Genomic DNA, 57,671 nt, shown 5'->3' with positions numbered 1-57,671 from the left:
GGCCCTGACGCCCCCAAGCCGCATTCCGCCGATGGCACCATGCTGACGCTCTCGCCGGCGCGCACCGGAACGGATGGCTTCTTCTTCTGTCGCCTGCAACGACAGGCCTAGGACCGATCAAACCACGTTACCTGGTTCAAATGGTTCTAATGTAGATTGTTTGACACAAGATTTTATTTGCGCGATGACAGCGCAATCGGGGTCAAGCCGTAGCAGGAGATAGAGATGATCCGTAGAACGATTTTGAACGCAAGCCTTGGCTTGCTTGCCGCATCCGCCGCCTTCATCGTGACGCCCGCAGGCGCCGCGGAACCTGCCGCGGTCCTGACCCATTATGCCGATCTTGCGCATGCCAAGTTCGAGGATGCCCTGACCACCGCCAAGGCGCTGGATGCCGCCATCGACGCGCTGATCGCCAAGCCTTCGGCCGAAACGCTGGCCGCCGCCCGCGCCGCCTGGATTGCCGCGCGCGTTCCCTACCAGCAGACGGAAGTCTATCGCTTCGGCAATCCGATCGTCGATGCCTGGGAAGGCAAAGTGAATGCCTGGCCGCTTGACGAAGGCCTGATCGATTATGTCGACGCCTCCTATGGCACCGAAAGCGACAGCAATGCCTATTTCACCGCCAACATCATTGCCAATCCCAAGCTTTCCGTGAATGGCGAGGAGATCGACGCCTCCAAGATCACGCCCGAGCTGATTGAGAGCCTGCACGAGGCCGGCGAGGTGGAAGCCAATGTGGCGACGGGCTACCACGCCATCGAATTCCTGCTTTGGGGCCAGGACCTGCATGGCACCGGGCCTGGTGCCGGCGAGCGTCCGTTTACCGATTACGACAAGGCCAATTGCACCCATGGCAATTGCGACCGACGCGCCGATTACCTGAAATCTGCCTCCACACTACTGGTCAAGGACATGGCCGAGATGGTGACCGCCTGGGCGCCCGACGGCGAGGCCACCCAGAATGTGACCGCCGATCCGAAGGCCGGCATCACCGCCATCCTGACCGGCATGGGCTCGCTATCCTATGGCGAACTGGCCGGCGAGCGCATGAAGCTCGGCCTTCTCCTGCATGATCCGGAAGAAGAGCATGATTGCTTCTCCGACAACACGCATGCCTCCCACCTCAACGACGCCATCGGCATCGCATCCGCATATAACGGCACCTATACGCGCGTTGACGGCACGAAGATGACCGGCCCTTCACTGTCGGAACTGGTGAAGGCAAAGGATCCGGCCCTCGACCAGGAAATGACCGCCAAGCTCGACAAGACGCTGGCCGCCATGATTGCCATGGCAGACCGCGCCAAGACAGTCGAAGCCTATGACCAGATGATCGGTGAGGGCAATACGGCAGGCAATGCCGTGGTGCAGACCGCCATCGATGGCCTGATCGACCAGACCAAGACCGTCGAGCGCATCATTGCTGCGCTGGATCTCGGCGCTGTCCAGCTGGAAGGCTCAGACAGCCTGGACAATCCCAACGCCGTCTTCAAATAAGCGATTGGAGCGGGTCGCTGCGAGCGTCTTGCAGCGACCCGAACCCATAATGACAAAGCGCAAGGCCTCCCTCATCCTGCTTTCCGCCGTCTCCGGCGCATGGCTCCTGGCCCCCTTCGTCGCGCTTGGCGATGCAAGCCTTGACAGCCCTTTGCGACAGGACGTTTCGGCAAAAGACCAGGCCCGCGTCGCCTCCGTCATTCGCCCGACGCAGGATTTTAGCCGCGCCGAACCCTTCGAGGCCATGGCCGGCGGGGCCGGAACCTCGCGTGCAGCCGTCAATGGCAATGCCTTTTCTCAGTTTTCCGCCAATATCACCTTTGCCGAACAGGAGCAGTTCAAGCTCGGCAATGCGTTGTTCACAAAGCTCTGGGTGGCCTCACCCTCTTCCACGCAAGCATCCGATGGGCTTGGGCCGCTGTATAACGCCCGCGCCTGCCAGAGCTGTCACATCAAGGATGGCCGCGGCCATCCGCCGGAGGGCCTGGCAGATCGCACCTCGATGTTCCTGCGGCTGGCAAGGCCGGCGCGAACGCCCGCCGAACAGGCAGCGCTTGACCGGCACGAGGCGCTGAATTTCCCCGATCCGGCCTATGGCGAGCAATTGCAGGATCTGGCCGTGCCCGGCCTTGCCGCAGAAGGCGAAATGCAGATCGCCTATGACGAACAGCCCGTAACGCTTGGCGATGGCACGGTGGTTTCCCTTCGCAAGCCGAAATACTCCGTCTCGGATCTGGCCTATGGGCCGCTTTCGCCGGACACAACGCTGTCGCCGCGCGTTGCGCCGCCCATGCTCGGCATGGGATTGATCGAGGCCATTCCGGACACGGAAATCCTGGCCCATGCCGATCCCGACGACCGCAATGGAGATGGTATTTCCGGCAAGGCGGCCGTCGTGCGGGATCACCTGAGCGGCAAGCTTTCGCTTGGCCGCTTCGGCTGGAAGGCGCAGAATGCCACGGTGCGTGACCAGACAGCCGCTGCCTTTGCCGGCGACATGGGGCTTTCGACGCCGGACCGCCTCACCCCATATGGCGACTGCACGGCAAACCAGCCGGCATGTCTGTCTCTGCCCACGGGCGTGCAGGCGCGTCTCGGCGATAGCGAAGCGCCGGATCCGGTGATGGATCTTGTCACCTTCTATTCGAAGAACCTTGCGGTTCCCATGCGCCGTAATGTCGATGATGCACAGGTTCTGCGCGGCAAACAGCAGTTTTATGCGAGCGGCTGCGCCAGCTGCCATGTACCGAAATTCGTGACCCGCCGGGGCACGGACAATCTGGCGCAGGCCTTCCAGCTGATCTGGCCCTATTCCGATTTCCTGCTGCATGATATGGGCGAGGGATTGGCAGACGGACAAGCTGTGGGCCTTGCAACCGGGACTGAATGGCGCACCCAGCCACTCTGGGGTATCGGTCTGACGCAGACCGTCAATGGTCACAGTTTCTTCCTGCATGACGGGCGGGCGCGCAATCTCACCGAAGCCATCCTCTGGCATGGCGGAGAGGCGACCCGCGCCCGAGATGCCTTTGCTGCCCTGCCTGCGGATGACCGCAAGGCGCTTTTGACATTCCTGGAGTCGCTCTGATGCGCAAGATCATCGCTGCCCTGACCATGCTTGCCCTGTCCTCCACTTCAGCCCTGCCCCAGGATGCCAATCTGTCGCCGCCCCCGGAATTGACCCCTGCCGGCGCCCGCTTGGTGATGAGCAAGGTGGTAGATGGCTTCATCCGACCGGGTTACCGGCGCTTTGCCGAAACGAGTGGCCAGCTGACCTCCGCCATGATGCAGCTCTGCATGGCGCCTTCGCCTGAAAAGCTTAAGGCTGCGCGACAGGCCTTTGCCACGGCGGCAACCGATTGGGCGCGCATCGAAGTGGTACGGGTTGGTCCGGTGATCGAGAAGAACCGCTTCGAGCGCATCCTGTTCTATCCCGACCGCAAGGGCACCGGCCTTCGCCAGGTGCAGGCGCTGATTGCCAATCCGGATGAAACGGCCACAACACCGGATGGTCTTTCGGGCAAGAGCGTTGCGATGCAGGGTCTGGGCGCCCTGGAATTCGTGCTGCATGGCTCAGGCTCCGAGACACTGGCGACGGATGCAAACGGCTTTCGCTGCCGTTATGGCCTAGCGGTCGCCGGCAATGTGCAGAAAGTCGCAACCGAATTGCTGCAGCTCTGGGACAATCCGGACGGCATTGCCCGCGACTGGAAAAACCCCGGCCCGCAAAGTGCCGTGTTTCGCACCCCGCAGGAAGCCATGACCGAAGTGCTGGGCATTCTGGTGCATGCGGCTGAAGCCGTGCGCGACCAACGCGTCGAGAGCTTCTACAAGGGCGAGGCCAACAACACCTTTCCGAAACAGGCGCTGTTCTGGCGCGCCGGCCTTACTTTTCCCATGATCAATGGCAATCTGCAGGGCATCAAGACCCTGCTGGATACGTCCGGCCTTCGCGACCTCCTCAATGCGGACCAGCAGTCGATCATCGGCTCCATCGATTTCGTGCTGACCTCGCTGATGCGCGTCTCCGGCACGATCACCCCGGATGTGGAGGCTGCCGTGACCGATACAACCGAACGCCAGAAGCTTGATTTCGTCCTGCTCAACAGCCGTGACCTGATCCTGCGGCTGAACGACAGCCTCGGTGGCGGGCTTGGCCTTGGCGCCGGCTTCTCCTTCTCCGATGGAGACTGACATGGTGCGCAGCCCAGCCCTTGAAAGACGCAGTTTCGTGCGGGCAGCCGGGCTCTCCTTCCTCGCAGCCCTCTCCCCGCGCCGGCTATACGCGCTGGAGCGGGCGGACGCCGTCTATGCCTCCGGCTTTCGCGCGCAGGATGGCACTTACGGCATCGCAACCGTCAGCCTGCGCGGCGCGGTAATCGACCGCATTGCGCTTCCGGCGCGTGCCCATGGTCTGGCCTATTGCCGTGTGACCGGGCGTGGCGTGGCCTTTGCCAGGCGTCCCGGCACATTCGCCATGATCTTTGATCCGCAGGCAAAAGCCGAACCGGTGGTGATCAGCGCGCCGGAGGGCCGTCATTACTACGGCCACGGCCACTTCTCGCCGGATGGCCGCATTCTCTATGCCAGCGAGAACGATTTCGACGGCAATCGCGGCATGATCGGCCTTTATGATGCAACAGACGGCTTTGCCCGCATCGGCGAATTCGATGCCGGTGGTATCGGCACGCATGACATGACCGTCTCCGACGACGGAGGGTTGCTGATCATCGCCAATGGCGGCATTGAGACACATCCGGATTTTGGCCGCACCAAGCTCAATCTCGACCGCATGCAACCTTCGCTCGTCATTCTCGATGCCGCAACCGGAGATATCGTCCAGCGCCACGCTCTGCCCGAACCGCTCAGCCAGCTCTCCACCCGGCATCTCGATATCGACGAGGCCGGCCGCATCTGGTTTGCCTGCCAATATGAGGGGCCGCGCACCGACCTGCCGCCGCTTGCCGGCCATTTCAGCCTCGGCGAAGATCTACATTTCATCGATCTGCCGCAGGAAACGACCGAGCGGCTTTGCAATTATGTCGGCGCGATTGCCATCAACCGTCGCGAAAACCTGGTGGGGCTCACCTCGCCCAAGGGTGGGGCGGCCGTCATCCTTGATGCGAAAACCGGCAAAGTTCTGGCCGAAGAGAAAGTGGTCGATGCCGCAGGCATTGCCGCCGCACCGGATGGCATCGCGGTTTCCTCCTATGATGGCACGCTGGCCGCGACCCGCTCCAGACTTGCCTGGGACCAGCATCTGGTGCGCCTGGCATGACGATGCTGGCCATTTGGCCTATGCGCCCTATCTGAGGTTTCCATGAAGAAAATCCTCGTCCACGTCCTGTTCATTGTCATCGTCGTCAGCCTTGGCGCGCTCATCGGCATCTCGAATGTGCCGGGCACCTGGTACCAATCGCTGGAGAAGCCGGTCTTCAACCCGCCCAACTGGCTGTTTGGACCGGTCTGGACCATGCTCTATGTGCTGATCGGCTTTGTCGGGGCGCGATCCTGGCTTTCCGCCCCGGCTTCAGCCCGCACCCAGCTGTGGTTTGGCCAGATGGCGCTGAACTTTATCTGGACGCCCGCCTTTTTCGGCGCCGAAAGCACCCTCCTCGGCCTCATCGTCATCCTGCCACTGCTTACCAGCATCCTCATCTTCATCCGCATAACTTGGACGCGCGACCGCCTCAGCGCAGTTCTGTTTCTGCCCTATGCCGCCTGGGTGGGTTTTGCCACGCTGTTGAACCTGTCGCTTTTTCTGCTGAATTGATCCTCGCCACCGCACCACGCTTGCAGCGGCCGGCCCGCCATGCCAGTTTCGCAGCCGCGAAAGGACAAGCAGGCATGGACGAGATCGACCCCGGAGATTTCCGCGCGCGCGTGAAGCGCAGTTTCGAGCGCCAGGAGGCCATGCGCACCATTGGCGCGGAGCTTACCCGCGTCGAGCAGGCCATGGTCGAGATCGAAATGCCCTTCGATCTGAAGCTCACCCAGCAGCATGGTTTCCTGCATGCGGGCGTCATTGCAGCCGGGCTCGATGCCGCCTGCAGCTATGCCGCCTATACAGTCATCGAGCCGGAGGCCTCCATCCTCACCATTGAATTCAAGGTCAACCTGATGTCGCCGGGGCGCGGCGAGCGGTTTCTGTTTCGCGGCGAAATCACCAAGCCCGGCTCCACCATCATCGTCGCCGATGGTCGCGCCTATGCACTGAGCGACGGCCCCGCAAAGCTGATCGCCTCGATGAGCGGCAGCATGATGGTGATCCGCGGCAGACAGGATATTTCTGGATGAGCTTTACCCTCGAAACAATCGGCGACCAGAAGGTTCTCTTCGTCATGGCCGTGGATGCCGAATATGGCCCGCATCTGCGCGCCCGCTTTCGCCCGCTGATGACCGGCGTCGGGCCGATCGAGGCAGCGATTGCCATGACCGTCTGCCTGTCCAGCCTGAAGGCAGAGGCGCGTCTGCCGGATCTTACCGTCTGCCTGGGCTCTGCCGGTGCGCGGGATCTCGAGCAGACGGAGATCTATCGGGCGTCCAGCGTCTCCTGGCGCGACATGGACGCCTCGCCACTCGGCTTTGAGAAGGGCCGCACGCCCTTCCTCGACCTGCCGGCAAGCGTGCCCTTGCCGCATGGTATTCCAGGCTTGCAAAGCGCGCGTCTGTCGACCGGCGGCAATATCGTCTCGGGCCAGGCCTATGATGGTATCGATGCCGACATGGTGGATATGGAAACCTTTGCCGTGCTGCGTGCCTGCCAGCGTTTCGCAGTGCCGCTGATCGCCCTTCGCGGCATTTCCGATGGCAAGGCGGAGCTTCGCCACGTGGACGACTGGACGCAATATCTGCATGTCATCGACGAAAAGCTGGCGCAGGCCGTCGACCTGCTGTCGCAAGCCCTGAAATCCGGCGATTTGCGCCTCTGACCCGGTTGCGAAAAGCGGAAGTTTTCATTAAAGCCTCGCCATGACCCAGATAGCCCATCCCGACAGCATCCTCATCATCGATTTCGGCAGCCAGGTGACGCAGCTGATCGCGCGCCGTATCCGCGAGGCCGGCGTCTATTGCGAAATCCATCCCTTCCAGAACGCGCGCGACGCCTTTCTGAAGCTCTCGCCCAAGGGCGTCATCTTCTCCGGCGGTCCCGCCTCGGTGACGACGGAAGGCAGCCCGCGCGCGCCGCAGGAAGTGTTTGACACGGGCGTGCCGATCCTTGGCATCTGCTATGGTCAGCAGACGCTCTGCACGCAGCTGGGCGGCACTGTCGAAGGTGGCCATGCGGCAGAATTCGGCCGCGCCGATGTGGAGGTCAAGAAGGACAGCCCGCTGTTTGACGGTTTCTGGACCGCCGGCGGCCGCTATCCGGTCTGGATGAGTCATGGCGACCGCGTGACCGAACTGCCCGACGGCTTCGAGGTTATCGCAACGTCCGAAAACGCCCCCTTCGCCATCGCCGCCGACGAGAAGCGCCGTTATTACACCACCATGTTCCACCCGGAAGTGGTGCATACGCCGGACGGCGCGAAGCTTCTGTCGAATTTCGTGCACAAGATTGTCGGGCTCAAATCCGATTGGACCATGGCGGCCTACCGCGCCGAAATGATCCGCAAGATCAAGGACCAGGTTGGTACCGGTCGCGTGCTCTGCGCGCTGTCCGGTGGCGTGGATTCGTCCGTGGCCGCCATCCTCATCCATGAAGCGATCGGCGACCAGCTCACCTGCGTCTATGTCGATCACGGCATGATGCGCATGGGTGAGAGCGAGCAGGTTGTCGGCATGTTCCGCGACCACTACAACATCCCGCTCGTCCATGTGGATGCCTCCGACCTCTTCCTCGGCCAGCTTGAGGGCGTCACCGACCCGGAAGTGAAGCGCAAGACGATCGGTCGCCTATTCATCGAGGTATTTGAGGCGGAAGCCGCCAAGATCGCCTCTGATGGCAAGGGTGCACCGAAATTCCTCGCACAGGGTACGCTCTATCCGGATGTCATCGAAAGCGTCTCCTTCTCGGGCGGACCTTCGGTCACCATCAAGAGCCATCACAATGTCGGCGGCCTGCCGGAGCGCATGAACATGGCTCTGGTGGAACCGCTTCGCGAACTCTTCAAGGATGAAGTGCGCGCGCTTGGCCGCGAACTCGGCCTGCCGGATAGCTTCATCGGCCGTCACCCGTTCCCCGGCCCCGGCTTGGCCATCCGCTGCCCCGGCGCCGTGACGCGCGAAAAGCTCGACATCCTGCGCAAGGCGGATGCCATCTATCTCGACGAAATCCGCAAAGCCGGTCTCTACGACATCATCTGGCAGGCCTTTGCCGTGCTGCTGCCGGTGCAGACCGTTGGCGTCATGGGCGATTACCGTACCTATGATTTCGTCTGCGCGCTGCGTGCCGTTACCTCCGTCGACGGCATGACGGCGGATTTCTACCCCTATGACATGAACTTCCTCGGCCGCACCGCAACGCGCATCATCAACGAAGTGCGCGGCATCAACCGGGTCGTCTATGACGTGACGTCCAAGCCGCCCGGCACGATCGAGTGGGAATGACGCGCACATGAGACCAGGGTTTCCCCCGAAAACTAAGCGGGGGAAACCGGCTCTGGGCCGTTGCATTATCACGCCCAAGGCCGCCAATTCTGGACCATGTCAAACATCGCGCCTGATTCTATCCTACCTGAATCCGCACCCACTTTTGCGGGCGTCCTTGACCTTGCGCGGCTGCAACGCTTGGCCCTGACCGATGTCTTCCAGATTGCCAGCGCTTTCGGAACCTCCGGCAAGCAGGCCGAGGCAGCGCAGCTGTACAAGACCTGGATCGCGTATAACGACAGCCATCCGCTTCTCCACCTCGTCTACTTCAATTTTGCCGTGACGCTGCGCCAGCAGGGCGACATTCCCGGTTCCATTCATGCGCTGCGCGCCTGCCTGAAAATCGATCCGCGCTTTGGCCAGGCGCATATCAATCTTGGCCGGGCGCTGGAAGATAGCGGGCTGGCAACACAGGCGATCCAGCAATGGCGCGCCTATGCGGACATGACCGCCGATATCTCTGCCGATCGCACACTGCACCGATTGTTGACGCTGCAGCATATCGGCCGCGTCATGGAAAATGCCGGGCTGATGGAAGAGGCTGAAACCGTTCTGTGGCAGGCCATCGAGCTTCGTCCGGACAAGACGGAAGCCGGCCAGCACTGGAGTGCGCTGCGCCAGCGGCAATGCAAATGGCCGATCCTCACCCCGTCCGAACACGCCTCGCACCGCCAGCTGATCGACAGCATGTCGCCGCTGTCGCTCGCCTGCTATAGCGATGATCCGCTGTTCCAGCTGGCCAAGGCCTATCGCTACAACAAGTCCTTTGTCGGACGCCCCGACACCACGGGCTTTACCGCCAAGAAGCCTGTGCTGAAGACTGGGACGACACAGAAACTGCGTGTCGGCTATGTCTCGTCTGACCTGCGCGACCATGCCGTAGGCTTTGCGCTGCGCGAAGTGCTGGAACTGCACGACAGCCAGACTGTCGAGATCTATGCCTATTACTGCGGCGATCCGGTCGTCAACGATCCGACGCAGGAGCGCATGAAGGCGGCCGTCGCCGTCTGGCGCGATATCTTTGCCTTGAGCGATGCGGACGCCGCCCGCCAGATCGCCAAGGATGACATCGACATCCTGATCGACGTCAACGGCTACACGAAACATGCCCGCACGAAGATCTTTGCCTATCGCCCGGCGCCGGTCATCGTCAATTTCTGCGGCTATCCGGGTTCCATGGGCAGCCCCTTCCACCAATATATGATCACCGATGGCTTCGTCGCACCCGAAGGCTCTGAGATCTATTATTCGGAGAAAGTGCTGACGATCCCCTGCACCCAGCCGGTGGACCGCAAGCGGGTGATTGCGTCCAAACCGACACGTGGCGAGGCCGGGCTGCCGGAGGATGCCTTTGTCTTTGCCTGCTTCAATGGCATGCAGAAAACCACCGAGGCGACATTTGGCCAGTGGATGGAAATTATGGCGGCCGTGCCGAATGCCGTGCTCTGGTTGCTGACGGGCGGCGATACGGTGGACGAGCACCTGCGCCAGCTGGCAGAAAAGGCAGGCATTGTCCGCGAGCGGCTGGTCTTTGCACCCAAAGCCCCGAATGCGAAACATCTGGCGCGTATTGCCTGCGCGGATCTCTTCCTCGATACCTTCCCCTACGGCGCCCATTCGACAGCTGCCGATGCGCTGACCGTCGGCCTGCCGGTCTTGACCTATCCGGGAAAAAGCTTTGCCGCACGCTTCTGCGCCAGCATCGTATCGGCCGCCGGCATTCCAGAGCTGATCTGCGAAAACCCCGGCGCTTATGTCGAAAAGGCCATCGCATTTGCAAGCGCCCCGGACACATTGCAGGCCATCCGCCAGACCCTTGAAGCGCGGCGCGACACGAGCGTGCTGCGTGACATGCCAGGCCTTGCCCGCCGACTGGAAGAACTCTTCTGGCAGATGCAGGCTAAGGCCGAGCGCGGCGAAACGCCAGTGCCGGATCTTGCCAATCTCGACCTATATTACGAGATCGGCGCCGAACTGGTCGATGATAATATAACATTTAGCGACGACGAGACCTATCGGCGGCAATACCATGACAGGCTGGCCGCCTATCATGACTATGCGCCAATTGCACCGGACCGCAGGCTATGGCCCGCAGACCCGAAAGCCTGAAAGCCTGAAAGCCGAATTGGCTACCCATTACCCCAGATAGGCGGCAATCACGGCCGCCACCTGATCGGGGCTCAGTGATGCCATCTGCGAATCCATCAGCGCATTCAGCTGCGCGCTGCTGAGATGGGAAATATCCTGCGTCGACAGACCGGATACGCCGCGCGAATTGAAGGACACGATATCCTCGGTCGAGAAGGTCGCAAGGCTTGCATCGCTCAGCGCCGCCACCTGGGCTGCGGTCAGCGCACCCACCTGGGCCGGCGTCAACGCTTCCGCCTGCTCGGTCGTCAGCGAGGCAATGGCCATGGTGCTCAAGCCGGAGATGGCACTGGTGGAGAGCAGCTTGATCTCTTCGGTCGAGAAGCTGGCGATATCATCGGCACCCAGCGCTGCCGCCTGCAGGGCATTCAGCGCACCGAGCTGGGCGGTGGAGAAGGCCGCGACCTGCTCCGTGCTCATGGCCAGGACCTGATTATAGCTGAGCGAGCCGACCTGGGTTGGCGAGAGTGCCGCGATTTCCGTCGTAGACAGCGATGCGATGACCGCCGTTGACAGGCCCTTGATCGAGGTCGGGCTCAGAACCGCCAGTTCGGCGGTGGTGAAGGTGTCGATATCATCCGTGCCAAGTCCGGCCAGCGCGTCTGCGCTGAGGACTGCCAGTTGATCCGTCGTGAAGGCATCCACTTGGGCAGAGCTCAGCGCCGCCATCTGGGCGCTGGTCAGGCCCTTGATGCCGCTGGTGTTCCAAGCGGCAAGTTCCTCGGTCGACAGCGCGGCGATAAAGCCGGTGGACAGCGCCTTGATCGCATCCGAATTGATAGCGGTCAGTTCTGCAGTGGTGAGCTTTGCCAGATCCTCACTGGCCAGACCCGAAACACCGTCGGAGCTCAAGCCCGCGATCTGGCTGCTGGACAGCGCATCGATCTGCTCAGGCGTCATGGCGGCAACCTGCGCGCTGGTGAGGCCCGCAACCGCAGCGGCGCTGAGGGCGGCAACCTGCTTCGTCGACAGTGCCATGATCGCTGTCGTGGAGAGGGCCGCCAGCTGTTTGGAGCCGAGCGCAGCCACCTGCGCGGTCGACAGCGTGCCCAGCTGTTCGGTGTCGAGCGCTATCAGCTGCCCGGTTGACAGGCCCGACACGCCAGCGGTGCTCAGTGCCGCAATCTGGCTGGTGGAAAGGGCTGCAATCGTGCCAGTCGAGAGACCAGCAATCGCGTTCGAGCTGATGGCGGCAATATCGGCTGTCGAAAACGTCTCAAGCTGCGCGCTGTTGAGCACCGCGATCTGCTTGGAGCTGAGCGCAGCCACCTGATCCGGCGTCAGTGCCTCCACCTGCCGCGTATTGAGCGCGGCGATCTGCGCGGTCGAAAGCCCGCCAATGCCGGCAGCGCTCAGCACCGCCACCTGTTCGGTGGTCAATGCGGCAATCGTTGCCGTGGAAAGGCCGGCGACGGCAGACGAACTGATCGCCGCGATGTCCTTTGTCGAGAACAGTTCGAGATCCTCGGTTGCGAGCACGGCGATCTGGGTCGAGGTCAGCTGCGCCACCTGATCCGGCGTCAGCGCCTCCAGCTGGTCGGGCGCCATGGCGGCAATCTGGTCGGTCGAGAGGCCGGCAATGCTTGCAGTCGCAAGCGCGGCTACCTGGCTCGTTGACAGGGCAGCGATATCATCCGTGCCAAGCACGGAAAGCTGTTTCGAGCTCAACGCACCAAGCTGACCGGTCGTCAAAGCCTCGACCTGTACGATGCTGAGGGCTGCGATCTGGGTTGTCGAGAGCCCGGTGATCGCGTCCTTGCCAAGGGCGGCGATCTGGTCATGCGTCAATGCGGCGATGGTGCCTGTGGAAAGGCCGGCCACGGCGCGCGAACTGATGGCGGCGATATCAGCCGTGGAGAAGAGCGCAAGGTCGTCGGTGGTCAGGGCGCCGACCTGGGTCGAGCTGAGTGTGGCGACCTGCGACGATGTCAGTGCCTCGATCTGATCCGCGCTCATGGCAATGATCTGCGTAGTGGTAAGGCCTGGAATGCCGGCCGTGCCAAGCGCTGCCACCTGAGCGGTGGACAGAACGGCGATGTCGTCGGTGCCAAGCGCTGCCACCTGGCGCGAGGTCAAGGCCGCAACCTGGCCGGTCGTCAGCGCATCGACCTGATCTGTGGTGAGCGCCACGATCTGGCTGCTGGTGAGGCCGGCAATGCCCGCCACGCCCAGTGCCGCCACCTGTTCGGTCGAAAGGGCCGCAAGCGTTGCCGTTGCAATGCCGGTCACGGCACTGGAGCTGATCGCCGCCATATCGGCAGTGGAGAAGGTTTCCAGATCATCGGCGCCAAGCGCTGCCATTTGTGCGGAAGAGAGAGCAGCAACCTGCGCCGAGGTCAGCGCCTCCACCTGAGCCGTGCTCATGGCGGCGATCTGCGCCGTCGAGAGGCCGGCAACCCCGGCTGCGCCGAGTGCGGCAACCTGCTCGGTCGAAAGCGTGGCGATATAGGCGGTGCCAAGCGAGGAAATCTGCCGTGAGCTCAAGGCGGCCATCTGGGCCGTTGACAGAACGGCCAGTTGCGTGCTGCTCAGGGCGGCGATCTGGGTGGTGGAAAGCCCGCTCAGTGCCGCAGCGCTGAGCACGCTGACCTGTTCGGTCGAAAGTCCGGCAATGGTTGCGGTCGAGAGTCCGACAATGGCGTCCGAGGTAATGGCGGCCATATCAGCGGTCGAGAAGACATTGAAGTCGTCGGAACCGAGTGCTGCAATCTGCTTGGAATTGAGGGCGCCCACCTGCGTGGCGTTCAAGGCCTCCACCTGATCGGTGGAAAGCGCCGCAACCTGCGCGCTCGATAGGCCGGCAAGGCTCGCCGCACTTAAGGCCGCGACCTGATCGGTGGAAAGTGCTGCCATATCGTCGGTTCCAAGGACTGCCACCTGCGCGGAGGTAAGCGCTGCGACCTGTCCCTTGCTCAGGGCCTGGATCTGGCCCGAGGTGAGCGCGCTGACCTGTCTGGTCGACAGGCCCGATATGCCGTTGGCGCTCAGGGCGCCGATCTGACCGCTGGATAGCCCGGCGATGACGGCTGTCGTCAATCCGGAAATCGCATCGGCGGTGATGGCCGCCAGATCCAGCGTGGAAAAATTCGCAATATCATCGGCACCGAGAGCACCAAGCTGGGCGGAGCTCAGAGCCGCAACCTGCGCCGTGGTCAGCGCTTCGGCCTGAATTGTGCTGAGCGCTGCCATCTGCCGCGTGGTCAGACCCGACAGGCCGCCGGTGCTGAGCGCCGCCACCTGATCGGTCGAGAGGGCTGCGATATCCTCGGTCCCAAGCGCGGCAATCTGCAGGGAGGTCAGCGCCTTTACCTGCGCGGTGCCCAGCGCCTGCGTCTGCGCCGTGGTCAGCGCTGCCATCTGGCCGGTGGACAGTCCGGCAATGGCGGCCGTGCTGATGGCGGCGATCTGGTCGCTCGACATGGCGGCAATCGCGGCCGTGGAAAGCCCGGCAATCGCCGTTGCCGAAATGGCTGCCATATCCTTGGTCGAGAAGGAGGCCACGTCACTCGTCGTGAGGGCAGCCAACTGCGTGGAGGTCAGCGAACCGACCTGCGAGGGGGTGAGAGCCTCGGCAAGCGTAGTGCCGAGTGCTGCAATCTGCTTGGTCGACAGGCCGGAAATGGCGCTGGTGGACAAAGCGAGCACCTGCGTCGTCGTGAGCGCCCCAATGGCTTCCGAGGATAGACCCGCAATGGCGCCGGATGTCAGCGCTGCAATGTCCTTGGTGGAGAAGGCGGCCATATCGGCCGAATCCAGCGCGGAAAGCTGCGTGGAGCTCAAGGCCGCAATCTGCGCTGGTGTCAGCGCCTCCATCTGGCTGGAGCTGAACACGGTGATCTGGCGTGTCGTCAGGCCGGATATGCCGCCTGCGCTCAGAACCGCAACCTGCGTTGTCGACAGGGCTGCAATATCATCCGTTTCAAGGGCCGCCACCTGCTCGGAGGTAAGCGCCGCCACCTGCTTTGTGGTGAGGGCCGCCACCTGGCCAGTGCTCAGGGCCGCCATCTGCTTCGTCGTCAAGCCGGCAATGGCTGACGTGCCCAGTACGGCGATCTGATCGGACGACATGGCCGCAATCACATCCGTCGACAGACCGGCAATGCCGCCGGCGCTTAAGGATGCAATCTCCTGCGTCGTGAAGGTTGCGATATCAGCGGCATCGAGTACAGCCACCTGAGCCGAACTCAGGGCGGCAATCTGGGTCGTCGTCAGCGCTTCCATCTGCAGCGAGGTCAGCGCGCCGATCTGCTGCGTGGTGAGGCCCGCAATGGCCGTGGTGCTGAGCGCCGCCACCTGGGTTGGCGTCAGCGCGGTGATATCGCTCGTGCCAAAGCCCGGCATCTGGCCGGAACCAAGGGCGGCCGCCTGCTTGGTGCTGAGTGCTGCGATCTGCGTGGTGCTGAGCGCCTCCACCTGTTCGGAGCTCAAGCCGCGGATGGCGGAAGCGCTGAGGGCCGCCACCTGATCGGTGCTGAGGCTTGCAAGTTCGGTGCTGCCAAGGCCGACGACTTGGGCCGATGTCAGCGCCGCCATCTGCCTTGTGCTCAAGGCGGCGATCTGGGTTGTGGTCAAAGCCTCCATCTGACCCGATGTGAGGCCGCGCACCGCAGCCGTGCTGAGGGCGCCAATCTGGGCGGTCGACAGAGCGGCAACCGTTTCGGTGGAGAGGCCCGACAGAGCGCCGGAGGACAGAGCGGCGATCTCGTCCATGGTAAAGGTCGCGAGATCCGTGGCATCCAGGCCACCAAGCTGGGTGGAATTCAGGGCGGCGATCTGCGTCGAGGACAGGGCCTCGACCTGCGTGGAGGACAAAGCCTCCATCTGCGCCGCTGTAACCGACCGGATGGCAGAAGTGTTCAGGGCGGCAATCTGCGCCGTCGACAGGGCGGCAACGGCTTCCGTCTTCAGGCCCTGCACTGCGCGCGAATTGATGACGGCGATGTCGGCGGTCGAGAATGTGGCAATATCGCTCGCATCCAGGGCTGCCATCTGGGCGGAAGACAATACGGCGACCTGCGCCGTGGTCAGCGCCGCAACCTGGCTGGTGCTCAGGGCTTCAACCTGGCTCGCGGTCAGGCCGGTTACACCCTTGGTGCTCAGCGCCGCAATCTGCTCGGCGCTCATCTCCGCGATGTCTTCGGTGGTGAGAGCTGCAACCTGGGCAGCCGTCAGGGCCTTCACCTGCGCGGTGGAGAGGGCCGCCGCCTGCTGTGTGGTCAGCGCCGCAATCTGCGTCGTCTTCAAAACAACCAGGCTTGCCGTGCTGAGCGCCACAACCTGGCTGGTCGTCAGACCCGCCATGGTTTCGGTGGTCAGGCCCAGAATGCCCTTGCTGCTGATCGCGCCCATGTCGGAGGCCGAGAATGTCGCAATGCCGTCAGGCCCCAGTGCTTCGATCTGGCCGGAGCTCAGCACCTTTATCTGCGCGCTGGACAGAGCCTCGATCTGCTCGGTCGACATGATGGTGATCAACGCCGTCGACAGGCCGGCAACAGCACTGGTGCTGAGCGCTGCAACCTGGGCCGTGCTGAGCCGTGCCATATCTTCCGTGGAAAGACCCGCCGCCGACTTGCTGGACAGAGTGGCGATTTCTTCCGCTGTAAACGTCGAAAGATTGTCGGGACCAAGGGCCGCCACCTGCGCCGAGCTCAAGAGCTTGACCTGCGCTACCGACAGCGCCTGGGCCTGGGCGGTGGAGAATACCGCCATCTGTGCCGTCGTCAGGCCGGCAATGGCAGCGGTCGCCAGAGCGGCAATCTGCCCGGTGGTCAGGGATGCAACCGTATCGGTGGAGAGGCCGGCCACGGCCTTGGATGTAATGGCGGCCATATCGGCCGCCGTGAAGGTTGCCAATCCATCGACGCCGAGCGCTGCAAGCTGCGCTGCGCTGAGCGCGGCCACCTGCTGCGCCGATAGTGCATCGGCCTGGGCCGTGGAAAGCGCGGCCATCTGCAGGGTGGAAAGACCTGTCACGCTGGAGGTGCTGATGGCTGCGATCTGCGCGGTCGACAGACCCGCCACGATATCCGCGGAAAGCGCCTTTACCTGCTTTGCCGTCAAGGCCTTCATCTGCAAGGTCGAGAGCACATTCATCTGGTCGGAGGAAAGACTGGCTACCTGCGCGGTGGTCAGACCCGACAGTGCACCGGCGGTCAGAGCCGTGACCTGCGTTGCCGAGAGGCTGGCAATCACCGCCGTGGAAAGACCGGCCACCGCCTTGCTGCTAATGGTGGCGATCTCCGAGGCATCGAAGGCAACCAGCTGTTCTGTCCCGATCGCCGAAACCTGCGTCGAGCTCAAGACCTTGATCTGCGTGGTGGAAAATCCGTCCATCTGGGCGGGGGTCAGTGCCGAGATCTGCGCGGTTGTCAGGCCTGGAATGGCAAGCGTGCTGATGGCGCCAATCTGTGCCGTTGACCAGGTCGCAAGCTGCTCGGTAGTCAGGGCTGCCAGCTGCTTCGACGTCAGCGCACGCACCTGATCCGCCGAAAGGGAATCGATCTGCGCAGTGGACAGCGCGCGCAGCTGCGCCGTCGTCATGCCGGAGACAGCATTGGCGGTCAGCGCACCAAGCTGCGCGGTGGACAGGGAGGCGACACTATCCGTCGTTAGGCCAGCGATCGACTTGCTGGTGATGACGGCAATATCGGCACTGGAAAACGTGGCAATATCATCCGGGCCAAGGGCTGCAAGCTGCACCGAACTCAAGGTCCGCACCTGCGATACCGTCAGCGCCTCGGCCTGAAGCGTGGAGAAGGCGCCGAGCTGCTTGGCGGTCAGCGCCGCGATCTGGTCGGTGCGCAGTGCTTCCACATCAAGCTTGTCAAGCACGGCCAACTGATCGAGCGTCAATCCGACGACGGCGCTCTTGGCAATCGCGCCAAGCTGATCTGTGCTGAGAACATTGACATCTTCCGTATCCAGTGCCGCGATCTGGGCAGAGGTCAAAACCTGCATCTGCTTGGTCGAGAGCAGCGCCACATCTTCCGTGTTCCACGCAGCAACCGCCGCCGTGGACAGCGATCTAATCTGACTGGTGCTCAGGGAAGGAATGACCGAGCTCATACTGGAAACCCTTGATTGGTAATCAAAATTCGTTCTTCAACTCAAGCATAGCAGGCCATGCTGTCGTCCATGCAGCAAGCCTGCACATCGATCGGCAACAGCCATTCCCCTGCCCCTGAAGCCGGTCGCAGAACCCACCACCTGCCATAGGACAGAGCAAGGCATAGCCAGACTGGCTTGCCCGAAGCTGATATCGGATGCGGTATTCATCTCTGGATGAAAGAAGAACCATGTTCGTGCGAAAGACAAAAAGGGGTGCTTGCGCAGAGAACAACGCTACGGCAACATCGGGCAGCCGGTAGACCAGGTTTTATACGAGAGAAGAACGTTCGCTCAGCGCTGCCAGTAGGCTGATACGTATTTGCGCGTGCCACGCGTCTTCAGCTGGGATGCAAGCGCCTGACGCAACCGGGTAACACCACCCTTTTCTGCCGCGACCCAGAGAAAGCCGCCCTCTTCCTCCGCCATGCGCTGAACAGCCAGATCGGCAATTGGCAGGCCGTCACCACGCTTCAACCAGTGGAGCACAATGCCATCGGGCGCGATAACGGGATAATCCGACGGGATTCCGTTTTCCGATTCGAAGTAAGCTTCGCCTTTCGCATGCGGTGAAAGATTCTCGAGAATGCGCGCCATGGCCGGGAAGCCCGTCTCATCGGCAAACATATAGACAAGTTCTTCATCCAGCTGGCCGCTACCGCCCGGCCCGGTCATGCCGATGGTGACCCCGAGCGGCCGGGTGCGCAGCCATTCGGTCACGCGCCCGCCATCATGCAGATAGACGTCAAACACCAGCAAGCCTGCCGCCGCATCGCAACTGCGCGCCGTATAGACGGGGCGATGCAGCGCATTTTCCCCCTGCGGCCATATCGTCTGGCCATCGGCATCCAGGCTTGGCCAGGTGACATCTGCGAGACCCGCCGGCGGCAGGGCTAGGCGAAAATGGATGGACTGGCTGGTATAGTCGTCAAGATCGTGGCTCTGCAGGGTCACCCGCAGGAAGAGCGGACCCAGCGGCTGGAGATCAACCACGGTTGCGAAACGGAAATTCTTTGGCAGGCTACCGGCCGGTGCGGCATCTGACCATTGCAGGCCCCGCATCAGTTGCGGCACCGCTTCGGCCAGATGCACGATGATCGCGTCCTTCAATTCCGACAGAAAGGACTCGCTCGGCGCGCTGATCTCAAGCCGCACACCCTCTCCAGTGGCAAAGGCGCTGACATCACCAAAAGCGGTGCGACAGCGCACAGCATCCCCGGTATCGGTCACGATGGGAAGGTCATGCTCAGCAGCCTCTTCGATCAGCGTCTGGCGCAGAGAAGCAAAGGTCAGGCTGGAGATTTCGGCACTGGCCATGAAGTGGGGAAGGGTTGCATCGGCCATGGTTCGGATCTTTCGTCTCGCAAGAATTGGGTCAAGCCATGCGCATGGATGTGCGACTGCTTGCTGTAGCCGGCGAAAAACAGCCGACTACACGACGCTAGAATAGATGATAATTTCAGTCAACTATAGGCTCACGTCGCTAGGCGCGCAATCTGTGCTGTCCGCTCCCCTTCAAGCCAAGGCTACAAGCCCTCGTAGACAAAATGGTCGAAATCGGCAGGCTTTGCCCGCCCGGTAATGTCGAAGGCGACCATGCCTGCAAAGGCGCCGGTAAACGAACCATGTTCACCGCGGCCACCTTCGTCGGAAATCACCCCTGCATCCAGCACAGGCCCGATGGGCTGCCAGTTGCTGCCCTCCCCTGACCGGGTAAAGAATTGCAGGTCATTCTCCCGCACCTCCAGGGCCAGATGCACGGGACCATCGGCCACGGCCTCTCCGCTTCCCACCGGAAATTGCATGCGACCATGCGGGAAATCGCCGGGGCAGGTGAAGATGGTCACCACACGACCAAGCTTCTCATGCAGCGTGACGACCAGTGCATGGAACTTGTGGCGATTGTAGTAATGCGTCAGCCCCGCCACCTGCTGATAGGTTTCCGGCTGAAATTCCAGCACGGTTTCGGCCCGAAAGCTGTGATGTTCCTGCCGGCGCGCCACCAGCGCCTGCTCGAACCAGGAGCCGATGCTTTCGCGCCCGTAAAGCCGCAAATGGCCGGGGCACTGCGTCAGCGAGAAGATCCGCTCCGGCTCGGGCGTGCGCAGCCACTGAAAATCATCCGGCAGCGCCGGGCCGTGGAATGCATAGGTTACGCGTGCCGGCTTCACCTCGGGCACGGCATCCGTTGGCGCCTCCACCTCCACAGCCGGCACCACGCCACCTTGGGCGAGATAGAGCCAATCGTCGCGCCAGACGCATTTCTGCAGGCCCGTTTCGCGCCCCAGCGTGCAGCGACGCTTTGGCGCAAGCGGCCTGCCGCACAGATGCGTATGGTAAGCCTCACCTTGCGGTGTCTCGACATACTGCCCATGGCCGGCCCTTTGCAGAACGGCTTCCGGATTGTCCTTGGAGGTCATCAGATGCATGTGCGGATGCATCTCGTAAGGCCCATCGATAAAGCGAGAGCGTGCCATGGTCACGGCATGATCATAGCCGGTGCCGCCTTCGGCCGTCGTCAGATAGTACCAGCCATTGCGCTTGAAGAGGTGCGGCGCCTCGACCAGCCCGAGCGGACTGCCGGGAAAGATATTGGTGATCGGGCCTTTCAGCCTTTGTGTCTGCGCATCCCATTCCTGCAGCAGGATACCGTCAAATGCCGGATGCTTGGGTGCCCCGCCATAGCTTTCCGTGCGGTGGTTCCACTGCATGTTGACGAACCATTTGCGCCCGTCCTCATCATGAAACAGCGAAGGATCAAAGCCGGAGGAATTCACATAGACGGGATCGGACCATTCAGCATCGATCGTCTCTGCCGTCACGATGTAATTATGCGCATCCTTGAAGTTTCCATCAAGGCGCTTCACATCGGTATAGACGAGCCAGAACAGCCCGTCCGCATAAGACAGGCAAGGCGCCCAGATGCCGCAACTGTCGGGATTGCCGCGCATGTCGAGCTGGCTCTTGCGCTCCAGCGGACGGCGCACCAGCCTCCAGTTGACGAGATCGCGCGAGTGATGGATCTGCACGCCCGGATACCATTCGAAGGTGGAGGTGGCGATATAGTAATCCTCGCCGACACGGCAGATGGATGGGTCCGGGTTGAAACCCGGCAGAATGGGATTGCGGATCATCCGATGCTCCTCCTCACGATTGTCCGGTCCTGCACAGCCGGCCGCGCCTTGTCCCCAAACGCGGCCGACCGGCGGTCTCAGCGCAGAAGCGCAAGAGCCTCTTCGATACCCAGTGCGGCCGGTTGGGTGCAGGTCGTGACCATATCGACGAACCGCCCCTCCTCGCCGGATTTCAGAATACCGGTCATCACATCGATGCCATGCAGCGTGCGCTCCAGCGAGCAGCGCGGATCGCGCCCGTCGATCAGCGCCATCGCCATGTCGGCAAGGCCTGCCGTGCGGTAATTGGCGCGCGGCCCGCGCGGGCTTTCCTGGTTATCCTTGCCGAACGGATGATCCCATCCTGCCAGCGGCTGGATATCCATGTTGCGGCCGGAGGCTTCCACCGTGCCGCCGAAGAAATTCGGATCCGGCACGAAGATCGAACCTTCCGTACCATAAAGCTCCATATTGGCGTGGCGATGCGACCAGACATCCCAGCTGGCCGACAGCGTGATCGTCGCACCGTTTTCAAATTCCAGCAGCGCATGGATATTGGTCGGCGTTTCAACCGGAATGGTCTGGCCAGCCAGCGGCTGGCTGGTGATGGTGCGCGTTGTGCTTGCCATGGAAGTGAGCGCACACACACGCTTCACCGGCCCGATAAGGTTGATGAGATTGGCGATGTAATAGGGGCCGAGATCGAGGATCGGGCCGCCGCCGGCCAGGAAGAAGAAGCCGGGATTGGGATGCCACATTTCCATGCCGGGGCTCATTACATGGCAGGTCCCAGACGTGATGCGACCGATGCCGCCCTCATCGATATGCTTGCGGGCCAACTGGTGCGAACCGCCCAGAAAAGTATCCGGCGCGCAGCCGATGGCCAGCCCCTTGGCCTTGGCAAGCGCCCGCAACTCCTCGCCTTCTTCCAGCGAAAGAACCAGCGGCTTTTCCGAATAGACGTGCTTTCCGGCCTCCAGAATGGCCTTGGACACGGCAAAATGCGAGCCGGGAATGGTGAGATTGACGATCACGTCGAGCGCATCATTCTCAAGCAGGTCCTCGATGGACTGCGCCGCAATGCCATATTCCGTGGCGCGCAGTTCGGCGGCACTGCGGTTGAGATCCGCGCAGGCCAGCATGTTGAGGCCGCGAAGCAGCGGCGCCAGCGAAAGATAGGTGGTGGAAATATTGCCGCATCCGAGGATGCCGACGCCGAGTTCCTTGGCCATGGGATTTTGCCTTCAAAAAAAATCAGTAGCTGTCAAAGGAAGCGATCGACCGCATGATCAGCCGGTCGAGATCTTTGGGATTGTCGTGTTCAACGACGAAATGCTTGGCCGGCGTCTTCTTCAGCGCCACCATCAGGTCTGCCCAGGGCACCGTGCCGTGGCCAACATCCGCCCAACCATCCTCGTCGGCATTCTCGCCTTGTGGCGCGATATCCTTCACATGCACGGCGCGAATGCGCTTGCCGTAGCTTTCGATCCAGGCAAACGGATCGGCACCGCCGCGGATCACCCAGGCGATATCGGCCTCCCAGGCCAGATCCGGCCCGCCGGCAAAGATTTGCTCCTGCGGCGTGGAACCATCGGCCAGAGTCTGGAACTCGAAATCATGATTGTGCCAGCCGAACACAAAGCCCGCATCCTGGAAGGACTTGCCGGCTTCGCCTAGCCGCTGGCCAAAGGCGCACCAGCCGCTCGCATCGCTGGGCCGCTGGTCGGGCAGAAGATAGGGGCAGTAAATCGCCTGCATGCCCAGCGTCTTTGCGATCTTCAGCACCCGCCTCGGCTCCTTTTCCAGCATATCGATGCCGAAATGGCCGGTCGGCATGGTGAGGCCCGATTCGTCCAGATCAGACCGCAGGGCCTGCAGCGCCGGCTCGTCCATGGCACCGTAGATGCCGCCATAGCCTTCCACCTGTCCGTAACCCGCCTGCGCCAGTTTTTTCAGGACCTCGGACAGAGGCGGAAAGTTGCGCGCGCTGTAAAGCTGGAAACCCAATGTCGTCATGTCGTCCTCCTGGGCCTATTCCGCCCCTCTTTTGAACTCGAAAACTCAGCCTGCCATGCAGCAGGATTGCAGGTCATAAATGCGAAACTCAGGCACGCCGTCGCAAAGGCCGGCGGGCATAAATGTGATGCGCCGGTTCTCGCCAGCGGCAAGGTCGAAGGCATTGTCTGAAAAACGGCCTGGCGTTTCGGTCTCGATCATCACGAACAGCGCAAGGCCTGCCGCCTGCATCAGAATGTCGAAGCCGCCGTCTGGTGCAGGCGAAATACTCATCGTCAGCTGCGCCGGCAAAAGATCGAGCCCTTTATAGGTGCCGGGCACATGATGCCCCTCGCCGCCCATGCCGTTGCTGGCGGTGAAGCGCCAGGAGAGCAGGCAGTCCGGCGGAATGTCGCAGACCGCAATCGTCGCAACACTCACTGCCGCATCCGGTGAGCAGACGGCATCCACGTCTTTCAACGTCCGGCGCTCACCAGCCAGCGTCAGCAAGGACAGGGCAAGGCTGACCGTCACATCCTCTGGCGTATCGTTGACCAGCGACATGGTGATGTCGCAGCCATCCTCGGAGGGAATGGCGGCCATCGCAACGGGCTGGAAAAAGCGGCGTGCCATGTAATGCAGCACTTTCCAGCTGCCGCCATGATCGAGGCTCGACCAGGAGGCCACCGGCCAGGTGTCGTTCAGCTGCCAGTAGAGCGTGCCCATGCAATGGGGTTTCAGCGAGCGCCAGTAATCGACGGCGGTCTGGATGGCGAGCGCCTGCTGCACCTGGGAGAGATAGACGAAATTTGCAAAGCCTTGCGGAAAGCGGAAATAGCGGAACATGGTGGCCGCGATCCGTTCGTTGCCACCGACATTCTTCTGGTGCAGTTCCATCACCGGCGAGGCAATGTTCATGTCGCTTTCGCTCGCATAGCTGCGGATGACCGGTAGCGAGGTATAGGACTGGAAACCGAATTCCGAACAGAAGCGCGGGCGCACCTTGCGATAGTCGGCAAAGGGCTTGTTCTCGTGCCAGACCGACCAGTAATGCATGTCGCCGGAACCATCAGCATGCCAGGCATCACCATAGTCCAGATAGCCGGAAGCCGGGCTCGACGGCCACCATATGGCCTGCGGTGATGCCTTTTGCAGCGCCTGCTCGATGGTGCGGTTCAGCCGGTCATAGGAGACGAGATAGCGGTCGCGGTTTTCGATGGATTGCTGAAACCAGGTCAGCGCACCGACCAGTTCATTATCCCCGCACCAGAGCACGATGGAGGGATGCGAAACGAGCCGCCGCACCTGATAATCCACCTCCTGGGCGACATTCTCGAGAAAATCCGGCGTTGAGGGGTAGAGATTGCAGGAGAACTGGAAATCCTGCCAGACCATCAGCCCCATCCGGTCGCAGAGATCGTAGAACCAGTCGGCTTCATAGAAGCCACCGCCCCAGACACGGATCATGTTCATATGGGCATCGACGGCCGATTGCAGCAGGTCGTGCGTCTTCTCCTCGCTCGCCAGCGAGAACAGCGCATCGGCGGGGATCCAGTTGGCACCGCGGCAGAAGATCTCGCGGCCATTGATGCGAAATGCAAAGCGGTTGCCCGCCTCGTCCTTGTCCGTCAAAAGCTCCACCGTGCGAAGGCCGATCTGTCGTTTCACCGTCTCGGACGGGATTTCGACCGTCAGATCATACAGCGCCTGCGCACCGCTGCCGGCTGGCCACCAGAGGCGCGGCGAGAGAATACGAAAGACATGGCTTACCTTGGTTTCACCCGGCTGCACCGCAATATCGATCCGTATCTGATCATCGCCCAGCGTCAGCACCAGCGGCACAAGGCTTTCGGCCGCGGCAAACAGTGCCACCTCCACCGTCACATCCACCTGTTCGGCCGCATGCGCCTGGCTCACCACCACATGCTCGATGCGCGCCGGCTCCAGCTTCTTCAGCGCAATCGTGCCGTAAAGCCCAAGCGGTGCCAGCGCGATATTCCAGTCCCAGCCGAAATGGCATTGCGGCTTGCGCAGCATATTGCCGTTGGGAATGGGAGAATTGGCGGTGGAATAAGGAATATAGAAAGGCTGGGCCGCCTGCCGCTCTGCCCCTTCGCGAATGCTCGAATGGAACACAATACGGATGCGGTTTTCGCCCGCCTGCAACGCCTTGGAAACATCAGGTCTGTAACGGCGAAAGCAGTTATCTGCGTGTAAAACCGTAAACCCATTGATCTCTACCGTGGCAACCGTATCGAGATTGTCGATGTCCAGATACCAGTCGCCGCCGGTCTCCGGCAGCGTGAAATCCCGCTCGATCTTCCAGTCCTTGACTGCCACCCAGTCCAGCTCTTGTTCATTGCGCCCGACATAGGGATCGACGATCGCGCCAGCTGTCTTCAGTGCCGTGTGCACATCGCCCGGAATGGGCATCGGTGCCGTGGTTTGCCCGTCCAGCGACGAAAGCTGCCAGGTGCCTGCGAGATCAAGAACAGTCATTGGACTTTGCCTTTCGGGCCATTCTTTGCGGTCAAAGGCCCCCTCTGGCTGCCGCCATCTCCCCCACAAGGGGGGAGAAGCGAGACAATCACGACATCGATGGTGGAACTGGACCGATAGCGGCTCGCGGTCTCCCCCCGTGTGGGGGAAATGGCCGGCAGGCCAGAGAGGGCATTCTGTCTGCACGGCACGACCATCAGATGCGATCTTCCGTCTCGGCATCAAACAGCGATGCCATGCTCATGTCGAAGGCCATGCGCACCTTTGCTCCGGGGGAATAGCGGCGAGCGCCGCCAATACGCACCGACATCAGGTGTCCCGCATGGTTCAGCCACAAAAGATTATCGGCCCCCATCGGCTCCTCGATATCTACAATCGCCTCGTGCACCTCGCTGTGCATGATATCGCTATCAACGGCGATATGCTCCGGCCGCACGCCCAACACGACCTTGCGCCCGGCCTTCAACGGCTCGGATGTCTGATAGCCTTCCAGCGAGAAACTGGTACCATGGGTGCGAAAGGCCGCACGACCGCCTTCCTCAACTATTTCGCCAGAGAGGAAATTCATCGAGGGCGAGCCGATGAAACCGGCAACGAACAGGTTTTTCGGCTTGTTGTAGATAACGATCGGATCATCCAGCTGCTGGATGACACCACTTTTCATGATGGCGATGCGATCGGCCAGCGTCAGCGCCTCGATCTGGTCATGCGTCACATAGATCATCGTGTTCTTCAACTGCTGGTGCAGCCGCTTGATTTCGACGCGCAGTTCCGAGCGCAGCTTGGCATCGAGATTGGACAGCGGCTCGTCAAACAGAAAGACATCGACATCGCGCACCAGCGCCCGGCCGATCGCGACGCGCTGGCGCTGACCGCCGGACAATTCCGCCGGCTTGCGCTTTAAAAGCGGGCCGATCTGCAGGATTTCCGATGCTCGCGCCACGCGCTTGTCAATTTCCGCCTTTGGCACCTTGGCCACTTGCAGGCCGAAGGAGAGGTTCTTTTCCACGCTCATCTGCGGATAAAGCGCATAGGACTGGAACACCATGCCGATGCCGCGATCCTTCGGCTCTTCCCAGGTGACATTGCGGTCCTTGATGAAGATCTGCCCTTCCGTCGGCTCCAGCAGGCCGGCAATGCAGTTCAAAAGCGTGGACTTGCCGCAGCCCGACGAGCCAAGCAGCACGATGAACTCGCCATCGTGAATATCGAGGTTGAGGTCTTTGAGAACCGTAACAGCCCCGAAGGATAGGGAGAGGTCACGAATGGAAACGCTATTGGCCATGGAAATCAGCCCTTTACTGCGCCGGCGGCAATACCGCGGACAAACAATCTGCCGGAGACGAAATAGACGATGAGGGGCACAGCACCGGTCAGCAGCGTGGCGGCCATGTTGACATTGTATTCCTTCACCCCCTGAACGGAATTGACGATATTGTTGAGCTGCACGGTCATCGGATAGCTGTCGGGGCGGGTGAACACGACCCCGAACAGGAAGTCGTTCCAGATGCCGGTCACCTGCAGGATCATCGCCACGACGAAGATCGGCAGCGCCATGGGCAGCATGATGCGGAAATAGATCTGCCAGAAGCCCGCGCCATCAATGCGTGCCGCCTTGAACAGTTCTTCCGGCAGCGAGGTGAAATAATTGCGAAACAGCAGCGTCAGGATCGGCATGCCAAAGATGGTGTGGACGATGACGAGGCCGGTCAGCGTGCCGTAAATGCCCAGTTCCCTCAGCAGGATGACGATTGGATAGATCATCACCTGATAGGGAATGAAGGCGCCGACGATGAGGATCGAGAAGAACACGTTCGAGCCCTTGAAGCGCCAGTTGGCAAGCGCATAGCCGCTGACCGAGGCGACCGCGATCGACACGGCGACGGAGGGCACGAGAATGCGCACCGAGTTCCAGAAGCCGCGCGAAAGCCCATCGCAATTCAAGCCGGTACAGGCGCTGGACCAGGCCTTTGCCCAGGGCTCGAAGGTAATTTCCACCGGCGGCGAGAAAATATTGCCCAGGCGGATTTCGGGCATGCCCTTCATGGAGGTGACGATCATCACGTAGAGCGGCAAGAGATAATAGAGAGCGGCCAGGCCCAGCAACCCGTAAAGGATGATGTTGCGGCGCGACAGCATACGGCGGGGCTTGCGGCCGCTCGGACCGGACCCAAGCCTGCCCGACAGGGCGTCGGGACCGGAAGTGGCGGACTGGAGAGCGCTTGAATTAGCCACGCTTCCTTCCTCCAAATTCAAGATAGGCCCAGGGGATGATGATGATGGCCACCGTCAGCAGCATCATGGTCGAGGCGGCAAAGCCCTGGCCGAGATTCTGTGCCTGGAACATGTAGTCATAGACGTATTTTGCCGGCACTTCCGAGGCGATGCCCGGTCCGCCGCTCGTCTGCGCCACCACCAGATCATAGACCTTGACGATGCCGCTCGCGATGATCACCAGCGTGGTGATAAAGACCGGTCGCATCATCGGAATGACGATGAAGATGTAGGTTCTCCACATGGGGATGCCATCGACGCGCGAGGCCTTCCAGATATCCTCGTCAATACCGCGAAGACCGGCCAGCATCAGGCACATGACCAGCCCCGTGCCCTGCCACAGGCCGGCTATCAGCACGCCATAGATGACGATCTCGGGATTGTAGAGAGGATCGAATTCAAATGTCGTCCAGCCAAGGCTGCGCACGACGGATTGCACGCCATATTCCGGGTTGAGGATCCATTGCCAGACCAGGCCCGTGACGATGAAGGACAGCGCAAAGGGGTAAAGGAAGATCGTTCGGAAAGTGTTTTCGAAGCGGATCTTCTGGTCCATCAGCGCCGCCAGCAGGAAGCCGATGGCCAGGCTGAAGATCAGCGACAGAATGCCGTAGATCGCCAGATTCTGGATCGAGATGATCCAGCGCGGGGCAGCCCATAGCCGCTCATACTGGTCGAGCCCGACAAAGGACAGGCGCGGCAAAAGGCCAGAACGCGTGAACGAGTAAAGCACTGTCCAGATCGTGCCGCCGAGAAACACGCCAACGGCGATCAAGATCATCGGGATGGAGGCGATCTTGGAATTCAGGTTTCGAAAGAGCTGGCTTGGCCGGCCAGCCGGCACATGAGACCGCATGCGGCAGGATCCTCCTCATTGGCTGCAATTTTAGGCCCCAACCGTGCCACAGGCACAGAGCGGACCGGACAGCGGCCGCATTTCAGCAGCCACGATCCTTGCGGGCGCCATGCCTTCCATCGCTTCGGCATGGCGATCCGGCAGGCGCAAACACCTGCCGGTGCCGTCAAGACATTGTCAGTCGGCAGAGGCGATGATCGCGGCAAAGCGCTTCTGCGCATCAACCGGTGTCATCGAGGGCTTAGCGAAGAATTCGGAGAACAGATCCTCGAGCTGCTTCTGGGTATCGGCGGAAACCAGCTGGTTGACGCTTCGCACCACATTGCCCTTGGCAAGGATCTCCAGACCCTTCTTCATGCAGTCATTGGCCGCGGCAAGATCGATATCGCCACGGATCGGCAGCGATCCCTTTTTCAGGTTAAAGGCCACCTGTACCTTCGGGCTGACAATGGTGGAGGCCAGAGCTTCCTGCGCCTTGGACTTTGCCGCGTCCTTTAGAACGGGGAAGTAGAAGGCATCGCCATCGGTCGAGATCACTTCGTTCACACCCAGGCCCGGCAGGCAGGTATAATCGACTCCGGCCTTCTGCTTGGCGAGCGCAAACTCACCCTGCGCCCAGTCACCCATGATCTGGCCGCCAGCCTTGGCGGTGATCACCATATTGGTCGCCTGGTTCCAGTCCTGCACATTGCTGCCCTTGGACATACGGCGCGCATCGTCGGCAGCCTTGAACACCTTGGCGATCTCGGGACCGGCCGCGACCTTTTCGTCCTTGTCGGAGAACACCTTCTCGAAGGTGGGCTTTCCGGCAATGGCGATCATCAGCACGTTGAAGGCGCCGGTGCTCTGCCAGGGCTGGCCGCCGATGGCGAGCGGAATAATGCCCGCCTTTTCAAGCGCCGGTGCCGCTGCGACGAACTCGTCCCAGTTCTTCGGCACGGCAACGCCTGCCGTCTTGAAGGCGGCATTGGACAGCCACAGCCATTGCCAGGAATGGATATTGACCGGCGCGCAATAGATCTTGCCGTCGATCGTGCAGCTGGCAAGCAGGCTGGCCGGCTTGATGATGTCCTTCCATTTTTCCTTTTCGGCAACCGCCGTCAGGTCGCGCATCATGCCGGATTTGGCCAGTTCCTCGGCCTGGCGGCCATGGTTGAACTGGGTGGCACCCATCGGGTCGCCACCGGTAATGCGGCTGATCATGATCGGGCGGGCGGTGCCGCCGGAACCGGCGATCGCGCCATCGATCCATTTGTTGCCCGTGGCATCGAAGGCCGTGGCGAGTTCCTTCACCGCCGCCGCCTCTCCGCCCGATGTCCACCAATGGGTTACTTCCAGGTCCGTCGCGCTTGCATGAACCGCAGGCAGCATCACACTGGCCACGAGTATCGCTCTCAATGCACGCATATTCATGAGTCTCCTCCCTCACTGAAACGTTGCCGTAAAAAAGCTATGCCAAGTTCACCGACGACGCAACCTCTAATCCTTGTAAAATTTTTTAACCTATAGACTTTCCCTCAATGATTGTGGTCAACTTGAGAAGCCGCCCTGGGAGAACTTCGGATCAAAGTTTTGGTTTTTATACTTTTTTCGCGATTTTTGAGAAGGTCTTTATTTCGCAGTTGCAGCATCACCTGTGCGTTTGCGTTGTACAATCCAAAATTGATCGGACAGGACTGCGCCGTGAAAGCCCACTCGACAAAGTCACTGCAACGTTACAGTTATGAAATTTGGGAGAGGGTTAGACCGCAGGGGGCGCACTGTTTCCACGTCACGCCGGAGGAACTATAGTCGGTCGCTTGGAATCGGGTGAAGACGCATGGATGACAGCATTATCTCAAAGCCGCTGAGGCAGCCGGCATCGGGCGGACGTCCGACATTGAAAACGATCGCCTATATGACCGGGCTTGGCATCACGACCGTATCGCGGGCGCTGAAGGATGCGCCGGATATCGGCGCCGATACCAAGGAGCGCGTGCGGCTGGTGGCGGCACAACTCGGCTACCAGCCCAATCGGGCGGGCGTGCGCCTGCGCACCGGCAAGACCAATGTCATTGCGCTGGTGCTGTCCATCGAGGAAGAGCTGATGGGCTTCACCAGCCAGATGATGTTCGGTATTTCCGAGGTTCTGGCAGGCACCCAGTATCACCTGGTGCTGACCCCGCATGCGCACCAGAAGGATCCGATGGTGCCGATCCGCTATATTCTCGACACGGGCTCGGCAGATGGCATGATCATTTCCCGCACGGCGCCCGATGATGCGCGCGTCATGCTGATGAGCGAGCGGAACTTCCCCTTCGCCACCCATGGCCGCACGGATATGGGCATCGTGCATCCCTATTATGATTTCGACAATGAGAGCTTCGCTTTTCAGGCGGTGGAAAGGCTTGTCTTGCGTGGGCGCCGGCGCATTGCGCTGCTCGCCCCGCCCTCCAAGCTTTCCTACTACCTGCACACGCGAAACGGTTTCGAGCGGGCGCTGGCCCAATTCGGCGCCACCGAGACCGCCATGGGCCGCCTGACCAGCGAGGCGCCGCTTGATGATGTGCGCACCCATATGGAGGCGCTGATGCGCTCGGCCGATCCGCCGGACGGCATCATCTCGATCAGCGGCAGTTCCAGCATCGCGATGATTGCCGGGCTGGAAGCGGCGGGCAAGCAGCTGGGTGTCGAGGTCGATCTGGTGTCAAAACAATCGGCCGAATTCCTCAACTGGATCCGCCCCGAAATCCACACGATCAACGAGGATGTCCGCCAAGCCGGCCGTGAACTGGCAAAGGCGGTGATGGCCCGCATCGATGGCGTGGCGCCTGAACTCTTGCAGAATGTCAGCCGGCCCACCTGGTCGGCCATGGCGCCAAAGGCATGAGAGCGCACGGGTTTCAGGCGCGGATGGCCAGCCGCATGCCGCCCCAGTGCCGGCCATTGACGCTGATCGGTGCCGAAATATCCTTCATCAGCACGAACTGCCCGCCGCCCATATCGCGGCGATAGGTCTGCAGCAGAAACGGCGCATTGCTGCGACCGGCTGCAAGGCCGACACGATCGTTGAAAATGCGCCGGTTGCGACAATTGGCCGTATTCCAGGTCACGTCACCGGAACGCTGCGGCTGCGAGAATTTCTTGTTATGGGTCGGCAGGTAGCCATTCTCGTCGATGGCGGCGCAGAAGGCGATGCGCTCGTCGCTTGCCGCCACCCGCTCCTGCAAGGGCGGCAGCACGGCATCGGTAAAGTCGGTAAAGCGTGCGAGATATTGCACCGGGTCGGATCCGGCAATCGGCCGATATCGCCGGTCAAACAGCGCGCCCATATCGATACGGCCGCTGCGCACCGCCTCTTCGAACAACCGGCTGACCTCGCCGGCAATCTGCATCACGCTGTTGATATAGGGTGTATCGGGGGTTTCGAGGCCGGCACTTGCGGTGGCTTGGATCATCCTCTCGGAAATCGTCACCACTTCACCAACGCGAGCAGAGGCCTTCTGCAACTGGTCATTGGATTTCAGCACTGCACCGGCAGTCACGGCAATCGTGCCGGCAAATTCGCTGCATTCGCGATCGACGCTTTCCGTGGTTTGAGCGAGCGCCGAGGCGCCGTCCAGAATGCGCGCCATCACCTGTTCCACCTCGTGGAAGGAGCCCTGCACGTCCATGGCCGTGGATTTCACACCCTCGGCAGAAACCCGTGCGCCCTCGCCCGCGATGATCAGTTTTTCGATGCGCTGGCTGAGATGCAGCAAGGTCTGCTGGATCGACGATGTCGTTTGAGAGGTCTGAAGCGACAGAGCACGCACTTCGGAAGCCACCACGGCAAAGCCCTTGCCAGCATCTCCGGCCCGCGCTGCTTCGATAGCGGCGTTCAACGCCAGAAGATTGGTCTGGCGCGCGATCGTGCCGATCTCATCGGCAAGCCGGCCAACATCGGCAAGTGCGGCGGAAAACGAGCGGATTTCCGTGCCTATATCCTGCGATGCCGTGACCATGTGGTCGATGGCGTGGATGGAACCATCCAGTTGCTTGGCCTGCTCGCCCAGCACGGTGCGTGCGCTGCTGGCCAGTTTGTCGGTTTCGCCCAGCGCCTGCGCCACCTGACGGTTGGCTGCCGCAATGGATTGCGCCGAACCCGTGGCACGGGTCAGAAAAGCGGTCTGCTCGGAGGACTGTGCGGCTGTATCCTGGATCGTTCCAGCGATATCCACCAGATGCAGACCGAGCGCCGAAGCCTCCTGGGCCAGCTTTGCGACCGCATGGCGAAGCGCCTCATCACCGGGTGTTTTCGTGTCTTGATTGTCTGTATTCTGTGCAAGCGCGTTCAACACGTCCTCCCGCGGTTTGCGAAAGAATGCTCCAACATGTTTAACGGCAACTTAAGGGCGTAAAAAAGCGGCAGATATGCCAAAGTATGCTTTTTGGCTTTGCATCGCCAACAGCACCCCTTCTAAAAGGCGTGATCTGCGGGGCTTTGGGGCACGCGCATACACCTCCCCATTGATCGCTGCCCGGCCCGCCTGAATGCGGGCCAGCCAGCCGGTCACATTACATGTTGTCGAATGCCTTGGGGTCGATGCCAAGCGTCACCAGGTCGCGCGACTGGGGCTTGCGACCACCTTCAACGGCGGCGGAAGCGGCAGCGGCTGCACCGAAAACAGCGATGGCACGACCGATAAAGCCACCGCGCATGCTGTTGATCTTCGTAGACATGTTCATCTCCTTTGTGATGCCCTAAATATGGGATTCGAGGCGGGTTTCCGCAACGCACAAGGTTCGATGGGAGCCATGCAAGAGGTGCATGACCCGACATCGGAGCTTTACCATTTGGTAATTTCTTGAGCATTGCGCGCCAGATCGCGCCGCCAATCGACGAAGGAGACAGCATGATCACTATCTACGGAATCAAGAATTGCGACACGATGAAGAAGGCCCGCCTGTGGCTGGAAGCCCATGGCGTCGCCTACCGGTTCCATGATTACAAGGCAGACAGCATCGATTCTGCACATCTCATGGCATGGTCCGATGCGCTGGGCTGGGAAGCCATCCTCAACAAGGCGGGCACAACCTTCCGCAAGCTATCGGACGAAGACAAAGCGGGCCTTGACCGCGACAAGGCGATCGCACTGATGCAGGCGCAGCCCTCGCTGATCAAGCGGCCGGTGCTGGAAACCCATGGCGGCTTGACGGTCGGCTTCAAGCCTGAAACCTATGAGGCCCTGTTTTCCTCCCGCTGAACCGCAATAGGCCTTTCATGTCCAGGACCACGCGCGCCACCCAGGCGCTTGCCAAGGCCGGCATCGCATTTACGGCGCATAGCTATGACTACGACCCCGGTGCCGAGCGCATTGGCCTTCAGGCGGCAGAGGCGATCGGCGAGGAGCCGCACCGCGTCTTGAAAACACTGATGGCCGAGGTGGATGGCAGACCGGTCTGCGTCGTCGTGCCCTCGGATCGCGAAGTGTCGATGAAGAAACTCGCCGCAGCCTTTGGCGGCAAATCCGCCGCCATGATGAAGCCCGCTTCTGCCGAAAAGACGACTGGTTACGTGGTGGGCGGCATCAGCCCCTTCGGCCAGAAAAAGAACGTGCCGACAGCCATTGAAGCGACCGCCCTGTCCGAACCGCTCGTCTATGTGAATGGCGGCCAGCGCGGGCTGCAGCTGCGGCTTTCCCCAACCGATGCCGCGCGGTTTCTTGACGCCATCATCGCCGCCGTCATTGCCGAGGGCTGAGCGATGCGCACACCCGCCCCACAATGTCCTGATTGAATAATGCGAAAGACAGGTTGAGCCCATGACCCTTCATTCCAAGATCGAAACCGCCATCGACCCGGTGAAACTGGACAGGCTGGCGGAAGTCGCCGTCAAGGTCGGCCTGCAATTGCAGCGCCATCAGGACCTCGTCATCACCGCGCCGATTTCCGCGCTGCCGCTCGTGCGCCTCATCACCAGCCATGCCTACAAGGCCGGCGCCGGTCTCGTCACCACCTTCTATTCCGATGAAGAAACCGTGCTTGCCCGCTATGCCCATGCGCCGGATGCCAGCTTCGACAAGGCGTCAGGCTGGCTCTATGAGGGCATGGCCAAGGCCTATGACCAGGGCGCTGCACGTTTGGCGATTTCCGGCGAAAACCCGATGATGCTGGCCAGTGCCGATCCGGAAAAAGTGGCGCGCGCCAACAAGGCCAATTCCATTGCCTATAAGCCGGCCCTGGAAAAGATCTCCAATTTCGACATCAACTGGCATATCTGCTCCTATCCCAACCCGGCCTGGGCGCGCCAGGTGTTTCCCGGCGTCAGCGAGGAAGAGGCCGTTCACCTGCTGGCGGAGGCGATTTTTTCGGCCTCGCGCATCAACACACCGGATCCGATTGCCGCCTGGAACGACCACAATGCCAATCTGAAGAAGCGGTCCAGCTGGCTGAACGGCGAACGGTTTGCCGCGCTGCATTTTACCGGCCCCGGCACGGATCTCACCGTCGGTCTTGCCGATGGTCATGAATGGCATGGCGGCGCTTCGACCGCCAAGAATGGCGTGACCTGCAATCCCAATATCCCGACGGAAGAGGTGTTCACCACGCCACATGCGCTGAAGGTGGAGGGCATCGTTTCCTCCACCAAGCCGCTTTCGCACCAGGGAACGCTGATCGACAATATCCAGGTGCGCTTTGAGGCCGGACGTATTGTCGAGGCCAAGGCCTTAAAGGGCGAAACCGTGCTCACCAAGGTGCTGGATACGGATGAAGGCGCACGGCGCCTGGGCGAAGTGGCGCTGGTGCCGCATTCCTCGCCGATTTCAGCCTCGGGCGTGCTGTTCTACAACACGCTGTTTGACGAGAATGCCTCCTGCCACATCGCGCTGGGACAGTGCTATTCGAAATGCTTCCTCGACGGCGCATCCTTGACGCCGGATCAGATCCGCGCACAGGGAGGCAATTCCTCGCTCATTCATATCGACTGGATGATCGGGTCCGACAAGGTGGATATCGATGGCATGCGCGCTGATGGCTCGAAAGTGCCTGTCATGCGCAAGGGCGAATGGGCGTGAAACACAATCCTGTCTGACGACAGAAGGATGGCTTTCTCTGCCACATTGCTCGTCCCGGTCAGCCGGGGCGGGTCTTTTATGTCTTGCGGGCGCGCTTGGGTGCCGGTGCAGCAGTCACCAGTGCACGGGCTTCTTCTTCCTTGGCCAGACGCGCTTCGCGCAGGCGCTGGGTCTTTTCGTCACGGGCCACGACGACGGCATCAAGTTCCTCATGGGCGCGGTCGCGCGACAGGAACTGCGATTGCGTCTTGCCGAAAGCAATTTCGGCCTGCTGGCGCGGCTTGCTATAGGTCTCAGTCATATCAATCCTCCTCAAGTTGGATCTTCGCTCGACAAAAACAAAAAAAAGGCCAGGCAAGTGCCTGACCTCATTCGGGATCATGTGTTCAACAGTGCCGGTACATCCGCGGTCAAAGCAAACGGACCCCGTTCTGTTCAGGCAGCCTGAAGATTGCAGGCCGACATCTTGCCCGACTTTGCGTCGCGCTCGAGGTCGTAGCCGATCTTCTGGCCTTCGACGATTTCGCGCATGCCAGCGCGTTCGACGGCAGAGATGTGAACGAAGGCGTCAGCGCCGCCGTTGTCAGGCTGGATGAAGCCGAAACCCTTGGTGGAATTAAACCATTTTACTGTGCCAGTGGTCATGATGAACCCTTTCATAGCGCGTTGAGATTATCCGCATCACGACGTGATGCAGAGTATGGTGGCGATTTTTGAAAGGAAGTTCGTCCAGAGCACACACACGAGGCGGCGCGATAACCAAAGCTAAACAAGCAAAATTCGATAAACCATGAATAGAGGCATTGCGCCTATATGTCAACTTTTAGTTTCGAAGGTTGTATCTTTCTCGATCATCGCGCGTCTTGTGCGGACGCCAGACCCTTCGAGGATGGGCGATGGCCGCGTGTTTCCCGTCAGCCCTTGGCGGCACTTTTCTGCGCTGCCCAGACGCTTGCCAGAACTAGCGCCACGCCGAGACCCTGCACGCCATCCAGCCCTTGACCCAGCAGGCTCCAACCGAGCAGCACGGCGACAACAGGGCTGAGGAAACCGAGCGCTGAAGCCGCGGACGGCCCAATGCGGGCAAGGCCACGGAACCAAAGCAGATAGGTAAAGGCAGCGCCGATCAGACCGAGATAGACAAAGCCAATCAGGTTGCCAAGGGTCGGCACCGGGATCATCGGTTCCAACATCAGGGCAGCCGGCATGAGAAGCAGGCCGCCTGCTGTCAGCTGCCATGCGGTGAAGGTGAGCGGCGAAACGGGTGGCTTCCAATGGCGGCTGAGGACCGTGCCGCATCCCATGGACACGGCGCCGGCAAGCCCGGCTGCCACACCCAGCGGATCAAGCCCGGCGCCTGGCCGCAAGACCAGCATGGCCACACCGCAAAGCCCGGCGAGACCGGCCAGAATGGCGCCAAACCGGATCGGCGTGCCGATCCAGAGGCGCGCCAAGCCTATCACCACCAGCGGCTGCACGGCACCGACAGTGGCCGCCACCCCGCCCGGCAGGCGATAGGCCGCGACGAAAAGGCAAGCCCAGAAGAGGGCAAAGTTCAGGGCACCGAGCACAAAGCTTTTCCACCACCACGCGCCCTGCGGCAGCTGGCGAACGATGAGAAGCAGCAGCAGGCCGGCCGGCAGCGCCCGCAGCGCGGCCACGCTCAGCGGCACGCCCGCAGGCAGGAGCTGCGTGGTGACGATATAGGTCGATCCCCAGATAGCCGGGGCAAGGGCCGTCAGGCCGATATCGGTAAGGCGGGACATGAGACGCATTTCCATTTATCTTGACGTCAAGATAAATGCGGCGATAGTGGCGGCATGGATCATGTCGATAGAATTCTAAAGCAATGGCAGGGCGCGCGGCCTGACCTCGATACGGCACCCATGGGGCTTCTCGGTCGCCTGGGCCGGCTACATGCCCATCTCGTGCGCGAGACAGACGCAACCCTTGCCGAACACGGGCTGAACCGGGCGAGTTTCGACGTGCTGGCCACGCTGCGCCGCGCAGACGAACCCCACCAACTGTCTCCAGGCGATCTGCTCGCCGCGACCATGGTGACCTCTGGCACCATGACCAATCGCATCGACCAGCTGGAAAAACAGGGACTGGTGGCACGCATCGCCCACCCGCAGGATGGCCGCAGCACGCTGATCGGCCTGACTGAGAAGGGTTTCGACACCATTGACCGCGCCGTAACCGCGCATATGAAAAACCAACACCGCATGACGGAGGCTCTGACGCGCGAGGATTTCCAGGCGCTGGACCGGCTGCTGGCAACCTATCTGGCGGCGTTCGAAGGCGGTTAAAACAGGCTACCCTGTTTCGGCGGGCCCTCTGCAGGTTCCACGGGCTTTGCACTGCGCTTTTTTGAAGTGGGCGCAGAGGATGACGGGGTCGAGACCAGCGGCTCTGAACCCTCGCCCGCCAGCGCCGAGATGCGCCCATCGGCAAATTCCAGCGTAATCGCGGCACCTGCGGCAATCGCCTCAGCTCGCGTCAAGGGCTGGTCATTCTCGTCACGCACCACGGCATAGCCGCGCTGCAGAACATTCTTGTAGGAGAGCGATTGCAATACCCGGTCCTGCGCAGCCACTGCCGCCAGCCGCTGGCCCATGGCATTGCGCATGGAACTGTCGGCATGGCGCATCAGCGCAGTCAGCTGCAGGCGCTCGCGGCCGATATGGGTAACAAGCCTGGCCGGCAGCGCCGCAAGCGACACTTCGACCCGGCCGATGCGGCCGCGCTCGCGCATCAGCTGGCGCTCCAGACAGCGATCGGTGCGCAGCACGTGTTCAACAATATGCCGTCGGCGCTCGGCCAGCCGAACCGTCAGGAGTTCGAGCCGCAGCCCGGCCTTTGCCCGCTCCAGACTGCCGCGCTTGACCAGCGCCGTCTTTTCCAGCCCGCGGCCAAGCCCCATCGCCGCCTCATCAAAGCGACGGCGCGGCAGAGCCAGCAACTGATCAAGCGAGGGCAGCGCGCGCACCAGTGCCTTCAGGTTTTGCCGGCGTGTGTCCATCTGGCGCGAGGAGCAGCCACGCAGGCGCGCAGACAGCGCAGCAATCTGCGCCTGAAGATCGGCCTTTACCGGCACCGCCATTTCGGCAGCCCCGGTCGGCGTTGGCGCACGCACATCGGCGGCATGGTCGATCAGCGTCCAGTCCGTCTCGTGGCCGACGGCCGAAATCAGCGGAATATGGCTTTCCGCAGCAGCCCGCACCACCGCTTCATCGTTGAAGCTCCAGAGATCCTCAAGACTGCCGCCGCCGCGCGCAACGATCAGTACATCCGGCCGCTTGATCGGCCCATCCGGCCCAAGCGCGTTGAAGCCGCGAATGGCGCTCGCCACCTCGTCGCCAGAGCCCTCGCCTTGCACCTTGACCGGCCAGACGATGACATGCACCGGAAAGCGGTCGGCGATGCGGTGCAGTATATCTCGGATCACGGCGCCGGTCGGCGAGGTGATGACGCCGATCACCTGCGGCATGAAGGGCAGCAATTGCTTGGCCGCCGGATCAAATAGGCCTTCGGCGGCAAGCTTCCTCTTGCGCTCCTCGATCAGCGCCATCAGCGCACCGGCACCGGCCGGTTCCAGCGCCTCGATGACGATCTGGTATTTCGAGGAACCGGGAAAGGTGGTGATCTTGCCGGTGGCAATCACTTCCATGCCCTCTTCCGGGCGAAAGCGCAGCTTGGAGAACGAGCCCTTCCAGATCACCGCATCGATACGGGCCTTATCATCCTTCAGGGAGAAATAGGCATGGCCCGAGGAATGCGGGCCGCGATAGCCGGAGATTTCACCACGCACGCGCACATGGTCGAAGGCGGTTTCCACCGTGCGCTTGATCGAGCCTGAGAGCTCCGACACGGACATCTCGGCAAGATTGGTGGGGGAATCGGAAAAGAGCGGCCTGTTCATGGCATCAGTCTAGCCGATCGCGGGGCAGCTTTCACCCGCCGCAAAGACAAAAACAGTGTGCAACACTGGCACAGCGGCTTTGCAATTTACCAAGGCTTAAACCTGCCAGCGATCTTTTCCGGCAAAACGGCCCAGGCAGCAATCTTTGTTAGCCGCCTTGCGCCAGGTTGCAGGTCAGTTTCGTCATGCAAAGGGTGCAGCCCGTGCTTTTTCTTACCGCCGTTTCGCTGGGCCTTGCCGCCGGCACCACACGGAAGGCCGTGGCCATCGTGCTGTCGCCGCTGTTGCTCATCGCCGTCTTCGGCCTTGCCGCGATGGTGTCAGCCGGAGGCGTGTCCTTCATCGACCTTCTGATTGCCATTGCCGGGCTGAATGTGGGGCTGATCTGCGTTCTGGGCGCGATGCTTCTGGCAGCCGTGCTCAGCCATCCCGCCTCAACCTCGCGCCCATAGCCCGTCTTACAGCTTGCGCATCATGAAGAACCGGAAGCCATCCTTGTCGGCGACGCGGGCCGGCTCGAGAAACGCCGGCACGATGCCCTTTGCCAATTGCGCATAAAGCCCATCCGGCTTCAGCCGCATCAGGCTTTGCGTCTGCGGGTCCGAGGGGCAAAAGGCCAGAACATCCACCTTGGCGCCGCGCAGAAACGCTTCTGCATCCTTCGGCGTTGATAGCCCGATATGCAGTTCCGTCAGCATGCCGGATTGATTGCGGTGATAGGGTGCGGCTAGCACCCGGTGCGGCGTGAAGCGCAAAATGCTGGCACCGCTTTCCACCGGCGCTGCAATCACCGAAGGCGGCAGAAGCGAAAGCGCCCGCATATCGATGCGGCTCACGCATCTGCTGGCATTGCCCATCGGGGCGCTTGCCTGCGTCAGTGCGCTAATGGTGATGGAATTGCCGATGCCCTTGATACTGACAATGCCGAGGAAGAACCACACGACCGGCACCGAGAGAAGCACGGTGACGACATAGACAAAGCCGGCATTGATGTTTTCCGGTTCCGCATGCGACTGGCGGCGCAGATCGGTGATGATCAGCGACAGAGGCAGGATGGACAGCGCGCTGGCCAGATAGGAGCCACGCACCTGGATCAGCGAGACGACGAAGGCGGCGCTGATCAGCGCCAGCAGAACCAGGTGGATTTCCGGTTTTTCGCGATCGAGAATGCGAAAGGCGCAGATGGCCACGGCAAACAGGCCGACCGCATAGAAGCCACCCACGGTTTCCGGCAGAAGGCGGATCTGCGACAGGATGGATTGCGCTTCCGTCACCTTGCTCAGCCAGAGTTCCACCAGCATGGGATCAAGACCCGCCAGCGGACTGCCCAGGCACTGCGGCGCAATCAGCACGGCAGTCACCAGCAGTGCGGCGCCCAGACCTGCAAGCGTTAACATCCGGCCCTTTCCGCCCAGATGCCGGCCAAAGCGCGCCATTAGGAACAGGCCGCCGCCGCCCAGCGCCGAAAGCGCATAAAAGCCGAGCGAGAGATTATCGCAGGTCACCACCCCCCAGGCAGAGGGTGGCACGGTGGCAAAGAAGAACACCGAAATGGAAACGGACAGCGACAGGCCAAAGGCACGGGCTGCACGCCCGAAGGCCTCGCCATGAAAGGCCCATTGGGCGGCAATACAGGCGCAGGCCACCGCCACAACCGGCACGGTTTCCGCACCAATTGCAATGGCCAGCGCCGCCAGAGCCCCCGCCATCATATGGCTTGCCCCGGCGCGGCGCCGGTCCACCATCATGGCAGCGAGGAACATCAGGATGACCTGCTGCACATTGTGATGGTCAATCGCGCCCGGATGGAAGCGGATGGAGGTGAAGGCAAAGAGCGCGGCAAGGCCAAAGGCGATATGCATGGTTTCGACGCCGCCCATGCGCCGTCCGCCAAGTCCGGCGGCCGCCATGAACAGGACGGCCAGAAAAAGCGGCCAGACCGCAAGCGCCAGCATTTCCGCCTGCTCGCCTGCCCCGACAAATAGGGCAAAAAACCTTATCAGTGCGGCAATCGGCAGATCGACAAAGCGCGACCAGTGCATCAGCGTGCCGCCATCCAGCCCCAGCCGGTACTGCATCATATCGAACCAGCCCTGGCCGGCCAAAAGATCGCGCACCTCCACCAGACGCATCGCATCGTCATTGTCTGGACCGACATAGTCAGTGGCGCCCATGACATGAAACACCAGAATCAGCGCTACGAGCACCAGCGAATAGGCGGCAAGCGACGGCAGGAACAGGGCCCAGATGCCCATGGGCTGCCGGCGTTCGTCACCGGCCATGCCGGCTTCGCTGAAAGGGTGGTTCATCGTCTTTATCCTCGCAGTCACAAGCCGAATCCCGAGGCCGGGCGACGATCGAAACCTAGCTTTAACCTTCTCAAGAAATAGTAAAATCTTGGAAGCGCCCGGTCTGGCGATTCCGGTTTGCCGTGTATCGAGTGGAAATCATGGAAAAAGCCGCAATGAACGGGCTGCAGGTGGCCGTGCTTCTGCCCTGCTATAACGAGGCGGCGACCATTGCTTCGGTGGTGCGCGGCTTTAAGACAGCGCTGCCTTATGCGCGCATCTATGTCTATGACAACAATTCAACCGATGGCACGGCGCTCGCCGCCATGCTGGCCGGCGCCGACGTGCGCCGCGAACGGCGCCAGGGCAAGGGCCATGTGGTGCGCCGCATGTTTGCCGATATCGAGGCCGATCTGTACCTGATGGCGGATGGCGATGGCACCTATGCGCCGGATGATGCCGAAGAGCTGATCCGCACGCTGCTGACGGAACGCGCCGATATGGTGGTCGGCACGCGGCGCGGCGTGCATGACGATGCCGGCCGTCAGGGCCATGCCGCCGGCAACCGGCTGTTCAACCTTCTCTACCGGCGCCTGTTCGGCACGGATTTCACCGATATCTTCTCCGGCTACCGCGCCTTTACCCGCCGCTATGTGAAAAGCTTTCCCGCCGTCTCGACCGGCTTTGAGATCGAGACGGAAATGTCGGTGCATGCCTTCCGGCTCAAACTGCCGGTGAGCGAGTTGGAACTGGATTATGGCCGCCGTCCGGAAGGCTCGTTTTCCAAGCTTTCCACCTTTCGCGATGGGGCGCGCATACTCAGCATGTTTGCCATGCTGATGAAGGAAACCCGGCCTTTCGCCTTTTTCGGCCTTGTCGCGGCCGGTCTCTGTGCCTCTGGCATTGCCCTGTCGATCCCGGTTCTCACCGAATATGTCGCGACGGGCCTTGTGCCGCGCATGCCCACCTGGATGCTGTCGCTGGCGCTTGTCTCGCTCTCGGCAGTGGCATTGACGGCCGGCATCATTCTGGATTCGGTGGCGCGTGGCCGCAATGAAATGCTCAGGCTTGCCTATCTCAGCCAGCCGCAGGCAGCCTCCATGCAAAGCCCGGCGCTTGCCGTGACGCCAAAGGCCTTCGACGAGACCGAGACCCGCGCCGCGTGAAGAAGCTCATCCGTTTTCTGATTGCCGGCGGCTTCGGCTTCATCATCGATGCCGGGCTGACCTATCTGCTGATCAGCTTTGCCGGCTTCAGCCCGTTTGCGGCGCGCATTCCGGCCATCCTCTGCGCCATGGCATTTACCTGGGCGTTCAATCGCACATTCACGTTTGAACCCTCGCCGCATTCGCTGGCCAAGGAAGGCTTTCGCTATTGGGCGGTCGGCATCACCTCTGCGCTGTTGAACTACGCGCTCTATTCGCTGCTGATCCACCGCCTGCCATTGCTGCAGCCGGTGGCGGCGGTGGTGCTATCGTCCATGGCCGCCACGGCCTATTCCTTCTTCGGCTATTCGCGCTTGGTGTTTCGCCACCGGCGCATCAAGGAAGAGGATTGAGACGGCTTACACCGTCTCCCAGCCATCATGCTCGCTGGCGCGGTAGACAGCATCGATGAAGCGCTGGTTGGCGCGCGAGCTTTCCAGTGAAACGACCTCTGCCGCACCGCCCATGGCCTTGCTGGCAAAGGCTTCCGCTTGGCGCCTGTATTGGCGACTATCCGGGAAGCGGAAGATTTCCGAGCGGCCATGCTTCTGGTCGGTCAGTTCCACTTCTTCGGCGCCGTAACGATCGGCATTGAACGGCGATTTCACCTCGATGAAACCGTCGGTGCCGTGAAACACCATCTGCTGGCGCGCCGCCATCTGGGTGGAGATATAGAATGTCAGATCGAAATCCGAAAAATCCGCCTTGACGCTTGAATAGATGTCGGTGCCGAAATCCTTGTCGCGCACCGTCGTCGCCTGCACGCGCAAGGGCTCCTTGCCCGTCGAAAACCGTGTCGCCATCGTCGGATAGACGCCGATATCCGGCAGGCCGCCGCCCCCCAGTTCCGGAATATTGCGCATGTTGGAAGCGTCACGATTAAAGTAAGTGAACGAGCCCTGCACATGGCAAAGCCGCCCGACAGCACCTTGCCCCAAAAGTTCGCGCACCTTCAGCCAGACCGGTGCATAGGTGATCATGAAGGCTTCGGCGATCAGCACCTTGTTGGTGTCGCGCGCCGCAATCAGCCGGTCAATCTCCTCGGCTTTCAGTGAAATCGGCTTTTCGCAAAGAACATGCTTGCCGGCCTCGGCCGCCTTGATGGTCCATTCCACATGCTGGCTGGTCGGCAGCGGAATATAGACCGCATCGATCACATCGGAGGAAAGCATTTCCTCGTAGGACCCGAAGGCATGCGGCACGGAAAACCGGTCGGCCATGGCCCGTGCCCGTGACAGATCGCGGCTGGCAATGGCCGTGACCACGCAATTTTCCGCGTCCTGAATGGCCGGCACGACCGCCTGCTGGCCGATCTTGGCCGTGGATAGAATACCGAAACGCACCATGATTTCCTCCCAATATATCTGCCGGCGCACATTAGGGACGGGGCGAGCCGGATGCAATGATGTGGGGGTGGGGGAAGGGAGATGGCCAAGTCTATAGCGGCAGTAAATTAAATGGCTGCTATCGCGCACAGCAGACCACTTTAGCCGCTTTCGACCCATTTGCTGCCGCTGCCGGTATGTCCGCAAGTGATCGGTTCGTCGACATTTTTCAGAGGCTTGCGCGAACACTTTCGGTGGCACTTAGTGGTCAATAGCCCGATTCTCATCTGCCGATATCGCAGGGCCTATGACTACGCTCTGACGCCAACGAACTGAAAGTTTTGCGGCGCCGCCTACTTGCCACGGTTGGAGACCGGCGTCCTCCGCAGGAGCCAAGGAGAGGGAACCGGTTGCCACCAAGCTCACTCATTTAGGGAGTTTCCGTAATCCTGCCGACAAGCGCTGGCTTCACAACATCAAGCCATTGATTATACCGGCGGGCATGAAAACGTTGTCCGTTGACGTATAGAAACACGCTGTGCACCTCCCAGTCACCATAGAACCAGTACCCCCAGCCACTGAGCATTTCGAACACGCGGGCGATCGTATATTGGCTTCCTACCAAGTCACGGACAAAAAGGCCGTTCGGAAAGAGTAAATTCATCTTGTCGGTCAGGTCGTATCCATCGATTTGGTCGCGCTCGCTCCTGTCCTTGAAGAAGGTATCATCGGGATTTCCAAAGTCCTTACCGGCAAGCTTTACGTTAATAGTGTCATTCGTGCCCGCGCCGAAATCATCCCCGGTCTGGACTATCAGTTCGAGCGAGGTGATGCGTGTATCCGCAGTGAGAGGCGTCGCCCAAGCCACAATCGTCGAAGCGACTTCGGCGGTTATTCGTGTCGCCTTGCCCCCGAACGGCGACCCGACAATTGCTGACGGTTCGGGCAGCCCTTGCACATGCACGCCCAAGACCTGTTGCGTTCCAACCTTGTAAACTGGGGAGCCGCTGTTACCCGGCCAGGTATAGATAGCCGGATACCAGAAAGATGTGCGACTAAATGAATCGATCGGGCCATTGGCCGTCCACATCGTGTGTGATGGTGAACCGTCAGGGTTTGTCTTGTCGCCCGGATACCCAGCAACGGTCAGAGACGTGGTGCGAAGTTCGTCGTCGGTGGCAACCGTCGCAGTGAATCCCGTCCCCCCCCAATCAACCGCGGATTTGGGGACGATGACGGCGCCTAGATCATGGAGGGGATACTTGATAACGCCACCATTTGCATCGACTAAGTAGCGGATGTTGGCTTGGATACTGTTCGCCCGAGCGGTGTAGCTGGCATAGGGCTGAACCGATCCATCACGTGCCGGATAGACGGTGATCGACTTTGGAAAGCCAAGCTTCTTGTCGAAAGCGTTATGACCCGCCGTAACGACCACAGCGAAGGGGCCTGGCGTAGCAACGAGCCAACCTGAGCCGCTGTACCGACCACTCTGATATTCAATGACAAGGTCGCATATCCATTTGGTCGGCATGACGTCGGTCGGAGATACTCTAACGCGATTATCGACTACAGTTATGGTTGACGGCACGTCGGCGCCAACCATAGGCAACATCGAATGCGGCGGGGGTAGTACGACGCCAACATAGGCGCCGGTCATCTTTGCTCCGTACCAACCCTGCCAACCGTTCGTGTCCACACCGCCATGCTCGAAAGAGACAAATCGGACGCCTGTAGGATAGTCAATAAAGGTCGTTCCAACGCGCGAGAAAGGATAGGCGTAGTTAGGCAGGAGAGGCGTGCTTACCTCTCCCGTCGTGAAACTCTCAATGACGGTGTGGTTCACATCCAGCAAATTGACGGTAAGGTAATACTTTGAACCCGAGTCGCTGCGACCGCACATCCAGTCTTCAATACGGATGTCGGGCGACTGGTCGAGTTGCTCTGCGGTAAAGCCAGCGGCCACTAGATCAACGATCTGCTGTTTCCTGGACCAACCCCACGATGTGACGAAGTTGCTTTGACCAGCGCTCGACGGACAGGACCAAGCAACATTCTCTGTTGACCAACCGTTGCCGCCGGATGACAGTACCGTCCACCCGGTCATGCCGTTGGCGCCGTCGGGATTCTGAAGAAGGTTTCGATGATGCGATGGCGCGGTGGCGACTTTAACGGAAGCGCCCGTCATCTTTGCCCCGTACCAGCCTGACCAGTTCACTCGATCCGTGCCGCCATGCTCGAAATAAATGAACCGGACGCCGGGTCCATAACGATGGAAATCCCTCAAGATGCGCCGCCACGGGTAGGTCCAGCCACCCGCACGTGGCGTGTCTAGTTCGTTTGTCACCAGCGATTTGATAACATTTCCCTGCGCATCGCGCAGTTCAACGCGAAGCTCGTAGGAGCTGGGCGCATCGCAGCGACCGCACACCCAATCGCTTACGTAGATACGCGGCGCCGTATCGAGATAGTTTGGATCGAAGCCGGCGGCGACGAGGTCGATGAGCTGCGATTTCTTAGCCCAACCAAATGACGACACAAAGTTCGTTTTGCCAGCTGTTTCTGGACAGGACTCACCAGGTCCGTCCTCGGTTGACCAGCCATTCCCAGGCGACGATTCGATCGTCCAACCAGTCATTCCTTGACTGGCATCGCCGTTAACGATCAACTCCCGAAAAACGTCTTCAATCGCCATCTGCCACGCTGCTTCGGACATTGTCGCTCAAGTCTCCCCTGTCTTCTAAACAGGATATCCAACGTCAGTACCGATGCAAACGCAATTCCAGATGAATGATATTGAATATCCACAACCCAATTTATCTGCCGACAAGAGGCAACGACGGAAGGCATCATCGACGCCTGACGAACATCTAGAAACAGGCCGGCCCAATATACCAATATGAATGGTTGCCAACGCACTCTTCCGCGTTTCCTCGTCCTTTTCGGGAAGATCCGCTACCGCCATCAGCGTCTAGAATGCCCCACCACATGTCCCAAAACGTCCGCTCAACGTCTTTATCCCCCCTTTTGGCTCTGGCGTAAAAGCCTATTCTTCGGCTATTCCTAATCCCATGGAGAGCTCGAAAATGTCCGAGACCGCACTCATCGTCATTGATGTCCAGCAATCCTTCCCTCACCGCCCCTATTGGGATGCGGCGGATCTGCCCCGCTATCTGGAGCGCCAGCAGGCGCTGATCGATGGTGCCGAGGCGGCCGGTATGCCTGTCATCCAGATCTTCCATGTCGAGGATCAGGGTCCTTTTTCGAAGGAGAGCGGCCATGTGCGCACGCTGGACGGCATTCGCATCAGCCCAACCCGCATCTTCGAAAAGCGCCGCCATTCCGCCCTTGTCGGCACCGGTCTGGATGTCTGGCTGACGCAAAACGGCATCCGCCATGTCATCATTTCCGGCATCCGCACCGAGCAATGCTGCGAAACGACGACCCGCCACGCCTCTGATCTCGGCTTTGCTGTCGATTATGTGTCGGAAGCCACCCTCACCTTCCCGATGGTGGATGCACTCGGCGTCACCCGCTCGCCGGAAGAGATCCGCCGGCATACGGAGATGGTGCTCAAGGACCGTTTTGCCCGCATCGCAACCGTCGAGGATGCACTGGACACAGCAAGGCGTGCCGCATGATACAGCCGGCGGCGGACACGACACGGATCATTCCCGTTTTCATGGTCGTGCCGCCGCATGCGCTGCTTCTGGATATTGCCGGGCCGATGGAAGTGCTGCGCTATGCCAACCAGGCGCAGACGCAGGCGCGTTTCGAGTTACACTATCTGGGAGCCGCTCAGCGCCAGACAACCTCGATCGGCCTTGCGCTTGACGGGCTGGAACCGCTGCCGGAGAGCCTGCCGCCCGGCTCCATGGTTGTCGTTTCCGGCAGCATTTCGGCCCCGCCGGATGCGGGCGTGGAGAAGGAGCGGCGCGTGCTGTCGCGCTGGCTGTCGTCTGCGGTCACCAGCGATACGATGCTGGTCACCATCTGCTCCGGCGCTCTGCTGGCAGGTGCTGCGGGGCTGCTGGAAGGCCATGCCTGCACCAGCCATTCCGATTGCCTTGCCGATCTGCGCAAACTGGCGCCCACCGCGCAGGTTCTCGAAAACCGGCTCTATGTGGAGGATCGCCAGCGCTTTTCGAGTGCCGGCATTTCCACCGGCGTCGATCTCATGCTGCATATTGTGGCAAGGCTCACCACGCCGCAGGCCGCCCTGTCTGCGGCGCGCAAGATGGTCGTCTATCTGCGGCGCAGCGGCCATGATCCGCAGATTTCGCCCTGGCTTTCCGGCCGCAATCACATTCATCCGGCCATTCACCGGGTGCAGGATGCCATCATGGATGATCCCGCCGCCGATTGGTCCGTGGAGCGTCTGGCTGACATCGCCTGTCTCAGCGGGCGCCACCTGTCGCGCCTGTTTCGCGAACATTCCGGCCTGTCGCTGATCGACTATATCAACCTCATCCGGGTGACATTGGCGCGTGACATCATCAGCCAATCGCGGCTTGATCTGGAAAATGTTGCGGCCCGCACCGGCTTTGCCTCCGCCCGCCACCTGCGGCGTATCTGGAGCCAGCATTTCGACCAACCACCCAGCTTGCATCGTTTCTCCACCTGACCCATCACGCAAATTGAATGGTGCATGACATCCCACAGCGTTAGCCTTGTGCGATCGGCGCGGGAGACCGCGCGTCGCCCGTCATTCCATCAAGAGGTTTTCCGCATGCATCTGCGCCCGCTTGGCCGCACCGGCCTTTCCATCGCTCCTGTCGTCTTTGGCGGCAATGTCTTCGGCTGGACGGCCGATGAGAAGACCTCATTTGATCTCCTCGACCGGTTCTTCGAGGCCGGCTACAACACGATCGATACGGCCGATGTCTATTCCGCCTGGGTGGACGGCCATCAGGGCGGCGAAAGCGAGGCAATCATCGGCCAATGGCTGAAGCGCGGCACGGTATCCCGCGACAAGGCGGTGATCGTCACCAAGGTCGGTTACGAGAACAAGGACCGCAAGACGGGCCTTTCGAAGCGCTGGATCGAAGAGGCGGTCGAGGCCTCGCTCACTCGCCTCGGCACCGATTACATCGATCTCTATCTCGCCCACAAGCCGGATCCGGATGTGGCAATCGAGGAAACGCTGGAGGCGTTTTCAAGGTTGAAGCAGGCCGGCAAGGTGCGCGCCATCGGCTGCTCCAATTACAATGCTAGCCAGCTGCAGGATACGTTCGATGCGGCGCAAAAGGCCGGCCTGCCGCGCTTTGATGTGCTGCAGCCGGAATATAATCTCTATGCCCGCCAGAAATTCGAAGGCCCGCTGAAAGACCTCTGCATTCGGGAAGACATTGGCGTCATCAGCTATTATGCGCTTGCCGCCGGCTTTTTGACCGGCAAGTATCGCAAGGCTGAAGATGCGGCCGGCAAGGCACGCGGCTATCGCATGGCAGATTACCTGAACGACAAGGGCCTGCGGATTCTGGCCGTTCTGGATGCGATTGCCGCAGAGACCGGCGCCTCGCTTGCCACGATCGCCATCGCCTGGGTTGCTGCGCGCCCCGGCATCACGGCACCGATTGCCTCTGCCACCAGCCTCAGCCAGTTGCAGGCACTGCTGGAGGCCGGCACGCTGACGCTGTCCGACAGCCAGATGCAGGCACTGAACGAGGCAGGTGCCTGATGCCCGATATCCTCATTCGCGACGCCGAACCTTCAGACGAAGCGGCCTGGAAAAAGCTCTGGGCCGATTATCTTGCCTTTTACAAGGTGACGCTTGCCGATGATGTGACCGATCATACCTGGTCGCGCATTCTCGATCCCACCTCACGCGTTGCCATGCGCGTGGCGGAGGTGGACGGGCAAATGGCCGGCTTTGCCATCCACCATTTTCACGATTCCACCTGGGTGAAGACGCCGGATTGCTATCTGGAGGATCTCTTCCTTGATGAAAGATTTCGCGGCAAGGGCATTGGCCGGGCCCTGATGGAAGATCTCGTGGCCCTGTCTCAGAAAAACGGCTGGTCGCGGCTTTACTGGCATACCGACGAGGGCAATCAAACGGCGCGCAAACTTTACGACTCGTTCGTCAAGTCCGACGGACACGTGCGCTACCGCATCAAATTCTGACATGTCTCATGCGCGCCATCGGAAGAAATCGACGAAGGCGCGCAGAGATGGCCGCATCTGCCGGCGCGAGGGATAGTAGATGTAGAACCCATCAAAGGGCGGGCACCAGTCTTCCAGCACCCGCACCAGCCGCCCTGCCGCAATATCCTCCTCCACACGCCGGTCAAAGACAAAGGCAAGCCCGAGCCCGTCGATCGCCGCCTGGCGCATCAGGTGCTGGCTCGAAAGGATCAGCGGCCCGCTGACATCAACCACCACCGGCTTGCCCTGTTTCTCCAGCTCCCACCGATAGATTGCGCCGCTTGAAAAGCGGCGGCGAATGCAGCGGTGGCCGATCAGTTCACGCGGCTGTTGCGGTGGGGGGTTCTTCTCCAGATAGGAAGGCGCGCCGACGATTGTCCCCTGCCAGGGGCCGCTTGCCCGGACGGCCACCATATCCGCTTCCAGGTGTTCGCCCAGCCGCAATCCGGCATCAAAGCCCTTGTCGACAATATCCTCGAAACGGTCATCGGTGCGCAGATCAAACTCGATCTGCGGATAGAGCGTGAGGAATTGCGCCAGCCGCGGCATGATAAGCTCTTCGGCTGCCAGCATCGGCATGGTCAGGCGCAGGGGGCCTGCCGGCTGGTCGCGCCGCTCCGCAAGTGTTTCCAGCGCGGCAGCAATCTCCGTCAAGGCAGGCGTCAGGCGCTCAATCACCATCCGGCCTTCTTCTGTCGGCGCCACGCTGCGCGTCGTGCGCTGAAGCAGGCGCAGCCCGAGACTTTCCTCAAGAGACGATACCGCATGGCTGACGGCTGAGGGCGCGATCTTCAGCTCGGCTGCCGCCTTGCGAAAACTTCTATGTTCGGCCACGGCGGCCAGAACGGCGAGTTGAGAGAGCTGTGTGCGGTTCATTGTTCTAAATGATAGAACAGCCCGTTGGAATTTGCATCTATTTTCCTTCTCATCCGCAGGCCCTAGATTACAGTAATCGGCAGCCGCTCTGGTCTGCCTCGACAACACGGAGACCATTGCCATGCACACACGCACACTTGGCACGCTGACCACCTCGGCACTTGGGCTGGGCTGCATGGGCATGACCCATGCCTATACTGCCACGGTCGATGAACCGGCTTCGCTTGCAACGCTTGCCCGCGCCGTGGAGCTTGGCGTCACGCTTTTTGATACGGCGGAAGTCTATGGACCCTTCACCAATGAGGAACTGGTGGGCAAGGGCCTGAAACCCTATCGCGACAAGGTGCTGATCGCCACCAAGTTCGGCTTTACCATTGGCGACAAGGCCAAGGCTGCCCGCCCGTCAGGCACCGACAGCCGGCCGGAAAACGTGCGCGCCGTGGCGGAAGCCTCGCTGAAGCGGCTCGGTGTCGAGGTTATCGATCTTTTCTACCAGCACCGTGTCGATCCGGACGTGCCGATCGAAGAAACGGTCGGTGCCATGGCCGATCTTGTCGCGGCCGGCAAGGTGCGCGCGCTTGGATTGTCAGAGGCCAGCGCCGAAACCCTGCGCCGCGCCCATGCCACCCATCCGATTGCCGCCATCCAGAGCGAATATTCGCTATGGACCCGCGACCCGGAGGAGAATGGCGTGCTCGATACCTGCCGTGAACTCGGCATAGGCTTTGTGCCCTTTTCGCCGCTTGGACGCGGTGCGCTGACCGGCGCTCTGAAAAATCTCGATGGCCTGTCCGATACGGATTTCCGCCGGGGCCTGCCGCGCTTCCAGGCAGACAATTTCGATGCCAACCTGGCGCTCATTTCGATGCTGGAGCAGATGGCGGCAAACAAGGGCGTCACCGCCGGCCAGCTGGCACTGGCCTGGGTTCTGGCGCAGGGCGATTTCATCGTGCCGATCCCCGGCACCACCAAGATCGCCAATCTGGAAAAGAATGTCGCTGCTGCCGACATCTCCCTGTCGCCTGCCGAACTGCAGGAACTCGGCGATCTTCTGTCGCCCGCCAAGGTGAAGGGCGAACGCTATCCGGAAAGCATGGCCAAGATGGCCAACCGGTAGGGTTAGCCAGTAGGCAATAGGCAGTAGAAACGCTGCGGCATGTCAGCCCCTCCCCCTTGTGGGGAGGGGTTGGGGAGGGGCCTTCCTCCCCAACCGGCCAAGCTTCCCCTTCAGTAAATCGCCGCCCCAAAAACATTTCCCGCGTCACCGCCCCGTTTCTGCGCTATGAGAAGGGCCAACTGCTTTGACCAAGGAAATTCCGCCCATGTCACGCTCTCAAACCCTTGGTCCTGCCGCTTGACCGGTCTGTCCGACATAGCCGGCCTTGCGCGGCTGGGCTGCAGCGCCTTCTTTACCGATCAGGTGCGCGCTGAGGAAACCGAGCTTCTCGTGCGGCGCATCTCATCCGTCCACCGCGATCGGCTGGATGCAATCGATGCCAGCGGCCCGGTGCCGATCGAGCTTCCCCCCAATAGCAATACTGCCGATTTTGCCGTGGGAGACTGGGTTCTGGCCGCACCCTATACCGGGCTTCTGATGCGCCGGCTGGACCGCCAGACTGTGTTGCAGCGGCGCACGGAAGGCGCCTTTGGCCAGCAGCTGGCCGCTGCAAATGTCGATACGCTGTTCATCGTCACCTCCTGCAATGCCGATTTCAACCCCTCGCGGCTGGAACGCTACCTGATCATGGCCAATGAGGCTGGCACACAGCCGGTGATCGTCTTGACCAAGACCGATACGGTGGAGGATGCGCAGGTCTTTGCCGATCAGGCACTGGCGCTGCAGCGCGATCTGCCGGTCGTCATGGTCAATGCGCTCTCGCCGGATGCCACAGCACCGCTTCAGCCCTGGTGCGGCCCCGGCCGAACCGTGGCGCTGGTTGGCTCATCGGGCGTCGGAAAATCGACGCTCGTCAATACGCTGGCCGGCCCCGATGCTGAAACCCAGCAGAAAACCGGTGCGATCCGCGAGGCCGATGCCAAGGGCCGCCACACCACCACCGCCCGCTCGCTGCATGCCATTTCCGGCGGCGGCTGGGTGATCGATACGCCGGGTATCCGCACGCTTTATGTGAGCGACGTGACAGATGGCATCGATACGCTGTTTGCCGAAATCACCGAGCTTGCGCCGCATTGCCGCTTTCGCGATTGCACCCATGCGCATGAACCGGGCTGCGCCGTGCAGGCGGCCGTCAAAGCCGGCACGCTGGATGCAGCCCGACTGGAACGCTGGCGCACTTTGTCTTCCGAAAACCGCGATCGCACGCCGGTCTATAGCGGTCCGAAGGGTAACAAGACCCTGCGCAAGAAGAAATATTGAGTTCTGCGGCTTTATACCCCATATAGGTGTCATAGCGCTGCAGGCTTTGCGCGCGACTGTCGCCGAGACCGTGGCGAACGCACGTCCCCGCTCAACGGCACAAGAGATGCACCGGCAACCCGCCGGAGCCATAAGGATTGGAAACTTCCATGTCAGACCCGAAAACCGATGCCGTAGCGCAGGGCTACGAGCCCATTCCCTTTGCCAAGAAGCACCGCATCTCGGTGGAAGATGCCAAGGCGATCCTTGCCAAGCATGGCAGCGACCGTAAGAATGCCGACAAGGAAGGCCGCCGCGTCAGCCTGTAAGCCGTGCAGCCGCCGGAAGGCGGCAGCCCTTGCTCCCTTCTCCCTCATTCGTGGGAGAAGGTTCCGGCTACAGTGCAAAATGCGCTGAGCATGGGCAAAATTGCCCGGCAGTGCGAAGGCTCGATGGTTAGATCAAGGTGTGTTTCACCACGTCTGCAACACTATCAACGGTAATACCGCGCCGCTTGCAATAGGCCGACTCCAGCCAGGTGGTCAGCAGCTTCGCGCCCTTGCTTGAATTGCAGGAACGGCAACATAGTACGATATTCTCTCTGGTTATTATGTTTGCATCGTTGACGACATGCTCCCAGCTCCTATGGCTGCCTTTGCCGGTACCACCACCAAAGTTGCAGCGGCAATAGACGCAATACTTGTCTCGCTCGCGAACTTCTTGTTCCAGCCAGTCGGGAATGTTCCATCGGTTCATGCCGCTATCCTACTTATCCAGCCCCATTGACCGGGTAGACCGCACTGGCACAAACGGGCTTTCTACCAGTTTCCCTAGCATATCTATTGAGGCAAGGCCGGATGGCTTCAGCCGGATTGCACAGACTAGCAGGAGACAGCATTCTGAAATTTATTGGTGGTACCGTCGGCGTCATTTTCATCATCGGCCTGATCGTGGTCGTTTTGCTGCTCAAGCTGATCTTTTAAGGCGCGATGGCGACGGTTGGCTTTCGCCTCTGTCGACATTGCCAGGCCCCCCTCTGCCCTGCCGGGCATCTCCCCCTCAAGGAGGGAGATCGGTAAGACGCACCCGCTTCTTCCTAAGCAAAGCACTCGACGATGAAGTTGTCATCTGCACCGCAGCATTTCGGAAAGACAGCGAGGCTGGCTACACGGTGATCTCCCTCCTTGAGGGGGAGATGCCCGGCAGGGCAGAGGGGGGTACAAAGCCCTCCCCATAAAATAAATTCCATCCCGTCATCCCCGCCTCTCCAGCTTGTGCCTACACTCTCCCCATCCCGCAGCGGATACACCGGCAGGCGTGCTGCGATGCGGGGCCGGTTCGGGTCAGGCGGGTGAGATGCAAAACCCCATCATCCGAGTCCGTCAAAACTGTCTCCCCCCGACGACACGGCAGGAAGGAGAAGCGCGTCGGACGAAAGCGCCGATCCTTGTCAAGGCGCCCAGCTGCGCGTCGGGCACACCTGTTGGGTGTACAAGGGGAAGGACGGTGCAGGGTCTCATCGCCCGTTGTCCGCTCGGGTTTTCCACCCATGGAAACACCGGGAACGGCGATGGAAAAAGGCACCAGCCGGTCCTTTCAGGCAGAGAGGCCGAACCGGCGGATAAAAATGCCGAACGGGGCGCTGAAAGGTGTCACCCTAACAAACCCTTACGAGGCAGCTTTCAGCGCCCCGACCGATAGGTGACAAGGACAATTCAAGCCACGGATCGAACAGGTCGCGTGAACGAGGGCGCCTGCCCGATCTTTGACAGAGCCGCACCCAGACGCAGAACAGCCGGAAGGCAGTTTCCCGCATCCCGGCCGAAGCAATGTTTCAGGGCGCAGATCAGGCGCGCAGGCTGCCGCCCGTCGTTTTTTCGACATTGGCGACGATCTTGGCTGTCAGCGCGTCGAAATCCTCATCCGTCAATGTCTTGTCGACGGGCTGGATCAGCACTTCGATGGCAATCGACTTCCGGCCCTCGCCGACCGACGCGCCTTCGAACACGTCAAAGACATTGACGCCGGTGATCAGCTTGCGGTCGGCAGTCGTTGCAGCCTTGATCAAGGCACCGGCCTCGACGGACTTTTCCACCACGAAGGCAAAATCGCGCTTCACCATCTGGAAGGGCGAAAGCTCCAGCGCCGGCTTGGTGCGCGTCGCCTTCTTCTTCGGCTCAGGCATGGCATCGAGATAGACCTCGAAACCGGCCAGTGCACCCGACACATCAAGCGCCGAAAGCGTGTTCGGGTGGAATTCGCCGAAATGGCCAAGCACGACTTTCGGGCCCATCTTGATGGTGCCGGAACGGCCCGGATGATACCAGGCGGGACCGCCCTGCTCCACCTGCACATTACCCATCGGCAGGCCGCAGGCTTCGATCACGGCCAGCGCATCGGCTTTTGCATCATAGACATCGACCGGCTTGCCGCCGCCCTTGGCCGCATTCGACCAGGATTTTCCAGCGCCGGAAAGCGAGGCCGTGCCACGGCGGATACCGCCTGCCACGCGCCGCTGGGCATCGGGCGTGTCGCCCTCATAGGTGCCAGACACTTCGAAGATCGCCACATCGCCAAAACCCTTGTCGGCATTGCGCTGGGCAGCCGTCAGAAGCCCCGGCAAAAGCGAGGGACGCATATCCGACATATCGGCGGCAATCGGGTTGGCAAGCTTCAGCTGCGGCTTGCCGCCGCCAAACAGCTTGGCCTGTCCTTCAGAAATGAAGGACCAGGTGACCGCTTCCAGCATGCCACGCGAGGCGAGCGCTCGCTTCGCCGTGCGACTGCGCACCTGCAGCACCGTCAGGATACGACCATTCACCGTGCCGAGGCTTTCGAGCGGCTCGGGCCGGATCTGATCGACGCCATGGATGCGCATGACCTCTTCCACGAGATCGGCCTTGCCATCCACATCCGGGCGCCAGGAGGGCACGGCAACGGTTGCCATGCTCTCATTGCCCGAGACAATCTCGAAGCCGAGACCGGTCAGGATCTGCCGGCTCTCCTCGAGCGAAATCACCAGGCCCGTCAGGCGCTTCACTTCGGCGAAGGGAAAATCGATATGGCGTGCATCATGACCCTTGTAGCCGGCGACCTTGGCCTGCGCTGCCACACCACCGCAAAGATCCAGCACCAGCTGTGTCGTGCGCTCCAATCCCGGCATCATATATTCCGGGTCCACGCCACGCTCGAACCGGTAGCGCGCATCGGTGATGATACCGAGCGAACGGCCGGACTTGGCCACATTGATCGGGTCCCACAGCGCCGATTCGATCAACACGTCCACGGTGTTTTCATCGCAGCCGGAATGTTCGCCGCCCATGATGCCGCCGATGGATTCGACGCCCTTGTCATCGGCAATCACCACGGTATTGGGTGTCAGCTTATAGCTGCGCGTATCGAGCGCCAGGATCTCCTCGCCCTCCTTCGCGCGCCGCACGGTCAGATTGCCGGCAACCTTGGCCGCATCAAACACATGCATCGGCCGGCCCTGGTCGAAGGTCATATAATTGGTGATATCGACCAGCGCATTGATCGGGCGAAGGCCGATCGCCTTCAGCCGCGTTTGCATCCAGGCCGGGCTCGGGCCGTTCTTCACGCCGCGCACCAGGCGCAGCGCAAAGCCGGGGCACAGGCGCTCGTCATCGAGATCGATGGTGACGGTAACCGGCGTTTCGCCGCTGACGCTAAAATCAGGCGCTTTTGACGCCTTCAGCCTGCCGAGACCGGAAGCCGCCAGATCCCGCGCAATGCCGTAAATGCTTGTGCAATCCGGGCGGTTCGGCGTCAGATTGATTTCGATCATCGGATCGTCGAGACCGACATAGGCGGCAAAGCTGGAGCCGACCGGCGCATCGCCCGCCAGATCGATAATGCCGTCATGGCTATCGGAAATATTCAGCTCCTTTTCGGAGCACATCATGCCATGGCTTTC

Annotated in this window: 48 protein-coding genes (2 of these 48 running past the window's edge); 25 read left to right on the top strand and 23 right to left on the bottom strand. The window is 61.0% G+C overall.

Annotation, left to right across the window (positions count from 1 at the left end; genetic code table 11):
• The 10 genes from E8M77_RS06155 to E8M77_RS06110 form a co-directional block, all read left to right on the top strand.
• Window positions 1-111: the end of an RsmB/NOP family class I SAM-dependent RNA methyltransferase gene (locus tag E8M77_RS06155; protein WP_137129732.1), read on the top strand. The gene continues 1,170 nt to the left of window position 1, outside the view; 111 of the gene's 1,281 nt are visible here — the last part of the coding sequence; its start codon lies beyond the left edge, outside the window; the stop codon is at window positions 109-111.
• A 114-nt stretch (window positions 112-225) separates the two neighbouring features.
• A complete protein-coding gene (locus E8M77_RS06150; protein ID WP_137129731.1) occupies window positions 226-1,500 on the top strand; it encodes an imelysin family protein in 1,275 nt (424 codons plus the stop codon).
• Window positions 1,501-1,549: 49 nt separating this feature from the next.
• Window positions 1,550-3,088, top strand: coding sequence for a di-heme oxidoredictase family protein (locus E8M77_RS06145; RefSeq protein WP_137129730.1), 1,539 nt, complete (start codon window positions 1,550-1,552; stop codon window positions 3,086-3,088).
• Window positions 3,088-4,194, top strand: coding sequence for an imelysin family protein (locus E8M77_RS06140; protein WP_137129729.1), 1,107 nt, complete (start codon window positions 3,088-3,090; stop codon window positions 4,192-4,194). The genes E8M77_RS06145 and E8M77_RS06140 overlap by 1 nt, the downstream gene beginning before the upstream one ends.
• 1 nt (window position 4,195) lies before the next feature.
• Window positions 4,196-5,278, top strand: coding sequence for a DUF1513 domain-containing protein (locus E8M77_RS06135; RefSeq protein WP_137129728.1), 1,083 nt, complete (start codon window positions 4,196-4,198; stop codon window positions 5,276-5,278).
• Between the two features lie 42 nt (window positions 5,279-5,320).
• Window positions 5,321-5,773 carry a TspO/MBR family protein gene (locus E8M77_RS06130; RefSeq protein WP_137129727.1) on the top strand — a complete coding sequence of 151 codons (453 nt, stop codon included), beginning with the start codon at window positions 5,321-5,323 and terminating at the stop codon, window positions 5,771-5,773.
• 74 nt (window positions 5,774-5,847) lie between these two features.
• Entirely contained in the window at window positions 5,848-6,297 is a 450-nt protein-coding gene (locus E8M77_RS06125) for a PaaI family thioesterase (protein WP_137129726.1), read from the top strand.
• Window positions 6,294-6,932 carry a 5'-methylthioadenosine/S-adenosylhomocysteine nucleosidase gene (locus E8M77_RS06120; RefSeq protein ID WP_137129725.1) on the top strand — a complete coding sequence of 213 codons (639 nt, stop codon included), beginning with the start codon at window positions 6,294-6,296 and terminating at the stop codon, window positions 6,930-6,932. The genes E8M77_RS06125 and E8M77_RS06120 overlap by 4 nt, the downstream gene beginning before the upstream one ends.
• Before the next feature lie 40 nt (window positions 6,933-6,972).
• Entirely contained in the window at window positions 6,973-8,550 is a 1,578-nt protein-coding gene (guaA, locus tag E8M77_RS06115) for a glutamine-hydrolyzing GMP synthase (protein ID WP_137129724.1), read from the top strand.
• A gap of 96 nt (window positions 8,551-8,646) precedes the next feature.
• Window positions 8,647-10,701, top strand: a complete 2,055-nt coding sequence (locus tag E8M77_RS06110; protein ID WP_137129723.1) for a glycosyl transferase — start codon at window positions 8,647-8,649, stop codon at window positions 10,699-10,701.
• Window positions 10,702-10,728: 27 nt separating this feature from the next.
• On the opposite strand, the gene E8M77_RS06105 is transcribed toward E8M77_RS06110, so the two are convergent.
• From E8M77_RS06105 to E8M77_RS06060, 10 genes are all read right to left on the bottom strand, one after another.
• The gene (locus tag E8M77_RS06105) at window positions 10,729-17,805 is read right to left on the bottom strand and encodes a hypothetical protein (RefSeq protein ID WP_137129722.1); all 7,077 of its coding nucleotides are present in this window, start codon (window positions 17,803-17,805) and stop codon (window positions 10,729-10,731) included.
• Between the two features lie 333 nt (window positions 17,806-18,138).
• Window positions 18,139-19,188 (bottom strand): siderophore-interacting protein, encoded by a 1,050-nt coding sequence (locus tag E8M77_RS06100; RefSeq protein WP_137129721.1) that lies wholly within the window; start codon window positions 19,186-19,188, stop codon window positions 18,139-18,141.
• A gap of 182 nt (window positions 19,189-19,370) precedes the next feature.
• Window positions 19,371-20,978, bottom strand: coding sequence for a glycoside hydrolase family 43 protein (locus E8M77_RS06095; RefSeq protein ID WP_137129720.1), 1,608 nt, complete (start codon window positions 20,976-20,978; stop codon window positions 19,371-19,373).
• Between the two features lie 77 nt (window positions 20,979-21,055).
• Window positions 21,056-22,189: a Gfo/Idh/MocA family oxidoreductase gene (locus E8M77_RS06090; RefSeq protein WP_137129719.1), complete on the bottom strand. Its 1,134-nt coding sequence runs from the start codon at window positions 22,187-22,189 to the stop codon at window positions 21,056-21,058.
• Window positions 22,190-22,211: 22 nt separating this feature from the next.
• Window positions 22,212-22,973 (bottom strand): sugar phosphate isomerase/epimerase, encoded by a 762-nt coding sequence (locus E8M77_RS06085; RefSeq protein WP_137129718.1) that lies wholly within the window; start codon window positions 22,971-22,973, stop codon window positions 22,212-22,214.
• Window positions 22,974-23,018: 45 nt separating this feature from the next.
• A complete protein-coding gene (locus E8M77_RS06080; RefSeq protein WP_137129717.1) occupies window positions 23,019-25,451 on the bottom strand; it encodes a glycoside hydrolase family 2 protein in 2,433 nt (810 codons plus the stop codon).
• Window positions 25,452-25,647: 196 nt separating this feature from the next.
• Entirely contained in the window at window positions 25,648-26,736 is a 1,089-nt protein-coding gene (locus E8M77_RS06075) for an ABC transporter ATP-binding protein (RefSeq protein WP_137129716.1), read from the bottom strand.
• 5 nt (window positions 26,737-26,741) lie between these two features.
• The gene (locus E8M77_RS06070; protein WP_170975766.1) at window positions 26,742-27,686 is read right to left on the bottom strand and encodes a carbohydrate ABC transporter permease; all 945 of its coding nucleotides are present in this window, start codon (window positions 27,684-27,686) and stop codon (window positions 26,742-26,744) included.
• On the bottom strand, window positions 27,679-28,581 hold the full coding sequence (locus tag E8M77_RS06065; protein ID WP_137129715.1) for a sugar ABC transporter permease: 903 nt from the start codon (window positions 28,579-28,581) through the stop codon (window positions 27,679-27,681). Before E8M77_RS06065 ends, E8M77_RS06070 begins: the two co-directional genes overlap by 8 nt.
• A gap of 177 nt (window positions 28,582-28,758) precedes the next feature.
• Entirely contained in the window at window positions 28,759-29,994 is a 1,236-nt protein-coding gene (locus tag E8M77_RS06060; protein ID WP_137129714.1) for an ABC transporter substrate-binding protein, read from the bottom strand.
• A gap of 406 nt (window positions 29,995-30,400) precedes the next feature.
• On the opposite strand from E8M77_RS06060, the gene E8M77_RS06055 reads away from it, so the two are divergent.
• A complete protein-coding gene (locus E8M77_RS06055; RefSeq protein WP_137129713.1) occupies window positions 30,401-31,450 on the top strand; it encodes a LacI family transcriptional regulator in 1,050 nt (349 codons plus the stop codon).
• A 13-nt stretch (window positions 31,451-31,463) separates the two neighbouring features.
• Here the strand turns inward: E8M77_RS06055 and E8M77_RS06050 are convergent, their stop codons facing one another.
• Entirely contained in the window at window positions 31,464-32,897 is a 1,434-nt protein-coding gene (locus E8M77_RS06050; protein ID WP_246659142.1) for a methyl-accepting chemotaxis protein, read from the bottom strand.
• A gap of 220 nt (window positions 32,898-33,117) precedes the next feature.
• Entirely contained in the window at window positions 33,118-33,282 is a 165-nt protein-coding gene (locus tag E8M77_RS23845) for a hypothetical protein (protein ID WP_170975764.1), read from the bottom strand.
• Between the two features lie 173 nt (window positions 33,283-33,455).
• On the opposite strand from E8M77_RS23845, the gene E8M77_RS06045 reads away from it, so the two are divergent.
• The 3 genes from E8M77_RS06045 (at window position 33,456) to E8M77_RS06035 (ending at window position 35,618) form a co-directional block, all read left to right on the top strand.
• Window positions 33,456-33,806, top strand: a complete 351-nt coding sequence (locus E8M77_RS06045; RefSeq protein WP_137129712.1) for an ArsC family reductase — start codon at window positions 33,456-33,458, stop codon at window positions 33,804-33,806.
• Window positions 33,807-33,823: 17 nt separating this feature from the next.
• The gene (gene ybaK / locus E8M77_RS06040; RefSeq protein ID WP_137129711.1) at window positions 33,824-34,303 is read left to right on the top strand and encodes a Cys-tRNA(Pro) deacylase; all 480 of its coding nucleotides are present in this window, start codon (window positions 33,824-33,826) and stop codon (window positions 34,301-34,303) included.
• Between the two features lie 61 nt (window positions 34,304-34,364).
• Window positions 34,365-35,618, top strand: a complete 1,254-nt coding sequence (locus E8M77_RS06035; RefSeq protein WP_137129710.1) for an aminopeptidase — start codon at window positions 34,365-34,367, stop codon at window positions 35,616-35,618.
• A 76-nt stretch (window positions 35,619-35,694) separates the two neighbouring features.
• Here the strand turns inward: E8M77_RS06035 and E8M77_RS06030 are convergent, their stop codons facing one another.
• The 3 genes from E8M77_RS06030 to E8M77_RS06020 form a co-directional block, all read right to left on the bottom strand.
• Window positions 35,695-35,919: a hypothetical protein gene (locus E8M77_RS06030; protein WP_137129709.1), complete on the bottom strand. Its 225-nt coding sequence runs from the start codon at window positions 35,917-35,919 to the stop codon at window positions 35,695-35,697.
• A gap of 134 nt (window positions 35,920-36,053) precedes the next feature.
• On the bottom strand, window positions 36,054-36,263 hold the full coding sequence (locus E8M77_RS06025) for a cold-shock protein (protein WP_047514662.1): 210 nt from the start codon (window positions 36,261-36,263) through the stop codon (window positions 36,054-36,056).
• Between the two features lie 269 nt (window positions 36,264-36,532).
• Window positions 36,533-37,393 (bottom strand): EamA family transporter, encoded by an 861-nt coding sequence (locus E8M77_RS06020; protein WP_137129708.1) that lies wholly within the window; start codon window positions 37,391-37,393, stop codon window positions 36,533-36,535.
• 45 nt (window positions 37,394-37,438) lie between these two features.
• Here E8M77_RS06020 and E8M77_RS06015 point away from each other — a divergent pair, with 45 nt between their 5' ends.
• Entirely contained in the window at window positions 37,439-37,927 is a 489-nt protein-coding gene (locus E8M77_RS06015) for a MarR family transcriptional regulator (protein ID WP_137129707.1), read from the top strand.
• Here the strand turns inward: E8M77_RS06015 and xseA are convergent.
• Entirely contained in the window at window positions 37,924-39,540 is a 1,617-nt protein-coding gene (gene xseA / locus E8M77_RS06010) for an exodeoxyribonuclease VII large subunit (protein ID WP_137129706.1), read from the bottom strand. The genes E8M77_RS06015 and xseA overlap by 4 nt on opposite strands.
• 203 nt (window positions 39,541-39,743) lie before the next feature.
• Between xseA and E8M77_RS06005 the strand changes: the two genes are divergently transcribed.
• Window positions 39,744-39,992, top strand: coding sequence for a hypothetical protein (locus E8M77_RS06005; protein WP_137129705.1), 249 nt, complete (start codon window positions 39,744-39,746; stop codon window positions 39,990-39,992).
• Window positions 39,993-39,998: 6 nt separating this feature from the next.
• Here the strand turns inward: E8M77_RS06005 and E8M77_RS06000 are convergent, their stop codons facing one another.
• Window positions 39,999-41,849 carry a hypothetical protein gene (locus E8M77_RS06000; RefSeq protein WP_137129704.1) on the bottom strand — a complete coding sequence of 617 codons (1,851 nt, stop codon included), beginning with the start codon at window positions 41,847-41,849 and terminating at the stop codon, window positions 39,999-40,001.
• Window positions 41,850-41,989: 140 nt separating this feature from the next.
• Between E8M77_RS06000 and E8M77_RS05995 the strand changes: the two genes are divergently transcribed.
• Window positions 41,990-42,994 (top strand): glycosyltransferase, encoded by a 1,005-nt coding sequence (locus E8M77_RS05995; RefSeq protein WP_137129703.1) that lies wholly within the window; start codon window positions 41,990-41,992, stop codon window positions 42,992-42,994.
• Entirely contained in the window at window positions 42,991-43,386 is a 396-nt protein-coding gene (locus tag E8M77_RS05990; protein ID WP_137129702.1) for a GtrA family protein, read from the top strand. The genes E8M77_RS05995 and E8M77_RS05990 overlap by 4 nt, the downstream gene beginning before the upstream one ends.
• A 6-nt stretch (window positions 43,387-43,392) precedes the next feature.
• Here E8M77_RS05990 and E8M77_RS05985 read toward each other — a convergent pair whose 3' ends face one another.
• Together E8M77_RS05985 and E8M77_RS05980 are read right to left on the bottom strand one after the other, a co-directional pair.
• Window positions 43,393-44,379: a Gfo/Idh/MocA family oxidoreductase gene (locus E8M77_RS05985; RefSeq protein ID WP_137129701.1), complete on the bottom strand. Its 987-nt coding sequence runs from the start codon at window positions 44,377-44,379 to the stop codon at window positions 43,393-43,395.
• Window positions 44,380-44,788: 409 nt separating this feature from the next.
• Complete coding sequence (locus tag E8M77_RS05980; protein ID WP_137129700.1) at window positions 44,789-47,074, bottom strand: hypothetical protein; 2,286 nt, start codon at window positions 47,072-47,074, stop codon at window positions 44,789-44,791.
• A gap of 370 nt (window positions 47,075-47,444) precedes the next feature.
• On the opposite strand from E8M77_RS05980, the gene E8M77_RS05975 reads away from it, so the two are divergent.
• The 4 genes from E8M77_RS05975 (at window position 47,445) to E8M77_RS05960 (ending at window position 50,484) form a co-directional block, all read left to right on the top strand.
• The gene (locus tag E8M77_RS05975) at window positions 47,445-47,999 is read left to right on the top strand and encodes an isochorismatase family protein (protein ID WP_137129699.1); all 555 of its coding nucleotides are present in this window, start codon (window positions 47,445-47,447) and stop codon (window positions 47,997-47,999) included.
• On the top strand, window positions 47,996-48,982 hold the full coding sequence (locus E8M77_RS05970; protein WP_137129698.1) for a helix-turn-helix domain-containing protein: 987 nt from the start codon (window positions 47,996-47,998) through the stop codon (window positions 48,980-48,982). The genes E8M77_RS05975 and E8M77_RS05970 overlap by 4 nt, the downstream gene beginning before the upstream one ends.
• A 105-nt stretch (window positions 48,983-49,087) precedes the next feature.
• Window positions 49,088-50,038: an aldo/keto reductase gene (locus tag E8M77_RS05965; RefSeq protein ID WP_137129697.1), complete on the top strand. Its 951-nt coding sequence runs from the start codon at window positions 49,088-49,090 to the stop codon at window positions 50,036-50,038.
• Entirely contained in the window at window positions 50,038-50,484 is a 447-nt protein-coding gene (locus tag E8M77_RS05960; RefSeq protein ID WP_137129696.1) for a GNAT family N-acetyltransferase, read from the top strand. The genes E8M77_RS05965 and E8M77_RS05960 overlap by 1 nt, the downstream gene beginning before the upstream one ends.
• Before the next feature lie 6 nt (window positions 50,485-50,490).
• Here E8M77_RS05960 and E8M77_RS05955 read toward each other — a convergent pair whose 3' ends face one another.
• Window positions 50,491-51,381 carry a LysR family transcriptional regulator gene (locus E8M77_RS05955; protein WP_137129695.1) on the bottom strand — a complete coding sequence of 297 codons (891 nt, stop codon included), beginning with the start codon at window positions 51,379-51,381 and terminating at the stop codon, window positions 50,491-50,493.
• Between the two features lie 121 nt (window positions 51,382-51,502).
• Here E8M77_RS05955 and E8M77_RS05950 point away from each other — a divergent pair, with 121 nt between their 5' ends.
• From E8M77_RS05950 to E8M77_RS23840, 3 genes are all read left to right on the top strand, one after another.
• Window positions 51,503-52,498: an aldo/keto reductase gene (locus E8M77_RS05950; RefSeq protein ID WP_137129694.1), complete on the top strand. Its 996-nt coding sequence runs from the start codon at window positions 51,503-51,505 to the stop codon at window positions 52,496-52,498.
• 237 nt (window positions 52,499-52,735) lie between these two features.
• Window positions 52,736-53,758: a ribosome small subunit-dependent GTPase A gene (rsgA, locus tag E8M77_RS05945; protein WP_246659141.1), complete on the top strand. Its 1,023-nt coding sequence runs from the start codon at window positions 52,736-52,738 to the stop codon at window positions 53,756-53,758.
• A gap of 149 nt (window positions 53,759-53,907) precedes the next feature.
• The gene (locus E8M77_RS23840) at window positions 53,908-54,066 is read left to right on the top strand and encodes a hypothetical protein (RefSeq protein WP_170975763.1); all 159 of its coding nucleotides are present in this window, start codon (window positions 53,908-53,910) and stop codon (window positions 54,064-54,066) included.
• 127 nt (window positions 54,067-54,193) lie between these two features.
• Here E8M77_RS23840 and E8M77_RS05940 read toward each other — a convergent pair whose 3' ends face one another.
• From E8M77_RS05940 to pheT, 3 genes are all read right to left on the bottom strand, one after another.
• The gene (locus tag E8M77_RS05940) at window positions 54,194-54,493 is read right to left on the bottom strand and encodes an HNH endonuclease (protein WP_137129692.1); all 300 of its coding nucleotides are present in this window, start codon (window positions 54,491-54,493) and stop codon (window positions 54,194-54,196) included.
• Between the two features lie 125 nt (window positions 54,494-54,618).
• Entirely contained in the window at window positions 54,619-54,759 is a 141-nt protein-coding gene (locus E8M77_RS23835) for a hypothetical protein (protein WP_170975762.1), read from the bottom strand.
• Window positions 54,760-55,583: 824 nt separating this feature from the next.
• Window positions 55,584-57,671, bottom strand: the 3' portion of a protein-coding gene (gene pheT / locus E8M77_RS05930; RefSeq protein WP_137129691.1) for a phenylalanine--tRNA ligase subunit beta. The gene runs 339 nt beyond the window's last position; the window shows 2,088 of its 2,427 coding nt (coding positions 340-2,427); the start codon falls outside the window, past its right edge; its stop codon occupies window positions 55,584-55,586.

Origin of the sequence: Rhizobium sp. FY34 (assembly GCF_005222845.1) — a bacterium.
In the GTDB taxonomy this organism is placed as follows: domain Bacteria; phylum Pseudomonadota; class Alphaproteobacteria; order Rhizobiales; family Rhizobiaceae; genus Neorhizobium.
Note: the sequence above shows the minus strand (reverse complement) of the source record. Positions and strands in the feature narration are given on the sequence as shown.

Coding starts and splice junctions, on each gene's coding strand:
- E8M77_RS06150 (WP_137129731.1), top strand. CDS start 226: ATGATCCGTAGAACGATTTTGAACGCAAGCCTTGGCTTGCTTGCCGCA.
- E8M77_RS06145 (WP_137129730.1), top strand. CDS start 1,550: ATGACAAAGCGCAAGGCCTCCCTCATCCTGCTTTCCGCCGTCTCCGGC.
- E8M77_RS06140 (WP_137129729.1), top strand. CDS start 3,088: ATGCGCAAGATCATCGCTGCCCTGACCATGCTTGCCCTGTCCTCCACT.
- E8M77_RS06135 (WP_137129728.1), top strand. CDS start 4,196: ATGGTGCGCAGCCCAGCCCTTGAAAGACGCAGTTTCGTGCGGGCAGCC.
- E8M77_RS06130 (WP_137129727.1), top strand. CDS start 5,321: ATGAAGAAAATCCTCGTCCACGTCCTGTTCATTGTCATCGTCGTCAGC.
- E8M77_RS06125 (WP_137129726.1), top strand. CDS start 5,848: ATGGACGAGATCGACCCCGGAGATTTCCGCGCGCGCGTGAAGCGCAGT.
- E8M77_RS06120 (WP_137129725.1), top strand. CDS start 6,294: ATGAGCTTTACCCTCGAAACAATCGGCGACCAGAAGGTTCTCTTCGTC.
- guaA (WP_137129724.1), top strand. CDS start 6,973: ATGACCCAGATAGCCCATCCCGACAGCATCCTCATCATCGATTTCGGC.
- E8M77_RS06110 (WP_137129723.1), top strand. CDS start 8,647: ATGTCAAACATCGCGCCTGATTCTATCCTACCTGAATCCGCACCCACT.
- E8M77_RS06105 (WP_137129722.1), bottom strand. CDS start 17,805: ATGAGCTCGGTCATTCCTTCCCTGAGCACCAGTCAGATTAGATCGCTG.
- E8M77_RS06100 (WP_137129721.1), bottom strand. CDS start 19,188: ATGGCCGATGCAACCCTTCCCCACTTCATGGCCAGTGCCGAAATCTCC.
- E8M77_RS06095 (WP_137129720.1), bottom strand. CDS start 20,978: ATGATCCGCAATCCCATTCTGCCGGGTTTCAACCCGGACCCATCCATC.
- E8M77_RS06090 (WP_137129719.1), bottom strand. CDS start 22,189: ATGGCCAAGGAACTCGGCGTCGGCATCCTCGGATGCGGCAATATTTCC.
- E8M77_RS06085 (WP_137129718.1), bottom strand. CDS start 22,973: ATGACGACATTGGGTTTCCAGCTTTACAGCGCGCGCAACTTTCCGCCT.
- E8M77_RS06080 (WP_137129717.1), bottom strand. CDS start 25,451: ATGACTGTTCTTGATCTCGCAGGCACCTGGCAGCTTTCGTCGCTGGAC.
- E8M77_RS06075 (WP_137129716.1), bottom strand. CDS start 26,736: ATGGCCAATAGCGTTTCCATTCGTGACCTCTCCCTATCCTTCGGGGCT.
- E8M77_RS06065 (WP_137129715.1), bottom strand. CDS start 28,581: ATGCGGTCTCATGTGCCGGCTGGCCGGCCAAGCCAGCTCTTTCGAAAC.
- E8M77_RS06060 (WP_137129714.1), bottom strand. CDS start 29,994: ATGAATATGCGTGCATTGAGAGCGATACTCGTGGCCAGTGTGATGCTG.
- E8M77_RS06055 (WP_137129713.1), top strand. CDS start 30,401: ATGGATGACAGCATTATCTCAAAGCCGCTGAGGCAGCCGGCATCGGGC.
- E8M77_RS23845 (WP_170975764.1), bottom strand. CDS start 33,282: ATGTCTACGAAGATCAACAGCATGCGCGGTGGCTTTATCGGTCGTGCC.
- E8M77_RS06045 (WP_137129712.1), top strand. CDS start 33,456: ATGATCACTATCTACGGAATCAAGAATTGCGACACGATGAAGAAGGCC.
- ybaK (WP_137129711.1), top strand. CDS start 33,824: ATGTCCAGGACCACGCGCGCCACCCAGGCGCTTGCCAAGGCCGGCATC.
- E8M77_RS06035 (WP_137129710.1), top strand. CDS start 34,365: ATGACCCTTCATTCCAAGATCGAAACCGCCATCGACCCGGTGAAACTG.
- E8M77_RS06030 (WP_137129709.1), bottom strand. CDS start 35,919: ATGACTGAGACCTATAGCAAGCCGCGCCAGCAGGCCGAAATTGCTTTC.
- E8M77_RS06025 (WP_047514662.1), bottom strand. CDS start 36,263: ATGACCACTGGCACAGTAAAATGGTTTAATTCCACCAAGGGTTTCGGC.
- E8M77_RS06020 (WP_137129708.1), bottom strand. CDS start 37,393: ATGCGTCTCATGTCCCGCCTTACCGATATCGGCCTGACGGCCCTTGCC.
- E8M77_RS06015 (WP_137129707.1), top strand. CDS start 37,439: ATGGATCATGTCGATAGAATTCTAAAGCAATGGCAGGGCGCGCGGCCT.
- xseA (WP_137129706.1), bottom strand. CDS start 39,540: ATGAACAGGCCGCTCTTTTCCGATTCCCCCACCAATCTTGCCGAGATG.
- E8M77_RS06000 (WP_137129704.1), bottom strand. CDS start 41,849: ATGAACCACCCTTTCAGCGAAGCCGGCATGGCCGGTGACGAACGCCGG.
- E8M77_RS05995 (WP_137129703.1), top strand. CDS start 41,990: ATGGAAAAAGCCGCAATGAACGGGCTGCAGGTGGCCGTGCTTCTGCCC.
- E8M77_RS05985 (WP_137129701.1), bottom strand. CDS start 44,379: ATGGTGCGTTTCGGTATTCTATCCACGGCCAAGATCGGCCAGCAGGCG.
- E8M77_RS05980 (WP_137129700.1), bottom strand. CDS start 47,074: ATGTCCGAAGCAGCGTGGCAGATGGCGATTGAAGACGTTTTTCGGGAG.
- E8M77_RS05975 (WP_137129699.1), top strand. CDS start 47,445: ATGTCCGAGACCGCACTCATCGTCATTGATGTCCAGCAATCCTTCCCT.
- E8M77_RS05970 (WP_137129698.1), top strand. CDS start 47,996: ATGATACAGCCGGCGGCGGACACGACACGGATCATTCCCGTTTTCATG.
- E8M77_RS05965 (WP_137129697.1), top strand. CDS start 49,088: ATGCATCTGCGCCCGCTTGGCCGCACCGGCCTTTCCATCGCTCCTGTC.
- E8M77_RS05960 (WP_137129696.1), top strand. CDS start 50,038: ATGCCCGATATCCTCATTCGCGACGCCGAACCTTCAGACGAAGCGGCC.
- E8M77_RS05955 (WP_137129695.1), bottom strand. CDS start 51,381: ATGAACCGCACACAGCTCTCTCAACTCGCCGTTCTGGCCGCCGTGGCC.
- E8M77_RS05950 (WP_137129694.1), top strand. CDS start 51,503: ATGCACACACGCACACTTGGCACGCTGACCACCTCGGCACTTGGGCTG.
- E8M77_RS23840 (WP_170975763.1), top strand. CDS start 53,908: ATGTCAGACCCGAAAACCGATGCCGTAGCGCAGGGCTACGAGCCCATT.
- E8M77_RS05940 (WP_137129692.1), bottom strand. CDS start 54,493: ATGAACCGATGGAACATTCCCGACTGGCTGGAACAAGAAGTTCGCGAG.
- E8M77_RS23835 (WP_170975762.1), bottom strand. CDS start 54,759: ATGTCGACAGAGGCGAAAGCCAACCGTCGCCATCGCGCCTTAAAAGAT.